Genomic DNA, 47,798 nt, shown 5'->3' with positions numbered 1-47,798 from the left:
GATGAACATCAGGAATTACTAATATCTTCATACCATCATACCTTCTTATACTAACCTTCCTTTTTCGCTACAGAAGCAAAATAGGTATACTTATTTCTTGCCTGTGATTCCCCTGCAAATGCCTCCTGTAAATTCTTCTCTGTCTGTGTTCCTGCATATTCGTTTGCCGCCATCTCTTTTACCTCCGTTTCTTTACTACTTTTTCAAAATCTGATGCCGGGTGCTTGCACAAAGGACATATAAAGTCATCTGGTAATTCCTCGCCTACATATTCATATCCGCAAATTCTGCAACGCCATATTGTCTGACTGTCCTCTGTTTTTCCAACCTCCTGTGGCTTAGGCTTAATATTATTCTGATAATAATCATATGTTACTGAAGGAACATTGCTTAAAACTTCCATATCGGTTATCTCACCGATAAACATCGTATGTGAACCCAAGTCCTCTGTTTTAGTAACTGTCACAGAAATGTATGCATTTGTACCTTCTGTAATATAATAAATACCATTTGTGCCCCTGACACACTGCTCAAAGGCTTCAAACTTATTGGTATCTCTTCCTGATTGGAAGCCAAAATGTTTAAACAATTCAAATTGTGCCTTCTGACTTAAGACCGATACAGTAAATTTTCCGGTTCTTTGAATCATATCATGCGTATAATTTGCCTTATTTACACAGATACTTAACTGGTTTGGTTCCGAAGCTGCCTGAATGGCTGTATTAATGATGCATCCGTTATCTTTTTCTGCTTCTTTAGCGGTCAATATAAACAGTCCATAACTCAACTTATACATTGCTTTCCTATCCATGCTGTTCCTCCTTTACCTTCTCCCTGCATTTCGGGCAAATGCCTTTAAATGAAATATCATAATCCACAAATTCAATTCCATGAGTGTTATGAATTCTTTCCAGCAAATCCGGTATTTGATCCATATCCACATCAAAAATTTCACCGCACTTTATACATCTTACATGGTAATGATTTTTCAATGTAAAATCAAATCGGTTCGGTCCATTCGGAACTTCAACCTTTCTTAATGCACCTTCCTCTACCAATATATCAAGATTTCTATATACAGTTCCTTTTCCAATTGTTGGATATGCTTCTTTTATAAATTCATACACTTCATTTGCCGTAACGTGTCTTCTCATTTCGTATACGGTATTTCTTACGAGATCTTTTTGAATGGTATTTCTCCTACTTGTCATTCGTCCTCCTTATTAGGATTAGTTCTTAATAAGGATTATATATCACCATCATCCTGCTGTCAATAAAAATAGTAATAATTCTCATTATTATAAAAACTGTCAAACTGAGCATCTTTTACCTGAATAACTATTTTATTTTGCGTTCAAATACATATTCTGAATCTGAAGATAAATCAGACCTAAATGAATATCCGAGTCTGTCAAATTTCTGAATCTCCACCGGATTTTCAATATTATTTTCCGCTATGAATCTGACCATTTCACCACGAGCCATCTTGGCATAGGTACCTTTTGTTACCAATTTATCTCCGGATAACTCACAAAATACAATCGTAATATATCTGTCCTGTGATGTCAGATACTTTTCTATACATTTTGAGTATTCTTTTGATGCAAGATTAATGATAATCCTCCTGTCATCGATTATTGAGCGGTATAACAATTCTCCCCAGTACTCATACAGATTTTTTGCATCTCCAATTCCAACCTTTGCCTGCATTTCAAGACGATAAGGAGTCACACCATCCATTGGTTTTAAAATGCCATAAAACGCGGACAAGATTCTTAAATGATTTTGCAAATACTCAAACTGCTGGATTTCAAACACAGATGGTGCCATATATTGAAATGCAATCCCTTCATATGCTAAAACAGCCGGAGTAAGCCTGTTATAAAGATCCATATTTTCCAATCTGTTAAAGTTCTGCTCTGCAATCTTGTCATTACATTTCCAGATAGCTTTCAGTTCTTCTTTTGATTTGCTTTTCATCCAGTTTAATACTTCTGCTGTCTTATCAATATAGACAGGCAGTTCAACCGGTGCTAAGTTATCGGTATCTACAATCATCTTTTTTGCAGGTGATAAAATAATCTTCATTATGCCAATTCCTTAAGCATATTTTCAGGATCATCTGCCGCCTTGACTTTATCATTTGCCTTTATAATGATTCCCTGCTCATCAATAAGATATGTAGTTCTTACTACACCCATAGATACTTTTCCATAATTTTTCTTTTCTTTCCAGACATCATATGCTTCAATAACTTTACGCTCCGGATCTGCTAATAGCGTAAATGCCAGTCCGTATTTTTCTTCAAATCTCTTGTGAGACGCTACAGAGTCCTTGCTTACTCCGAGAATAACAGCTCCCTTCTCAGTAAACTGTGGATAACGCTCAGAAAAGCCACATGCCTGCTTCGTACATCCTGGTGTATTATCCTTTGGATAAAAATATAAGATCACTTTTTTTCCTGCATAATCGCTTAATTTATGCATTTCTCCATTCTGATCCGGCAATTCAAAGTCCGGTGCTTTTTTTCCTAACTCTAACATTTACTATTCCTCCGCTTTTGTATTTTCCACCTGTTTTCTTATTCTTTTATTACCTGAAATCATTTTATGTCCCGTATACATAGACATGATCATACATATAAGAGTGCTACACGCAAAATACCTATGACCTGATTTGGATCCTTTATATCCAGTATAAAAAGTTCCAATCATAGTAATTAACGCTCCGATTGACCAATACTTATGTGCTTTCATTTTATACCTCCAAATTGATTAAGCTGTTTCCAAAATAAATATCTCTGGATCATTAACAATATTATACATTCCATCCATTACTTTTGACAAGCAGGGAAAGAAAAATACTCAATCCAAATACAAAAGGATGTATCACGATAATTCTTGCATTACCTTGACGCATCCTTTCGTGTTGTATTTTTTTATTCTTCTTTTCATTATTTTTTAATTTACAGATACCCTGCGTCATTGTTCCCCTTTGGCAGAATGTATACCAGGTTCGTGGCTTATATGCCTTAGACACTGTGCTGTTTGGCTCATAAACCTCAACCTCCTTGTGCTTAGAGTATATGAAATTTTAGCTTTATCTTGTAAGTTTGCGAATATCCGTATAAACAAAAAAGCCCTTTGAGAAAAGGATTTTTCCTCTCTCAAAGGGCAAGTTGGCAAACAGGAAGTTTTGCATACGTTATTCTTCTAATATTTTTGTAGGGTTCGCATAGAAAAAGTGTTACAGACTTTTTCTCACAGTCTCCAATCCCATGTAACCATCACCAGTGTTAAAACCTTTCATTGCCAACTCCTCCATTTCTTTGAATTTTATGATTTAATCTTCTTTGATGGTTACAGTGTATATCAATAGGTGGGGTATAAAAATCCCTGCTCTTTTATACTGCTATCCTTCTAAGACAAAAGGCCCAGAATACTTTTTCCTGAGCCTTTCCATCCTGTTGTTTTCAATTATAGATAAAGCTATTATGCAACATTCTGATTCTCATCATCTAGTTGAGGTAAATCTTCATCGCTACCAATTGCTTTTAAACCTAACATTGTTACCGTCACTCCCAAAGCTAATGTTACAACTCCCCCAATCGTCTTGAACACTCGCTCATGAAATTTCTGCTGCTGTAAATATAATTCCGTTATTTTATCAGCTTCTTCCATCATTTTTTCAGAAAATTCCCTTCTTTCCTCCTCTGTTAAGTTTTCTTGTTCCAGCTGATTTGCGAAGGTCTCAAGAACATACTGATGTGCATGAACTGCTTGTTCATATTCTTCTTTATTTGTTTCTAAAATTGTTTTGCATAACTGTGTATAATTTTCTATTGCTGATTCCACAAACTCTACATATACTGGGAACTGCTTTATTATTTCAAGCGCCACTTCCTTTTCCATATATGGAATCATAGATGTAAACTCCATCACTTTATCCTTTGTTAAATTTCGAAATGATTCAATTTTTAACGCTTTTTTTACAGCTTCTTCTGAATGATATCTTTTTCTTATTTTCTTTTCCATGATTATGTTCCTACTTTGCTTCTTTGCGAATGGTGCCAATTTTTTTGTCACTTCTGGTATCTCTTCCATTTTTGTTTCTAATAGTCCCCGGTGGAAGACCATGCTTCTTTTCAAATGTTCCTACTCTACAATCACTTCTAGTTTTCCTCATGTTTTTTCTTCCTTTCATAATTCCGTATCAACAATGCACTTGTTGTTTACTGATGCTTCAAGTATAATAAAATCTATAAAGAAAATACACGCACAGCATGTGGACTTAACACCTGATAATTCTCATGTTCGGCGATATACGGGGAGGTTATTCTCATGGGGAAACAATCTACAAGAGAAAATAAAACAATTTATCAGATTTGCCGGGAAGAAGCCGGTCTTACCAGATTAGAAGCCAGCGAAAAAATGACTGCTGTTTCTGATTCTAAAATTGAAAAATTTGAATATGAAATGCAGGAACCTACACCTTATGATATTATCCAGATGGCAGACGCTTACGGGCGACCAGATCTCTGCAATTATTACTGCTCTCATAAATGCGAAATCGGTCACCGTTATGTCCCGGAAGTCGAAGTTTCTGACTTGTCCAATATAATCCTGGAAACCATTGCCAGTCTGAATGAGATTAATCCTCTTACCACACGTCTGATCCAGATTGCCCGTGACGGTAAGATCAGTGATGATGAGATCAAGGATTTTGCTTTTATCAGCAACAAACTGGATGAAATTTCTCTGGCAATAGATTCTCTGAATCTCTGGGTTGATAAAACAGCCGGAGAGCAGGGACTAAACATCGAATTGCTCAGAGAAGAAAAAAAGAAACAGAAATAAGTATGAAAAAACAAGGCAGCGAACCTATTTATGGTTCACTGCCTCTTTCCTTTACATATGCTGTAACTGGTTTATGATGTATTCCGTTCTGCGGATAGCTTCTTCCACCTGATGTCTGGCATTATTGATTCGATCCTGCACCATCCAATCCACAACAAATCCATCAAAAAAATAATCTGCAAAGGATAAGAAGTCTCCAGTATTGATGTTTAAATTACAAGCCACGTTCACATCATTTAATTCCCTACTGAAATTACGAAGATCATATTTCGCCTGTTCCATATTTTGTCTTGCCTGATCCATCTTGGAGTGTTTCAACATCGTAGAAAAGAATCCACCGCCAAACATATCCACCAAGCCCCAATTCTTTGCACTGTTCAGGTTCTCTTTTGCTGTCCGAAGACTACTTAACGCACGTTGTCCTGCTTCAATCGCTTCTCGTTTCTCTTTTTCTATATCATATCCCATAATTTCTTCCCTCCTCGTATTTTTATGAGTTAGATGATATAAGTGCAATGATTCCGCCGATGATCAACAATGGAAGTGCAATATAAATCAGTCCGCCAACAACCATTCCTATCAAAATCACCGGGAAAAATACAACTGTACAGAGCAGCTTTAAGATTCCCCAGGATGCTTTTACACCAAATATAAAAAATTTTCCAATAAACCAAATCATGCATATAGCAAATAATAACGATAACATATTCTACTCCTTCTGACTCCTGTTATGATTTGAATCATTCATTTTTTTGATTGTTTACTTGATATAAACTCAGATGTATTTCTCACACCGATTTTACTACTGAATTCTGGGTTCTTCTCTATTTTTTCAATCATCCGAATTATCCTTATTCTCTGTGCTGTATCCATCTGCTCACCTCATTCTAACAGTTCTGCCTTTTGATATTGTCAGTATAACCGGATAACTTTTCAAAATATATACCTAATACAAAGAATTGAACATATGTAATTCTCAATTTTCGAGGAATAGTTGTTCCTCCTGTTCTTTCATCAAAATTCTTCATCACGGAATGCTTCCAGATATTCATCAATAAGATCCAAATTAACTAACACAATTCGTTTGACATGGTATACTGCTCTGGCATCTTTCGCTAACTGTTAGAGTATATGAAGTTTTGGCTTTATCTTGTAGTTTGCGAATATCCGTATAAATGAAAAGTCTAATCCCCCAGCTATGCTGGGGGATTAGACTTTTCATTTAGCTTGTTTCCTGACTACTCAGGAAAAATATTTCTACCCTCGCCCCACCTGTATTTTCAGAATTCGAAAGTTTAATACCTCCACCATATTTTTCAGCCACAGTTTTTGCAAAAAATAGTCCCATCCCATAATGGGCTTCGCCATTTCTACTTGTGTCATCCATAAAAAACTGCTCTGTGCCATGCAATAATGCTTCTTTTGTAAATCCTGATCCGCTATCCTCCACAATGAATGTCAGCCGGCCATCCTGCTCCTTTGCGTCAATATAAATGATTCCATTTTCTTTTGTATGCTCCACTGCATTCTGAATCACATTCATTACGGCTCGGAACATTGGATCATAAGCAATCGTTACCTTTTTATCACTTTGTCCCGCCTTCCAATCTATTTTCTGGTGATAGATTTCTACCAGTCCGAGTGCCTGTTCCTTTATATCTGCGAAAAAATCTTCTAACCTCACCGTTGTATAGGTAACATCACTGCAATTCCATGATTTTGTGACATCTATCAACTGTTTTACATAACTTTGTATCTGTGTTGTGCCGTTCAAAACATAAGTGATATTATTCTTCTGTTCTGTGGTCAGTTCAGTCTCTGAAAGTAGTTCTGCATTTCCCCGTACAATCGTAAGAGGTGTTTTAATATCATGCGCCAAAGCAGACATCTGTTGTTTCTTTTCCTGCTCTGTTTTCCACTGCTTTTCTAAAGATTCTCGCAATGCATCTCGCATATCATCGATTGCCGATAAACAGTCATCAAACTCTTTGATACCGGAACAGGATGTCTCATATTCCAGATTTTGATCCTTTATTTGTCTGATTGCGTCTAATACAGGCTGCATCTGCTTTTTGATTCTTTTTCCAAAACGTATGGACGGAATGATGATAATCGCTACCGCTCCAATCACTGACATAATACTCATCACATTCTGTGGTCCTATAAAATGCTCCCTCAAAAAAGCTGAATGATATTGAGGTGTCAGGCGATATTGCAATACAACATATTCATTTTCCCTTACAATTACTTTATAAAAATATTTCCCGGATGCGTTTCCGTACTTTGCAACATTCCATGCTATCTGTTCGTATTGTTCTGACAGATCTCCACCTATTTTCTCTCCATTCTCTGAAAAGATTACATAATCACAAAGTGCGGGAATCATCTCAGCAGTCACTTTATCTGCACGTAGAATCGTATCATATGCTTCATTAATCTTTTGCTCTGCATAATTTGCCGGATAAATACAGCCCACACTAATCAAAAGGCACAGCAGCAGATAAGCAACAATCACCAAACCAACTAATGATCCAAGCATGACCAGTACATATCTCATAAAAATCCTGCTGAGTGCATTGCTTCTCTTTACTCTTCCCATTTATATCCAATCCCCCAGACTGTTTTTATCGGCATATAATCATAATCCGCAAATTTTGCTCTTATATTTTTGATATGCGTGATTATAGTACTGTCATTACTCTCATTGTCAAAGCCAAAGACCGCTTCCAATATCTGTTCCTTTGAGAAAACCTGTCCTCTGTTTTTAGCCAGAAATTCACAGATTTCGTACTCTGCTTTCGTAAACGGAAGTTCTTTATCATCCATCAACAGTTTCTTTTGAGACATCTGAATGCAGACTCTCCCTAAAACCATCCGGACAGAATGTTCCCTGTGCTCTCTTCTAAGATGTGCATTGATCCTTGCCCGAAGTTCCATCACTCCAAATGGCTTTGAAATATAATCATCTGCTCCTAAAGAAAGTCCGTTTACCAGACTGTTTTCCTCCGTTTTTGCCGTAAGAAACAAAATCGGACAATCCACAAGTGCCCTGATTCTTTTGCATAATTCGAAGCCATCAATTCCAGGCATCATAATGTCCAGTAAAATCAGGTCATAACGATGTAATTCTTCCATATTAATTTTTAGTGGATTACTTACTTTGGTAACCAGATGTCCATCCTTATTCAAAATGCTTTCTATCATTTCCAAAATTGCCGGTTCATCATCAACTGCCAGTATTTTTGCCATAGTTTCCCTCGATTCTATTCCGATATTCTGTTTCCTTCCCAGTGGTTTACCCACCAAAAATAGTATACCATACTAATCCCTGTAAATATTAAGCAACCTGGTATGAATGACAACCATTCACCTACACTAGTTTCTCCCAATACAGATTGCAGATAAGTATATGGTACTCTACCCGTCCAGCAGACAAATACATATTTCCACACATAATCTCCAAGTCCGGTAAGCATCAATGCACTAATTAGTCCTGATATAATCCCTGCTCCAATGGATACCCCTTTTCCAAACTGAAAAGCCAGAATCAGCTGCCACAGATAAAGTGGAACACTGCTTCCCCACAGCAGCAATGCTGCAAATATACATCCTTTCATGATTTCGATATCGCTTGATGCGATTCTTCCAAATCCAATTCCGAATATGATTGCTGTCAATAGGATAGAGCACAGACACAAAACCAGTAGCATCAACAGTTTCGATAAAAATGCTGCAGGTTTATCCGGTAAAGACAACAGATTTTGAAAATCACCTGCATTTTGTTCCTGTTCCATCACACTTGCTGTAAAAATTCCAATAAGTACCGGAAGTCCTGCTCCTATTGCCTGATAAAATGCAATCACTTTCATATTTTCATTCCATGGTGAAAAAAAGTAATATATTAAAAATATAACGCTGGTTATAATCGGAATCAGTAAGTGTGCCAGAATCACAGATGTTCCTTTCATCTTTCGCAAGTCTGCATTAAGAGATCTTCCAATCATCTTATTTCACCTCTCTTCTCTCAAACCATTTCAAAAACAGAACCGTTACAAAAACAAACCAGATGATTGAGAGACACATTCCCGGAACAATGACTCCCGTATCCAAAAGAGGATTCCCTGCTTCTGCGGCAAGTCCATTTGGTAAAACATGAAGCAACGGGCACATCATTCGCATAGGGATTGCAGAAACAAGTACATACCAGATTCTGGTTTGTGATATTACCACACCGCTGACGGTAATAAATAGGCAGACGAACAGGTTTACAATCATTCCAAATCGTTCACTTAAAAATAAAGCTACCGGAATCTCCCATAACTCAGAAACCGTCAGAAACAATACTGCAATCAACGCTCCTCCAACTGGAACATGTGTCGTTAGAAGAAAGCCTCCAAGCGTTGCTCCTGCAAACACAATCACATTAGAAAACAAAATCATGTACCCAATATAAATAATTTTCCCCAGCAACAATTTTCTTCTGTCTGTGGGAATAGTCATTAAATGATAGTATTTTATCTTTTTCTCCTGCGCCACAGAAAGATAACAAAATAGAGCAATCATCCCCGGCAGCAAAAGTGTATACCACCAGTTCCAAACACTTTCTGCATAAGCATTTGTCATCCCAAGAGTAAATATAAATGCCATGACAAATGTAAGAAGAGGAAATCCCCAGATAAACTTTTTTCGCATGGTTCTTTTGGCTTTTTGATGTTCTGCTTTTATAATATTAACCATGGATTTCACCTGCTTTCTGGTTTTTTCTTACCACATTCATAAACAAATCTTCAAGATTATCTCCCTGCTTTAATGCTCCTTCGTATCCTAAGATTCCACCTGAAATAATCCCGACTTTATCTGCAAGTAACTGTACCTCTGAGAGAATATGACTGGAGAGAATTACAGTGATTCCCTGTTCCGGAAAAGACCGGATCAGCTCTCGTAATTCCTCGATGCCTATTGGATCTAATCCATTCGTAGGTTCATCCAATATCAAAAGTTCCGGTTCTCCAAGCAATGCCATTGCAATGCCTAGTCTTTGCTTCATCCCCAAAGAAAACTGTCCTGCTTTCTTCTTTCCGGTGTTTGTAAGTGATACAATCTGCAAGACCTCATCAATTCTGTTTTCATCTGTACCAAGCAATAATTGTCTTACCTTCAAATTCTCTCTGGCGGAAAGATTTTCATAAATAGGCGGATTTTCAATTAACGCTCCTATTTTTGATAAATCTTTCCTATCTAAAAGTTTTCCATCAAAGTAAATCTTTCCTGCAGTTGGTTTCATCATACCAGTCAGCATTTTCAATGTGGTAGATTTTCCCGCACCATTCGGTCCAAGCAGTCCATAAATCTGTTCCTTTTCGATATTAAGTGAAACATTATTTACCGCTTTCTGTTTTCTAAAATATTTACACAAATTTTGTGTCTGCAACATCATTTCCATCTTTACTATCCTTCCTTCCATATTTCATTTCTTACTGAAATATAACCTAACAGAAAAAAATAAAGATTTGATGAAGATTGCTAAATAATTCGTCTACTCTATTTTTATTCTCGCATGGAATAAACCATCAATTGAATATCATTATCAGAACTCGGCTTTCCACTGAAATCAGCAAAGCTGTTACAAATACGAAGTCCTAATTTACCGAATATCTCCGTGATTTCATCCAAACTATATAACCTTATAGGATTTCCTTCTTTCATTTCAGGCTTATAAAGTGCTTCTCCATACATATAGTCTACCTGCCCATCAATTCAAGTGCTTCATCTATCTTAATGATGACGAATATGGCAGAGTAATACAATCACTTATCCGTTTAAAGAACAGCCTGATAGCACAAGGCAGATATACCGACGGGGTTGACAATGTTCTCTGCAAGGTAATGTCAGCCAAGAAAAGAAAGCTCAAAATCAAATATTTCTGAATAAGAAAAGAGACCGCCTACACGATGTAAGCGGTCTTTGATTATTGTAGAGTAAGTCCGACAAACTTGAATTTTCAAATTAGTCTTTACAAATAACCTTTGAACCTTCACCATCAATTACAATTCCCTGACGGTTGTTAATTGGGCATAGATTCAAATCCGAAAACTCAGTCATTATTTTCTCGGTAACTTTCTTAAATGGTGCTGTAAGATAATGCGGAAGAACATAGAAATCAATCAAATCAAGCCCTGCATCATCTTCTTGTGAGTAGTCCTCCGGCTTTTCATCCATTTGCTCGATATATTGGATGCTTGGAGCGCATATAATCGCACCTGCCGATTCACCAATCATCAGTTTTCCCTTTGCCAATTCTTTCTTCAACAGCTCATCCGTTCCCGTTTTACGGAGCTGGTCTATAAGGAAAAAAGAATTTCCGCCGGTAAAATATATCACATCCGCATCTTCAAAAACAGACTGTATCGTTGAATAAGCCTCCGTTGAAATATCAATTTCAGTTACGATTGCTCCCAACTTTTTGAATAATTTTCGAGCCGAGCCGACATAACCGGTGTAGCCTTCACGCAGCGAAGCTGTTGGAATAAATGCGACTTTTTTATTTTCAATTTCTTCCTTTATCAGACTTCCTACACTTGAAAAGTGCGAACATAAAAATAGGTTCATCAATATTCTCCTTTATAAATTGCGATTTGCAAGGAACAATTCCTTGTCCCCTACACCATAATTACTATGTATTTGCATCTACAAACTAGAAGTTGTTTATTAAACCTTTTTAACCTTAACCAACAACATCATAGGTCTACGCATTTCATTACACATTCCCGGCATACCCATCATATCTGCCGGAGGCATTGCTTCCTCAATAGCCTCAATTTGAAAACCACATTTTATAAGTGGATTCAATATCTGCGTTAATGTGTGGTGCTGTTTAATTACTCGTTGACCAAGAAAATTGGTTTCTCTTTCGCCTGGGTAATAGTAATTGTCGATTGGCCAATATTTAGGTTTCCCATTTTCATCATAAATCCAATCCTCATTAACACCTGCGGTGAAAGTCGGATGTTCAATATTGAATAGGAAATACCCACCTACTTTTAATGTGCAATACACCTTTTGATAAACATTAGCTAAATTTTCGATATAGTGCAGTACCAGGTTAGAAACAACTAGGTCATAAGTATTTTCAGGATAAATGTATTCTTCAACACCGCAAACTTTATACTTGATTTTGTCATCAGAGTTATCAGCTACTGCTTTTGCAATCATTTTTTGACTACTATCAATACCAAGAATTTCAGTAGCTCCCATTTGTGCGGCATATTTGCAATGCCAACCGTAACCACATCCTAAATCCAAAACTTTTTTTCCCTGTAATTTAGGGAATAACGGTTGCAACTGATGCCACTCTCCAGCAGCTTTCAGACCATCTTTGCTTCTTCCCATTTCCGCATATGCGGCAAAAAATTCACTATTATCGTAAATATTTCTCATTGATAATTACCTCCACAACTTCCTATTTCTCAGTTTCAAAAACTTGAAGTTGTTAATTGCAGTCTCAGAACAGCGATCAGTTCTTCGCCGTCCATTTCACCGGTTTCTTCGAAACCGAAAGAGCGATACATCTGACGGGCAACTGCATTATCGGGTTCATATGATAGCCAACAGTATTCCGCTTCTCCACAAGGCATAGATTTTATGAACTCTAATGCAAGGCTGACCGCTTCTTTTCCGTACCCTCTGTTTTGATATGCCTTATCGATCATAAGACGCCACAGATTATAGTTTCCCTTTGCAATTTCAGGTGCATCCGTCCAATAATCATCAACATCAAAACCAATCATCAGGAAGCCTACAGGCTTATCCTCATCATATATACCAAACGGGAATGCATGACCGTTTCCCGTAATTGCAGTATACGCTTCAATGATGCTGATCTCATTGGTGGCAACGAAGTTCTTCTGCGATTTCGATACCGTCAGTTTCAGGATATCCCAGACATTATTACCATTTACTTTTTCTAAATGAAGCATATATCTTTACCTCGCTAAATATCGATTTGCATTTCCATTCATTTTAGAAAATGGGCAACTCCGATTGGAATTGCCCACCCATTGCACTAATTATGCGATTTTCCCTTGCTTGCACCGATTTCTGCATCAATTGATGTAAGTTTAATGTAAATCGCTGTTTTTTTAGTTTTTTATCAAATGAAGTACGTCCCGTCTATTTGGTAAAACGGTACATCTTTACATCATCTTAATAGAGCTTAGCACCTGCTGGGATTCTGTCATTTACCATCAGAAGGTTCAGTCCCTCGTGACCATCTTCCTCGTGTACGGCTGAAATCAGCATACCCTCGGAATCAATTCCCATCATCTTTCTCGGTGGCAGGTTCACGATAGCGATTGCTGTCTTACCAACCAGTTCTTCCGGCTCGTAATACTCATGAATACCGCTTAAGATCACGCGATCCTTGCGTTCTCCATCATCCAGTACAAACTTCAGAAGCTTTTTGGATTTCGGAACTGCTTCACAAGCCAGAATCTTAACTGCACGGAAATCAGATTTTGCAAATGTATCGAAATCTACCATCTCTTCAAAGATTGGTTCAATCTTCACATTGGAGAAATCAACCTTCTCAGCTACTTTTGTCTCTGCCGGAGCTGCTGCACCAGACTGAGCTGCGTTGTTTGCTTCGTTCTTAGCAGCGCCCTGTGATTTCATTGTCGGGAAGAGCAGCACGTCTCTGATTGCCTCAGCTCCTGTCAGAAGCATACACATACGGTCAATGCCGAATCCAATACCACCGGTCGGCGGCATACCGATCTCCAATGCGTTCATGAAGTCTTCATCTGTTGTATTGGCTTCATCATCGCCCTGTGCAAGCAGTTCTTCCTGGGCTTTAAAACGTTCTCTCTGGTCGATCGGATCGTTCAGCTCAGAATAAGCATTTGCCATCTCCCAACCATTCATGAAGAACTCGAAGCGCTCTACATATTCCGGATTTTCTGGCTTTTTCTTCGTCAGCGGCGAGATCTCAACCGGGTGGTCCATAACGAACGTCGGCTGAAGCAGATGCTCCTCTACAAACTCCTCAAAGAAGAGATTCAGGATATCACCTTTTTTATGTCTCTCTTCAAACTCAATATGATGCTCTTTTGCAAGTTCTCTTGCCTGCTCCAGAGTCTCAACTTCATTCCAGTCAACGCCTGCGTACTTCTTCACTGCGTCAACCATTGTGATACGCTCGAACGGCTTACCGAGATCCATCGGGATTCCTTTGTATACGATCTGTGTCGTTCCGAGCACTTCCTGTGCGACAAAACGATACAGGTTCTCTGTCAGATCCATCATGCCGTGGTAATCTGTAAATGCCTGGTAAAGCTCCATCAGAGTGAACTCCGGGTTATGTCTTGTATCAAGACCCTCATTACGGAATACACGTCCGATCTCATATACCTTCTCGAGTCCTCCGACGATCAGTCTCTTCAGGTACAGCTCCAGGGAAATACGAAGCTTCAGATCTTCGTTCAGGGCATTGAAATGTGTCTCGAACGGTCTTGCTGCTGCTCCACCTGCGTTCTGTACAAGCATTGGAGTCTCAACTTCCATGAATCCTTCTCCGCTTAAGTACTTGCGGATCGCACTGAGAATCTTGGAACGCTTGATAAAGGTATCTTTAGACTCTGTGTTCATGATCAGGTCTACATATCTCTGACGGTAACGGGTATCTACATCTGTCAGACCGTGGAACTTCTCCGGGAGGATCTGTAAGCTCTTGGAGAGGAGTGTCACCTTCTCTGCATGGATAGAAATCTCACCTGTTCTTGTTCTGAAAGCAAATCCTTCCACTCCGAAGATATCACCGATATCCGATTTTTTAAAATCAGCGTAAGACTCTGTTCCGATCGCATCTCTTGCAACGTATACCTGGATGTTTCCCTGTAAATCCTGGATATTGCAGAAAGATGCCTTGCCCATGACTCTCTTAAACATCATACGCCCTGCAATTGCCACATGGATCGGGCTTGCGTCCATGATATTTCTTCTCTCTTCGTAATCCTTTTTAAGAGCTTCTTTCGCCTGCTCCTCATCCATTCCCTCTACGTTCGGCTCCTGGCGGTCTTTTAACAGCTCAGTCTCATGTACCTCGTAAAGACCTTTCACCTCAAGCGAATGATGTGTCTGATCGAACTTTGTAATCTGGAACGGGTCTCTTCCGTTCTGCTGCAGCTCTGCGAGTTTCTCGCGGCGAACCTTCAGTAAGTGGTTAATGTCCTGTTCCTGTGTCTGCTGTGCCAATCTCTTCACTCCCTTTTCTTTGTATTTTATTAGATATTTCTCTGGATAGAAAGTACTTTGTACTGCATAATTCCGGCCGGTGTTTCTACATCGACAATATCATCCTTGTGCGCGCCGATCAGAGCTTTTCCTACCGGAGACTCGTTGGAAATTTTTCCTTCCAGGCTGTTTGCTTCGGTGGAGCCAACGATCTGGAACTCGATTTCCTCGTCATACTCCAGATCCAGTACGTCTACTTTACATCCGATATTGATCTTATCGGAATCTACTTCGTCCTCAACAACAACCTCTGCGTTTTTCAGGATTTTTTCGATCTCTTCAATTCTTGCCTCGATATCACGCTGCTCATCTTTTGCTGCATCATACTCGGCGTTCTCGGAAAGGTCTCCCTGCTCTCTTGCTTCTTTGATTTTACCGGCAATTTCTCTACGTTTGTTTACTTTGAGGTCATGAAGCTCGTCCTCCAGTTTTTTCAGGCCGGCATAGGTAAGAATCGTTTTTTTCTGTTCCATTTTATACACCCTTTCTATCGTTTCTGTATCCAGTCATATCTGATTTTATTCTGTAAACTCTCCGGAAATGCGCTGTATTTTCAGTATTCCCGGTTGAAATAAGGATAGACTCCGCCTATCCTAACAATTAAAGTAGTATAAAGGATTGCCCACGGAATGTCAAGAAAAAAAGAAACGCAGGAAAGATTTTCTTTTTCACAAATCCTTCCTGCATCTTTCTCTTATTTTTCCTTTATTTTTCGGATGAGCTTCCTGTCAGTGCTTTCTTTTTCCAATTTCCTTTTTTATAGAAAATCAGCGTCAGAAGCGCACCCATGCACCAGCTTACCAGCATGGAAATCCAGAGTACCTGATATCGTCCGTTTGGCAGCTCCGGCGTTCTGGTCAGAAAGGCCAGACCGTATGCCAGCGGCACACGGATTACAACGGTAACAACCATCGAAATCCACATCGGGGTCATCGTATCGCCTGCTCCACGCATGACGCCGGAAAGCGACTGTGTTATTGCCATGGCAATATAGCCGACCGCAAGGATCTTCATCATATTGGCACTTAATGTTACGAGCTCTGTGGTATTCGTAAAGATTCCCATCAGATGATGGCCGAAAATAACAATTAAAAGGGTAATGGTCGTTGAGGTTCCGACTGCAATCAGTGTTCCCTGTTTTGCGCCCTGCTCTACGCGGTCCATACGGCGTGCGCCGACATTCTGACCGGCATACGTTGTCATCGCGGTACCAAACGAAAAGTTCGGCATCATTGCAAAGCCATCGACACGCATGATGATAACATTCGCGGCGATAACCATTTCACCGAAGCTGTTGGTCAGCGACTGTACGATAACCATCGCCATGGAGAAGATCGCCTGGGTAATACCGGACGGCAGACCAAGGCGGATAATTTCCATCGAATACTGTTTTTTCATTTTCAGATATTTGGGTCTGAAATCAAAAATGTCGGTCATACGCATCAGACGCCACATGCAGAGTACTGCAGAAATTGCCTGCGCAATCACGGTCGCGTATGCAACTCCGGCAACACCCATGTGGAACTGGGAAACGAATACAATATCCAATACAATGTTGATGACCGTTGCCACCAGCAGATAAATCAGCGCCGAAATCGAATCGCCGAGTCCGCGAAGGATACCACATAGAATGTTATAGTACGCACTGCCGGCACAGCCCACCATCAGGATCACCAGATACGAGGTACACCAGTCGATGATAGAATCCGGTGTTTTCAGCATTTCCAGCAGCGGTCTTGAGAGGACGGCTCCCAGAATCATAATAATGATGGAAGAAATTGCTGTCAGCGTGACGCAGTTTCCGATCGTCATCGAAAGCTCTTTTCTTTGTTTTGCCCCAAAATACTGCGACACCATGACGCCGGCGCCGACGGAAATTCCAACGAACAGAACCAGAAGCAGGTTTAAGATCGGGCTGGCGCTTCCAACTGCCGCAAGCGCATTGTCCCCGACATATTTTCCGATTACAATACTGTCAACCGTGTTGTAGAGCTGCTGGGCAATGTTGCCGATCAGCATAGGGATTGTAAAAGCTACAATCTTTTCCCACGGCTTTCCCACCGTCATGTCGGACGGTGCGAAAAGTTCCTTCATAGTCATACACTACACTCCCTCTTTTGTATTTTTTGTCCCAATACCTCTGTTTATCAGTATAGCATAAAAAAAGCACCCATGATATATCAATATTGGCATATCATAGGTACCTTTTTGACTTGTTTTTATCCTCGTTCCCACTCATTCAGCATCTGTTCCAGCGCCTGCAGGCTCTCCACCTGATTGATCGCCGCGCGCAGCTTTGCCGAATGCGGAAAGCCTGCCGTATACCATGCAACATGCTTGCGCATCTCGCGGATGCCGATCGCGCCGCCTTTGTATTCCACCTGCATCCGTGCATGGCGGAGCATCATTTCTTTTACCTCATGCTGGGTCGGCCTTGCAAGCGTTTCGCCTGTTTCCATATAATGAAGAATCTGTTTAAAAATCCACGGATTTCCTTCCGCGCCGCGTCCGATCATGATTCCGTCACAGCCGGTCTGCTCCACCAGTGCCTCGGCACTCGCCGCATCTGTCACATCGCCGTTTCCGATAACCGGAATCGAGACTGCCTCTTTTACCCGGCGGATGATATCCCAGTCTGCTTTTCCGGAATAAAACTGCGCTCTCGTTCTTCCATGAACCGCAATTGCGGCCACTCCGCAGTCCTCGAGGATCTTCGCAATTTCCACAGCATTCGCCGATTCTTCGTTAAAGCCCTTTCGAATCTTTACGGTTACAGGCTTTTTCACTGCCTTTACCATGCTTGTCACGATTTCCCTCACCAGATGCGGATCCTTCATAAGGGCCGAGCCTTCGCCGTTATTGACAACCTTTGGCACCGGACAGCCCATGTTAAAATCCAGAATATCAAACGGCCTTTCTTCGATCTCCGCGGCAATCTGCCCCAAAATCTCCGGATCACTGCCGAAAAGCTGCAGGGACACCGGATGCTCACCCGGATCGATCGTCATCAGATCCTCGGTATTTTTATTCTTATATAAAATTGCCTTCGCACTCACCATTTCCATACAGATCAGGCCCGCACCCTGCTCCTTGCACAGGACACGAAACGGCAGATCCGTCACCCCCGCCATCGGTGCAAGCACGAGTGGGTTCGGCATCTCCACGTTTCCGATTTTCAGCGGCGGCATCTTTTGCAGTGTACGTTTCTTATTTTCCATTCGGCTTCTCTCCGTCCTCTTCCATCAGCGCCTCCTCCGGCACCTCCTCACCGAGGAAGAAGACACGGTAATACAGCTCCAGGGATTCCAGCAACTCCTTTTTTTCTTCCTGATACTGCTTAATCCGAAGCGCGCCGCCGATCTCGTCATACATCGCATCTGCGTCTACAGCCTCTGTCTCAAACTGCAGACTTCCGTCGCTGTCAAACCACATGGTAAAAATACCGCCGATTTCCACCGTAAACATAACACACATAACATGAAGCTCATCCTGCACAGACTGTGGCAGGGATGCAAAATCCTGGTTAAAATAATATTTCTGTTCGTATGCACTTGCTCCGCAGAGCACTACTTTTTCATTATCTGAATACATGATTTTTCCTTTCTCTTCCTTTTTCCGATCTCTCTATACGTAACTGTATAAGCCGCGCACCGAAACCTCGCCGGAATGCACCTCAACGATCGTTCCGTCCTCTTTTTGCACGCGCAGCTCACCGGTCGGCGTGATGCCAAGTGCAACGCCCTCGAACGGTTCCTTCGGATCGAGTACACGCACCGGCTGATCTTTGTTTGCAAGCACAGCCTCATATGCTTCCTTCAGCTCAGAGAGATCCCCTGCTTCCAGGAATTTTTCATAGTCCTCCTCAAATGCCTCCAGCACTGCTGCGACCACTTTCGCCCGGTTGACGGGATGACCCATTTCTATCGCCAGTGAGGTCGCAATCTCCGCGATTTCTTCCGGAAATTCCATCTGATTGACATTGATTCCGGTTCCGATGACAACATAATTGATATAATCAATCTGTGCGCTCATCTCTGTCAGGATACCACAGAGCTTTTTCCCATTCAGCACTGCGTCGTTCGGCCATTTGATTTTCGTATCGACACCGAGCGCTCTTTGCACACCCTGCACTACGGCAAGTCCCATTACAATCGTCAGCATCGGTGCTTTGGCCGGCTCAAGATCCGGGTACAGCAGAATCGACATCGAAACAGAGGTTCCCTCCGGCGATTTCCAGACTCTGCCGCGGCGGCCTTTTCCGGCAGTCTGCGTCTCGGCTGTTGTCAGGGTGCCGTTCGGCGCACCCTCTTCCGCCAACCGCTTCGCCCACGTGTTTGTCGAATCCACCTCGCGGCTATAATAAACCGTCTGTCCGACATATTTCGTATGCGTGCGGCTTTCCAGCTCATCCTTCGTTACGAGATCCGGCTCGTTTAACAGGCGGTATCCCTTATTCTGAACGGCTTCAATCTCGTATCCCTCTTCCTTCAACTGATTCATCATCTTCCATACTGCGGTGCGGGAAATCCCAAAATGTTCACACAGCTCCTGTCCGGAAACATTTTTCCCGGATTCCCGCAGAAGGCGCAGCGTCTCAGCTCTCTTATTTTCCAGCATATCGTATCTTCACACTCCCTGTGTCGCTTTCTAACTATAAGAAGCACGCTTTATGCATTTCGAAAAATCAACAGCAGCGCTGCGGAAGAGTTTTCCGCAGCGCTGCTGTGCGTGTTTCTTCGTTATTCTATTATACACAGTCTATTCCGGTTTTTCCACCCAAAACTTTATGCTCCGAGGGTCGCTGCCATAACTGCTTTGATCGTATGCATACGGTTCTCTGCTTCTTCGAATACTCTCGACTGCGCAGATTCAAACACCTCATCGGTTACTTCCATCTCGTTCAGGCCGTAGCGGTCGTGGATCTCTTTTCCAATCTTTGTTTTCAGATCGTGGAAGGACGGCAGACAGTGCAGGAATACGGCGGTATCTTTTGCATTTGCCATTGCTTCTTTTGTGACACGGTACGGAGTCAGATCGTGGATTCTCTCTTCCCATACGCTGTCCGGCTCACCCATAGATACCCAGACATCGGTGTAGATAACATCGGCATCTTTTGTTCCCTCTTTTACATCCTCGGTGAGGGTGATGGTTGCACCGCTCTCCTTTGCATACTCCTCACACTGAGCCACAAGCTCTGCGTTCGGGAAGTATTTCTTCGGTGCACAGGCCACAAAATCCATTCCCATCTTGGCAGATGCAATCATCAGGGAATTTCCCATATTGTAGCGGGCGTCGCCCATGTAAACGAGTTTGATGCCTTTTAAGTGGCCGAACTCTTCCTGGATTGTCAGCATATCGGCGAGCATCTGGGTCGGGTGGTACTCGTTCGTCAGTCCGTTCCATACCGGGACTTTGGAATATTTTGCCAGCTCTTCTACGATCTCCTGGCCGAATCCACGGTACTCGATTCCCTCATACATACCGGCAAGAACGCGGGCTGTATCTTTAATGCTCTCTTTTTTGCCGATCTGGGAACCGGTCGGATCCAGATACGTTGTTCCCATACCGAGATCGTGTGCAGCTACCTCGAAGGAACAGCGGGTTCTGGTGCTGGTTTTCTCAAAAATCAGCGCAACGTTTTTACCACGCAGGGTATCCACCGGAATGCCTTTCTTTTTCTTCTCCTTCAGCTCTGCGGACAGATCCAGCAGATAGGCAATCTCTTCCGGTGTAAAATCTTTCAATGTCAGAAAATCGCGTCCTTTTAAATCCATGGCTTGTTCCTCCTTATATCTGCATATGGTGTATTTTATTATTTCCTATACTGTGATGTTGGGTCAAAAGGTTTTTTGCCCCTTGGTTTCCTTGAATATTCTCTATTATGAAACAGGCCTGTTCATCTGTCAAGAGGAAAATGTATATTTTTGCGTATTTTCTTTATAATATTCATAATATATGTATTTTTATGCATTTCATTGTACTTTTCATATAGAAAATTCTCCCGTGTCCGGCTTGATGCTTTTCACGGGAGAATCCTGTTTTACTTATTTCTTTATTTCTGTTTTATTTCTGATCTCTTCTAACTATTTCTGATTACTTCTGCACTTCTTTTCCTGCCGGCACTTTCTGCTCCTCCACAATACCTTTGAATGTGGTAGCCAGACTTGCCAGTCCCTGCAGATCGGACGGAACAACAATCTTTGTTGCCTTTCCATTTGCCAGAACGCCAAGTGCCTCAAGGCTCTTTAAGGTAAGAACGGCATCGTCCGCACCTGCTTCTTTGATCGCACGGATACCATCGGCATTTGCCTGCTGTACTTTGAGGATTGCCTCTGCCTGGCCTTCTGCCTCACGGATCCGTTTCTCTTTTTCTGCCTCTGCACGAAGAATCGCCGCCTGTTTTTCAGCCTCTGCATCGAGGATGGCCGACTGTTTTTTACCTTCGGCAACAAGGATGGTCGATTTTTTCTCTCCTTCTGCAATCAGGATTGCTTCACGGCGTTCACGCTCTGCCTTCATCTGTTTCTCCATTGCTTCCTGGATGGCTGCCGGAGGCATAATGTTTTTCAGCTCGACACGGTTTACTTTAATTCCCCACGGATCGGTCGCGATATCAAGCGCAGCCTGCATCTTCGTGTTGATGATCTCACGGGATGTCAGCGTTTCATCGAGCTCCAGATCTCCGATGATATTTCGAAGCGTTGTTGCCGTCAGGTTTTCAATTGCCATCAGCGGATTGACAACACCGTATGCAAACAGCTTCGGATCGGTAATCTGGAAGAATACAACGGTATCAATCTGCATCGTAACATTATCTTTTGTGATAACCGGCTGCGGCGGGAAATCCACCACCTGCTCTTTCAGGTTTACGCGAATCGCTACACGCTCGATAAACGGAACCTTAAAATGAAGACCGGTTGCCCAGGTGTCCTTGTATTTTCCAAGGCTCTCTACCACGTAAGCACTGGCCTGCGGTACAATTTTCACACACGATGCTGCGATAAACAATGCAACCACAAGAAGCAAAATCAATAAAATTCCTGCAACTCCTCCACCACTCATGTTTCATTTCCTCCTTCTTTTTCTTTGACCTTTACAATCAGCTTGACGCCTTCCACACGGAGCACCGTAACGACTGCATCCACGGGAATCGTACCTCCTTCGTTCTCTGTACGCGCAGTCCACATGTTTCCTCCAAGCGAAACCTTTCCGGTTCCCGCAAGATTGGAGATTTCCTCCGTCACGACTCCTTCCATGCCAACCACACGGTCCACGTTCGTCTTCAGTGTATCCTTATTCAGAAAGCGAACGGCAAGCGGACGTGTAAAAAACAGAAGTACCAGCGATACAACAAGAAACAGTACAATTTGAATTACAATCCCGGCTCCACACATGGCAGCGATCAAAGCAACAAGCGCCCCACCTGCAAACCAGATCGTCGCAAGACCAAGTGTTGCTGCCTCAATCACTAAAAAAACGACGAGTGCAATCAGCCAGTAAACCGGCAGGTAAGCTGTAATACCCATGCGTTTTTCCCCCTTTCTGAAAAAATTGGCTGTTGTATTCATCATACTATAATGATGAAAAAATAACAAGCAAAGTTAAAAACATTCAGAAAAAAGAAAGATTTGTCAGGAATCATCTACAGACTGTCAATTCCAAGCCGGGACATGAAAACGAGGATAGCTGACAAAAAACCATATGCGTGAATACGTAAAAATAATACGAGGGTGAAGCTCAATAGTTTCCAGAATACCGATTTGATTTGAACTGCGTAATGCAGGCAATTCCGTATCGTCAGGGTTTTTCGAACAAACGGATCTGACCCATACTGTTTCAGCAGCTTTCTGACCACAGAAACATTTTTTCCTTCATATGTCATCTCTTCCTTCGCCAGATACATTGCACCAATCACCAGGTGAAACAGCATCAGGTCGCCATAATATACAGAACGTCAACCTTCTTTCACCACTCTTTCATTGTACGCCAGTACATGTTGTGATAAAATTATACAAATATCAGTTTTTGTAATTTTTTTAATATAATACAAACAAGCCACACATAACACTGTACGAAAGGATCACAGCAAATGAAAACTCCTAAAATTGATTTTGTGATTACATGGGTAGACGGGTCAGATCCTGTCTGGGACATGCAGCGGCAGGAAACCTTAAGAAAGCAGGGAATCTTTGTGGATGAATCTCTGGATAACAGTACCGCAAGATATCGCGACTGGGATATTTTGAAATACTGGTTCCGTGGTGTTGAAACATTTGCACCATGGGTCAACCAAATTCATTTTATAACCTATGGGCATCTGCCGAAATGGTTAAAGGAAGAGCATCCCAAACTGCATATTGTGCGGCACGAGGATTTTATTCCTGCGGAATTTCTTCCTACCTTTAGTTCCCATCCGATTGAGTGGAATTTTCATCGCATTGAATGGCTGACAGAAAATTTTGTTTATTTCAATGATGATATGTTTCTCATAAAAAAAGTTTCTCCGGAAGATTTTTTTAGAGACGAAAGACCTGTTGACATGCTTGCGCTTCAGCCAGATGTTGCAAATGCAGATGACCAGATTATGCCGTATGTCTATCTGAACAATGCGATGGTTCTCGCCAAATATTTCGATAAACGGGAAAATATGAAGAAACAGCCGGGCGCATATTTTCATCCCGGCTATCCGTTGATGTATTTCGGATATAATCTTCTGGAAATGGCATTTCCGCGGTTTACCGGATTTTATACCGTACACGGACCATCCCCGCTAAAAAAAGAGTCCTACCGTTTCTTCTGGAAAAACGAAGAAGAGCTTTTGCATCATGTCTGTTGCCATCCTTTCCGTCATAAAGAAGATATCAGTCAGTATGTTCTGCGGGAATATCAGAAGCTGAGCGGAAATTTTGTTCCGAAGAATATTCATAAATTCTGCCGATACTTTAATCTGCAGCCGGAAAACCCGGAGCTGGTAAAGACGATTACGAAACAGAAGTCAAAATGTATTTGTATCAACGACAGCAACTTTGAAATCCCATATGAAAAAGTAAAACAAGAATTAAACCATGCATTTTCTATCCTGTTTCCGGAAAAATCACAGTTTGAGAAATAAAAAACTGTTTTTCTGTTCGTTCACGTGACAGATTATAAAGCAACATGTATTTTAATTAAAATTGTAATTTTTTACCTCAGATCTATTGACATGTGTGTGATTTTATTTCTATAATAATTTTGTAATAAAAAGAATTTTCACAAGAAAGGAAATTACTGACCTATGACTAAAACTTATAAAAAACCTGTTGTCTCTATCGACACCGGAATGGCAGAAGGCGTTTATGCGGCAAGCGGCCAAGGAACTCTGAATGTTACTTACCACGGCGTGTGGGATCGCTGGGGCACAAATGGCGGTAAAGGTCTTGCAATGGCAGACTGGTCAGGTATTAACGGAACGATCACATTGAACATTACGTTCAACGACACGGTTGATCAGGCGGAAACGGATGATGCATCTGTACAGGCATCCTGCTCCGGAAAGACTGCTACGTTTACCTTTGCCAGCACAGCATCAAATCCGCTGACGATTGGTATCCATTTAAATCACGGAACCAGCATCGACGATCTGAAGATGACCGGCTTCACCTACTCGGTAAGCTAAAAAGCAAACCTGCTCTAAAAACTTTGATAACTGTTCAGAGCCAGGTCTTGCGGTTGTTAGTGCTAAAATTACCGATTCATCTTCAGCAAGTTATCAAAAGAAAAAGCAATGAGGTGCGTCCCCATTGCTTTTTCTTTTTTTATCTTTAAAAATCCTTCTCCATCTCCGCGATCTCCGTTTCACCCACCACTTCGCACTTCTTATCCCGAATCGCATACACTCTCGTACAGATCCCGAGTACCGTAGGCCGATGTGTCGTTACAATGCAGGTTCGCGGATACGTATCCGTCATAATATTGTTCAGCACCTTCCGCTCTGTCGCCACATCAAGTGCTGAGGTTGCTTCATCCAGCAGCAGAATCGGTGATTTCCGAAGCAGTGCGCGCGCAATCGAAAGCCGCTGTGCCTGCCCTTCTGAAAATCCGCCACCGCGTTCTTTCACCATACTCTCAATACCGTCTGGCAGTTTTTCCACAAAATCCCAGGCACATGCCAGCTTTAATGCCTCCATAATCTCTTCCTCCGTTGCTTCCGGCTTCACATTCCGCATATTTTCCGCTATTGTTCCCGAAAACATCGTGTTTCCCTGCGGCACGTAGGAAAACAGCTTTCGCGTAGACGGCGACAGGGCAAGCCTCTGCGATGGTTCCTCTCCTGCACCGATCCAGGCTTCCCCCTCCTGCGCACGCAGCAGGGACAAAATCAGGCGGAGCATGGTTGTTTTCCCCCCTCCCGACGGGCCAACCAGTGCAATAATCTCATGCGGCCACGCTTCCATCGAAGCATTCGAAAACACTTCCGTCCCTGTGTGATACGTATAGCAAAGATCCTGCATCTTAAGTCCGATGCCTCCCGACTGATATTTCTCCGCAAACCATTCTACTTCGCCATCCGCACTGTAATCCTCCTGCGGCATCTCTACGATATCCATCAAACGGCCGGCTGAAATGCCGAGTGATATCGCCGACGGCACAAGACTCACCAAAGAGTTGACCGCACCGGTCAGCGTACCGGAAAGGGACAGAAACATGGTCATCGTTCCATAGGAAATTGCTCCGCTCCAGACACGGTAAATTCCCCAGCCATAGCAGCTGTAGGAAACAACGTAGCTGATCAGCGTCATCAGAAGTGATGTTGCAATGGACATTTTCTGGAAATCGAGCCGCATTTTGATATAGTCCTGCTGCAGATTTTTCAAACGATTTACATAAAAACGGATCATATCGAATGCCTTAATCGTCTGAATGTTGGAAAATGCCTCCTGGTTGAAGCCGTACAGCTTCGCGCTCATCTGTGCGCTCCGCTGATTGTTGTTTGTCATACGCCGCAGCAGCGGGCGCGACAGCAGGGCACTGAACGGGATTCCGAGCAGTGCAAAGACTGCAAATGTCGGATCGTAATGAACAACAACTGCCAGTGCACTGATAAATTTTACCGTGTAAATCACAAGATTCGGCAGCCAGTTCAGAATACCTCCGGAAATGTTCGATGCGTCCGAGCTCCAGCGTGTAACCAGATCGCCCGTGTGATAAGTGGTTAAGGATTCCCAGTCCGTCACCAGAATTTTTTCAAAAATGTCATTCTGGATTTCCCGGTCTACTTTCAGGTTAATCATCGTCGAGGCATAACTGGTCGCCTGGGAAATCAGGGTATTTCCAAAGGAAAATCCTATCATCAGCGCAAAGGTCTGAATCAGCTTTCCTGTCTGGTGGCCTGTGATGATATCGACAAGATCCTTTGAGATCACACTCGATGCCAGTGAAACACCGGTTCCGAAAATGCCAAGCGCCGTATAAAAAAGCATGGCTTTCCAGTACCTTCTGGCGTACTGAAAAATCCAGCGAAATTCCTTCCACATCTTCTGCAGCATTTCTGCCTGAAGGTATTTCCCTATCTTCTGCCGAAGCTCCTTCATGATTCATCCTCCTGCGCCTGTTCCTTTGGAATCCTTTTTTTCATATTTTTCATACAATCGTCCGATCCTGCTTTCTGCCTTTTTTCATCCTCCTCGATCTGCCGCCGTATCGTTTCCGCCGCTGTGTCATTCTTTGTGCATCGCAGGAAGTAAACTGGCTTTTCCTTTGCAACCGCTTCTGCGAATTTTAAATTTTTTACCATCAGCTCTGCGGTCCAGGGTGGGGAAATCATGCGCTGCATCACGCGGAGCGTTTTCTGTTCTTCTGTCAGAGAAACCAGTTCTTCCGACGGCGCCTTTTCCAACAGTACAATTCCACCCAGCTCTTTTTTCTCCGCCGTAAAGATTTTTGATGTTCCGCACCACGGGATGCCATAGACAACGAATTTCTCTCCCTCTTTTCCGATCAGGTTCAGATCCCCGTTCAGAAACGGTGTCGCAAACAATTTTTTCCAGAGTGCCGTGTGGGTTGATTTTCCCATCCCCGACGGACCGGAAAACAGCCAGGCTTTTTCAAGATACAAAAGGGATGCCGAATGCAGTGCAAACATTCCCCTTCGCTGCGCCAGAAACAGAAATACCGGGCGGATTGCAAGGAAGAGGGAATCCTGCTCTTCCTCGTTGATAGGGCAGCGATAATAAATCCGCGCATAACTGCCGTCTTCTTTCATCCAGATTTCGTAAATATTTTTCAGTGTATCGAACCGGAAAACATAGCCCTCCTCCCAGATGGCAACCGTCAGATCCCTGTTGCGGATCAGAATGGTTCCGTTCTGACGGCTCCCTGGCAGACGTTCTGCCAGTTCCAGGATAAGATCCGGGATTGCTTTCTCCGGATTTCCGCCATCTGTCATGCGAAATGCATCAAACTGCTTCGGAATGCATCCTTTTTCTCCATAGACTTCGATTTTTATTCCCGCAATATGCAGCCGCCCCTCACAGCTTCCCTTCGGACAGCCCAGTTCCCGGCGCACAGCGCCAAATACAAGCAGTTCCTGTACAAATGCCTCTATATCCTTCGCCAGTTCTCCCTGCTCCTCTTTTGGGATCTCATAATATGCGGCCATCCTGTCTGTCAGTGCTTCCACCGTCTGCGGCTGTTCCAGCATTTCCCATAATCTCAGCGCCGTTTCATTCAGTTCCATTCCACGCTTCTGGTCCGCAATTTTCTGTCCATAGGGCAAAAGATAAACGGTTTTTCCGATTTTCTGCAGCAGATATCCTTCCTGTCTTCTGATTCTCATTTTTTGTTCCTTTCTGTCTTTTCGCTCTGGAAAAGAGATGCTATAATAAATCTATCTTTTTTTCAGAACGGAGTTTCCATATGTATACCTACGACATTGAACAGCTCTTAAAAGACGGCTCCGCGATCCGGCTGAAGCCGCAGGGCTACAGCATGTATCCGCTTTTTCATCCCGGACGGGATGAGGCCGTCATTGAGGCGTATCCGATTCATCTTCTCCGCCGCGGCGATATCATTCTTTACCGCCGCGAACAGGGCATCCTTGTACTTCACCGGATCTGCCGTATCACTTCGGATGGCTTTTATCTGGTCGGGGACAACCAGACCGAAATCGAAGGGCCGCTCCGCCCGGATCAGATCCGTGGGAAGATGACCGGTGTTGTGCGCAACGGGAAATCGTTTTCTGTCTCTCATCCGGTCTACCGCATGCTTTCCTCTCTCTGGCTGTTCCTGCGCCCCATCCGCCCGTTTTTCTGGCGTATCATGGCACTTTTTCGCAAAATTTCTTCCGGGCGGTAAGCCTTCAAATGACAGGCTGCCGCAAAAAATCATCTGCTTCCGCTTCTTTTCATTCCCCGCACCATTTTCACAATACTCTGGAGTCTCCAGCCTCTTCCAAAGAACACACCATTTAGTGCCAGCGGCACCAGAATACAGAGGACAAAACAGAAGATAAATGGCGTCATTCCACCGTTTCCATAGATCAACGGTATGATCCTTCGCGTCACTGCGACTTCCAGGATCATCACCGCAGTGTATTCGCCCAGATCCCTCGCATAGCGTATCGCTTCCTCTTTCATTCCCAGAAAATCCCGGAAAAAGATAACGTAGCGATAGGAGATCTGCAGCAAATAGGAAAGTAAGGTTCCAAGAAGGACTCCTGTCATGCCATATGGTCTTACAAGTGCAAGCGATACGACCAGATTCAGAACCGCACTTGATGCGCCTGCATTTTTTTCTTTTTCAAACAGTCCTGTTACCCCCATCATAAGACTGAGCGGCAGTCCCGTGATTTTGATCAGCAGCACCACAATACAAAGCACTGCTGTTCCCCATCCAAGCTCATACGCGGGACTCAGCCAGATATCGCAGATAAACGGAGTAATCAGTGAAAAAAGTCCCACTGCCACGACGGAAGAAATGCAGAAGAACACAAAGGTCAGCTGCCGCAGAATTTCATAGTTCCGCCGATAATTCTTTTCGGTAAAATAATCCCCGATGGTCGGCTGAATCGTGTTGGCAAGAATCGTAAGAATATTGATAATTGCCTGCGTAATCATGCTGTAGTTCGCATACCGTCCTACTGTACCGACGCCGATGAACCCGGAGATAATCAGGTTATCGGTACAGTTCAGCATTTTGTCCGAAACCCTGGAGATAAACACGTTTTTCAGATCCTTTAAGATCAGCTCCTTAAAGAAAGAGGAACCTTTTTCTTTCCGCAGCTGATGAAGGAACGGATATTTCCGTTCCACATACCAGTTAATCCAGATGTTCAGCATCACCTCTGTCACAATCCCAATACCAAGTGCCAGAAGATAATTCTGCTGATATGTCACAAGAAGAATAATCGCCAGATAGCTTACAACATTTAAAATCAGGCCGGCGATACTCGCAATGTATTCCTTCTGGTCTGCAATTAAAAGCGATTTTCGATCGGTGAGCAGATAGGAAAGCACCGTGCGAATCAGCCACATAGCGTACAGTATCCGAATATACGTCAGGGAGTAGCTGTTGTTTTTCATAAACAGATGAATCAGCGGAAGCAGCAGCATTCCCGCCGTGAATACAATCACCGCAAAAATACGGTACGCCTTCCGGTACAGGTTCATCAGCGATGCAATCTCATGCTCATCCTTCCTTGCAAGTGCTCCGTACAGATGATAAACAATGGCTGTCGAAATGCCGAGTTCTGTCACGGACAGGATGTTGATAACATTGGAAATGACTCCGTTCATGCCGACAAGTTCCGCACCCATATACAGATTCATCGCCCGCTGGCTGAAAAATCCAAGAATCAGGAGTGCAAACTGCGAAAACATACTGAAAAAGCTGTTTCGAAATAGATTTTTAATCCGCATGATGTCCTCCTTTTCTTTGTTATGTACTCTCATTACTTTTTTCTGCTGTTTTTCTGGTTTTTACTGTTTCGAAATGGTATGATGGGATGATACGGCACCGTTTTTACAGAAAACCAGGCGATCGCAAATGCTTTTGTCACTGGACTTATATCTGCCTGATCAGAAAGGATTTTTATGAAAAAAAGAGCTTTTTCCCGTATTTTATTCTCGCTTCTGCTCCTGTTGTTTCTCATCCTGTTTGCTTTTCTTTGCATCTGCGCTTTTTATCATGTCAGTTATACACCGGAAGCGTGTACGGAATCCGCAGAGGAATTGTCCAATCCGTATATCGGATTTTATTCGATGTACGGCTACGTTCTCGGAAACGATACACTCTCCAATCTTCCCGACCCGGATTCCAATCCCGAAGAGACACCCGGACTTGTGATGCTGGAGCTGAATCTGCGCCGGTTTGCCGATCAGGATCTTTCCGATCCGGCACTTGCACAGCTTGACACGATTTTGTCCTCCTGGCAGAAACACGGAAATTCGATGATTCTGCGCTTTCTGTACGACTGGGACGGCAAAGCGAAAGAATCGGAACCGCAAAGCCTCGACCAGATTCTGCGCCACATGGATCAGACTGCTGCAATCGTAAACCGCTACACGGACAGTGTTTTTCTGATCCAGGGCATTTTTATCGGTAACTGCGGAGAGATGAATGGCTCCGACCATCTGTCCGATGAAGACTGCTCCATTCTGATGCAGCATCTGGCAGACGTGATCGATCCTTCGATTTTTCTGTCCGTCCGCACACCGGTACAGCGACGGAGGATTCTGAACTCAGCAGAACTGCCTTCCGCAGAAACTGCTTTTGACGGCTCACTTTCCTCCCGCCTCGGGCTTTTCAATGACGGAATGCTCGGAACAGCAAACGACACCGGCACATACGGAGATACGCCTGCCTCTGCGGATGCTTACCGCTCTGCCTGGGTGCGCGAGGATGAGCTGGACTTTCAGAACAGGCTCTGCAATTTCGTCCCAAACGGCGGCGAGGTGATTCTCGACAATCCCTTCAATGACTTTGACCATGCCCTTTCGGATCTCTCCCGGATGCATGTTTCTTATTTGAATTCGGAGCATGACCTGGTGGTTCTGGATAAATGGAAAAATTCGGTTTACCACGATGAAGTCTCTGTTTTTGACGGTATCTCCGGCTACGACTATATCGCGCGCCATATGGGTTACCGCTATGTGGTGCGCAACACCACCCTGCATCAGTCCCGGCTGAACATAGAACTTGAAAATGTCGGCTTTTCCGTCGGCTACCGCAGACTTAATCTGGAAATCACCCTGGTTTCCGATGACGGCAAGGTTTTCTCCTTCCCGCTTTCCGGGGATTCCAGATTCTGGCTCCCAAAAAATACCGCAGAACTTTCGGTTTCCCTTCCGTTCCGTGAGCTGGAAAAGGGAACTTATACGGTATATTTTCGGATGACCGATCCGTCACTTCGGCGGGAAATCCAGCCTGCCAACACGTTTTCCCATGATACCTACGGATTCCGGCTCGGAACACTGAAGCTGGAAAAGCTGCTCTGATATGTGCCCAGAAACACACGCCCGCTTTCCGTGTTCCAATTGGCAAACAGGATCGGACGCCCATCCCGCCTGCGGTATAATGCCAGAAACATTTTTTTTTGTTCTGCCACCGCAGGCAGTTTGATTTGCCGGCAAAGTATGGTGGTTTCTCCACTGTGCCAGGCTCTGGCATCGGTATGGATCCTGTATTTTTCCGGCTTTTTGTTCTCCTCTTCTATCTCCAGAAAACAGTCGGCTTCTTCCGTCAGCTCGGCAAATCCGTGGTTTTCCAGGATAATCCGCATCAAGCTCATCTGACCGGAAGAATCTTCCCCCGTTTTCCACATCCGGTTCTCATTTTCCGAAAGCATTTCCACATCTTCCACTACAAACCGGTAACCAAGACGTTTTCCGACGGTTTCGAAGCCGGATACACCGTTTGCGGTTTCTTTTTTCCATTGTTCCAGCAGCTGCGGGTCATACGTACTGTTCAGATAGGAAATGTGCATCTTTTCCAGATCCCTGATTGCTTCCTCTGCCGAAACATTCTCTTCTCCGGCTGCACGCTGTACTGCCTCGCCGCCGCAAAAACGGCCGCGCATTGCCATTCTCTGCCAGTCAAGTTCCGCCCCACGGCTCTGTGGTTCCTGCCCCGGCGTTTCCATCGCAATCGTACCGTATGTACCAAGATCGGTTTCCGATCCGAACATCCCATCGTTATACAGAGTCAGACATTTTTTCTCTTCTTCTGTAAAGTTCCTTGCCAGCTCCCGCCACTGGGAAGGTCTGCGCACTGCCAGCGGACATACCCCATTAAGCGCATCCAGCATCGTAGGAACCAGCGTCCGGAGCCCGTCCGGTGTCAGATACCGGGATCCATGCATTTCTCCCCAGTTTCCGATCAGGATTCCCTGAACGACATAGACATCTTCCGAAAATTCCCGGATTATCTCGCCAAGCTGCCGCATATGTTCCTGTACGGTTTTGATGCTGCCCGGCTCGCGTTCCAATCCTTTTCCTTCCAGATCATAGGCAAACCGAAGGATCATTCCCTTCTTTTGGTCCCGGAAAAATGCGAGAATTTTCCGCACCCACGCCATCGACTCCTGTGGGATCCTGCCGGTTCGAAATGCTCCGATCCCAATCCGCAGAAGTACAAGCTCTTCTTCCTTACAGGCAAGATACAGGGGTTCGTCTGTTTTTGCCGCATCAAACGTATACAAATGGTACCAGCCGCAGCCCGGATTCTGTACCGCACCTTTACACTCTGCAAAATCTGCCCGAGAGAACGCGGGATCACTCGCCGGTTCGCTCTGTGCTGTTTTCTGCTTTTTCAGAAAACGGTTCCATTTTTCTTTCCACATCTTTTCGCCCTGCTCCCGCATCCATCTTTAAAACCTTACACCGGAAAATCACGGCCAGTACACTGTAGAACATCCGCGTCATATACCAGATGGGTTTCAGCCCGGAATGCATGCTTGTTCCCGAGGTCCGGATATGCATGACTGCCGGAATTTCAACCACTTTAAAATCAAGCAGCATCATCTGTGTGATCATGTTGGTATCCGGATATTTGTCATCAAAATGATTGTATTTTGAATAATAAAGCACTGCCTTGCGGCTGAGCCCCTGCAGTCCTGTCGTCGGATCTGCAATCCATCTTCCCGTCGCGATGTGCAGCATACGCCGGAACAGGCGGAATGCCAGCTTTTTTGCAAAGCCTACCGAAAACTCTGCGCTTCCATCCATAAAACGGGATCCCAGCACAATATCCGGTGTTCTTCCGTCTGTATCTTTTTCTTTCAGTTTTTCATAAATTTTTCGAATGTTGCATACATCATGCTGACCGTCCGCATCCATCTGGATCACGTACCGGTAGCCCCTGCGGATCGCATATTTATAGCCAAGCTGCAGACCGCTTCCGTAACCGAGATTGAAAACATGCGTTACTACCGCATAGCCGCGCTGTTTTACCATCCAGATTGTGTTATCGGAGGACGCATCGTTCATAACCAGTACATCTACCAGCTCCGCGATCTCCGGCTGTGCCAGCTGATCCATCACTTTTCCTATGTTTTTTTCTTCGTTGTATGCCGGAATAATCAGTAATACTTCTTTCTGCTCCATAGTTCCCGCCTCATTTCATCAGATCCAGCAGCCGCCAAATTTCCTCTGTCTGTCCGTTCCCTTTCTGTTTTGCTGCCGCCACAATCCGCTCTTTTTTTTCGGTATCATCGATCAGTTCTTCTATTTTCCGGGCAATGCCCTCCGGGGTCAGCAAGCAGAGCAGACCATCGACTCCATCCTCTATCTGCTCACGGTTTCCTGCACAGTCTGACGCAATCACGGCACAGCCAAGCGCCTGGGCCTCCTGAATGGCAATGCTTTTCCCCTCAAACCGTGTCGCATGTACATAGAGATCACACTGTGCATAGTAGGGAAACGGATTTTCCTTTATGCCAAGCAGAATAAAGTCCTTCTGCAGTCTGAGCTCTGCAATCTGTTTTTCAAGAGCCTTCCGTTCTGGACCTTCGCCCACAACATACCACCGCGCCTTGTATCCGGCATCTCTGATCTGTTTCATTGCCAGAATGGCGATATCATATGCTTTCTGGTGTGCCAGCCTTCCAACCGTTAAAATACGGACACCGTCATAAGAATCCGAAAAGCCACCCGGCTTTTTAGCCTCTCTCTCGATCCGCTCTCTGTCTATGATATTGTGAAAAACCTGCACTTTTTCTTCATACTCCGGGTAAAACTCCAGGAAATGGCGGCGTGTCTCCCCGGAAACCGTATAGATAACATCCATTTTCTCGTAGCAGTCGCGGTCCATTTCCCGTGTATATCCGGAATCGCCGTAAGCAATATGGACAAATGCAGCTTTTTTCTTTGCATTCACGTGATCCGCAACGTAATAAGCAGAGCCGCCTTCCAGATAAGCAACCGCAAGATCAAAGGTTTCATCCAACCGGTCTGCCCCGTCCGAAAGGACTCTCCAGAGCAGTTTATCCGGCTGAATTTTCCCCGCCTTCTTCATCACGCGCAGATTCTTCATCAGATACCTGATTTTTTCCATGGTGTGTCCGTGCCGGAACAATGCCATCACCGATGTCTGCAGCAGTTTTCGCCTTCCTGCACCGGAGAGTACGGAATCCTCACAGATCCTTTTGTTTTTTATATGAACTTCCGGCGGCACCCTTGAAATCATTTCCCCCTGTCCCAGCAGTACATACAGCGAAATTTCATATTTCTCTGTATCCAGATGGTTCAGAAGCTCCAGCAAAGCCGTTTCTGCTCCTGCACGGCCAAGCGTATTGATTACAAACAGTATTTTTTTCATAAGTCTCTTGCCTGCTTTCCTGTCAGACGTTCCAGCTCTTTTATGATTCTCTCATTCTCCTGGTTCAGCAGAGAAACCTGCATTGCCAGTTCCTGATTTTTCATCAGCAGAGAAGAAATCTGTATTGTCATCTGATACATGCCCCACACGACAAGGAACCCGGTAAGCAGCAGCACCGCCAGACTTCCCAGACTTAAGCGGCTGCTCCAGCCGGAGAACTTCGGAACCGCACCGCTTAAGATTGCCGCAAGGCCGAGCAGCTCCCAGGTAACCGCCAGATTTATCGTCAGTTTCTTTTTCGCATGCAGCACAAACGTCACTGCCATAATCCCAAGCCCTGCCAGGATCACACAAACCTTTATAATTGTCGCTGTACTCATCGTTTCATCTCATCCTTCTGTTTCTGCTCTTCTGCCCTCTGAAATACCAGACCGGATGGGCGCTTTCCTTTCCCGTGCCTGATCAGATTTCCGCGGCAGAAAACGTGCGCATCCATATTTTTTTCCACCCATCGCAGTCTCGCAAACGCCACGCTCCATCCTGCAAACGATCCTGCTATGACCCCAGCCCCATACCAGACGGCCGGCAGATGGGTAGCAATCAGGCTGCCGATCCAGGTAACAAGACAGAACACAATCGCCGTCAGGATTGCGCCGGTCAGGTCATCGAAATAATACAGAAAAATGATTTCCGCATACATAAGGAACAGAATAAAATATCCAACTGCAAGGGACGGATAAATTTTCATGGTCATGCCGGAAAAGCCTTCTTGCGGCAGGAAAATCACGCAAATCAGATATATCACAACGGAAATCATAAACTGAAGGCGTGCAAGCGTCATCAACTCACTGGAAAGCTGGCGGAACATCCGCTTTTTTGCATTTTCAATATCGGCTCCCTTTCCGCCAATCACCGCCTCGGAATACAGCTTGTATTTCTCATGGAAACGCATTTCGACGCGTGCAATGAAAATAATCGATGCCGAGAGATTGGTAAACATGGCAAGGCAGGAAGCCATGTCATATGGCTGATTGCAGACAAAGCTCTTTACCAGCTCCATCCGCATATCGGTTGTCCAGAACACAAAGTTATGGATATACAGCCCCAGAATATACAGAAAATTCGAAAAAATCAGTTTCCAGTATTTTCTGAAATACTGCAGCACCGGCCGGTAGCGGTTACTGTTTTTGACAAAATACCGCCGGATCAGGGCGTTTTCCAGTGTTGCCGTCACAAAAAATCCAACCGTCAGGGAAAATAGCATGCTGCGCGTCGTCTCCCATTTCATGAGGAAATGCAGAATCAGTGCCAGGACAAATGCAACCAGCATTCCAAAGAAGAAATACTGTGAAATCCTCTGATAATCCTTACAGATGGAAAGATAAATCATGGAATAGAAAACCAGCACCAGGCTGATATAGCCACAGAAACTGCAAAATACATACGCCGTTGACACCTTCCCGACAAAATGCTCCCACAGACAGAACGGAATGCCGACCAGACAGCTCAATCCGATATTCAGAAGCATTCCGATCTGATAGCACGGCAGGATGTCCTGATACCGTTCCTCGTAGATCACGTCGGACATATAACGGGACAGCACCGCATTAAACGGTGATGCCGTCAGTAACGCAAAAATAAAGATATAGAGAATCGTACAGGAAAACAGCTCACGCGTAGCATATCCGACACTGGAAAATTCGAGCAGCTCCTCCATTAAGATCAGATTGAGAATGACGACCATCATCGGCGCAATCGTTACAACGGTACTGTAGGAGAATCCAATCAAATTTGTCGTAATGGTATTTTTTTCAAAAATCCGATTCAGGCGAACGCCGATTCCTGCCATGCCATCTATCCCCTTTCCACCTTGCGGTGTTTATTTTATTTCTGTTTTTCCGGCAGCTTTACCGGTTCCTCCTGCCATTTCTGGCCCATCTGCTCCGCAAAATCGCGGTAAATCTCCCAGTATGTTTTCTGCATATATTCCACACGGTATTTCTGCATAACACGGCGGTATCCGGTTTCTCCCATTTCGAGGCGTTTTTTCTCACCGACCGCCATATCCAGCATTGCCTGTGCGATTTCTTCTATATTCATGATATGCGTAACTATTCCGGCTGCGCCGAAATCATCGCTCTCACCGTAGATCAGACCATAGCAGTTTCCGACATCTGTCGCAATAACCGGCTTGTGTGCCGCATAGCTCTCCAGAATCGTCAGCGGCTGGCCTTCGCTGATGCTGGTCAAAATCGTCACATCCATTCTTCCCAGATAATCCCGGATATTGATTCTTCCGGTAAATACCACGTCCGGAACTTCCAGATCCGATACGAGCTGGAAGCATTCCTCGGCATACTCCCGGTCCTCCTCCCATGGTCCCATGATCCAGAGCTTCAGTCTTCTGTCGCGCTCTTTTGCAAAGGCAAATGCCTGGATCATCGTTTTCACATCCTTGATGGGTGTGACACGAAGAACTGCACCGATGTTCACCATTCCCGCATCCTCTTCGGTCTTTCCCGGGATATTCTGAAGATTTTCCACACGGATTCCATTCGGTGTGACCATCGTCTTTTCCACCGGACAGCCAAGCTCAACCTGCAGCTCCCGCGCGTGCTCAAACAGGGAGGTAATCAGAGTTCCCTCGTTGTACGCCAGCTTTGACATTTTCCGGAACTGGTCAATCCAGATATTTTTGTAGATTCCCGCAACCCACTTCGCTTTAATCAGCTCCTCCTCGCGTTCCCGGGTGTAAATACCGTGTTCCGAAATCAGGAGACGGCTTCCATAGAAATGCTTTGCCATAGCGCCAAGCACGCCGGCATAGCCGGTTGCAACGCAGTGATAAAGATCCGCCTTCGGGAGCTCGGTCTGCATTGTGAGAAACAGCGGCAGATAGATGGAGCGCATAGTCCATAAAAAGTCAGAGAAAACGATCTGGCTGTATTTCAGGTTGTAGCACTCTTTCACGGCATTTAGAAAATCCTCTCCCATCAGGAGCGCATTCAGGGAAACATCTTCTTTCCGGAACAGATCAAACAGGACATTCCACTCGATATCCTGATCAAGAAGCAGACTTCGAAGTGCCTGATACTGCTCTTTCTTCAGCCGATGTTTATGTCGTTTTTTACTTCCGCCCCAGTCCACATCGTCCAGATAGAGTTCATAGACGGCGGAGACATTTTGGGGCAGCTCATACGCATACTTTCCGCGCTGGGAACGGTTTGCCGCAATGGCGAGGATGATAAATTCTGTTTTTGGGAAAAGCTGGATCAGACTGTGTACCCAGCTGGAAACACCGCCTACCACAAAGGGATAGCAGCCCTCCGCTACCATACAGACTTTCATTCGTTTTTCACCCCCTCTTCATAGTAATACCGCCGGTCGGATGCACGAAGTGTAATCGTTACTTCACTCTTTTCCGCGCGGATCAGCCATGCAGAATCCTCCAGCTTTTCTGCCGTTCCGCCCGTGACCTTTTCAACTCTTTCATTGTGTGTCCGAATCACATAGTACGCAGTTTTCTCTGTTCCCGTGGTCTTTAAGGTGATGGTGTCGCCCTCTCTTTCGTCCTCGCAGCGTAAGTTCAGGAAGGTGCGGATTCTGGAATCGCAGGTGGAAACCGTGGTACCGTCAAATCCGGAAAATGGCTGCCAGTAGGTTCCGAGGTTGGAGGCAAATTCTTTGACGATTTTTTCCCAGCGGTCCTCCTCTGTTTTCGGATAAATCACTCTGCTTAAATCCAGCTCTACACTGGCATAGCCGAGCGCACTTTCAATACTCTTCATTTTCATCCAGGAACGATAGGTAAAACGTCCGGTATCTTCCGTGACAATTTTCTGCTGTGTCGTCTGTGCATCCAGGTAGCTGACCTGATCGCCAGCCGTATCTTTGCTCTTAACTACGGTGCGGACACTCCAAAGAGCAGACTGCTGTAAAGCTGTTTCCATCTCCTGTTCACTCAGGTTTCCACTGAAAAAGGAGGAAAAGTAAAAATCCGAAAGATTTTTCTGCATGAAGCTCTGATCTTCGTCTAATTTTTCCTTTACGGATGTTTCGGATTCTGTAAAACCGGAAAGTCCCATCTCGCCTTTTTCTTCGTTGAGCAGCTTCGCATAATAATGCAGCAGCTCGCCATCTGCTTCTGCCGGAGCATCATAATCCAGTTTTGGTGCCACCATACAGGTAAGACCAAAATGATTTTTTCTGTAGATTGCTGCAATCGACGGCCAGACAATATCGCGGTTAACATCTTTTGTTCCGTTTCCGTAAATCTCCTGCATTTTGTCCGTATTTTCCTCCGCAAGTGACGGAAAGTTCTGCACAACAAGATTCTGCGCATTTACAACCGGATAAATCAGATAATTTCTGGTTTCATACACCATTCCCGTCAGCAGTCCCAGCCCGGTTTCATCCTCCATATAATCTCCATTTACGGCAAATACACTGGCTGTCCCGAAATTTTTCCGCCAGATCACAACCGGATAATCCTGGGTTTTCAGCGTCTGATCCTCCGGAAAGCCTTTCATATAAGTTTTGGTTCCATCTCCAAGCTTAAACCATGGAAACGTAAGCTTAAGATCCTGCCTGTTTTCTTCTTCCTTATTTTCGGCCCGGTAAATATTTTCTCCGCCGAGCATCAGATTGTCATACAGATCCAACCCCGTTACGGTTGTAGAATCCTCTTTTACTTCTGCAATTCCAAGCAGCTCCCGCAGCTTCTGATTTTTCCGGATCACAGACACCTCCGGGAGATTTGCAAACACAACATGGATCCCCTCATCCACACTGTTCTGCAAATCTATGACATCCTTTAAGGCGGTCCAGTCGATGCTTTCTGAATTCACTACAATCATCTCCGGCTGCTTTGCACCTTTCTTCTCCATTGCCTGTTCATATTTGCGCATGGATGGATAAACTGCTGCTTCGTACTTCATATACCGGCACCATTCACAGACAACCGCCCCCACAGAATGCTCCTCGGCTTCTCCGATATAGACGATCGTTCCCCGGCTTCCTGTTATGTTTTTCTCGCCGGATGCGCCTTCTGTTCCAAATGCGCCGCTGCCATCTTCCAAATCTTCTTTCTCTGCCGCATACGCATTTTTTTCATAGTGGTTCAGTTTTTCCTTTGCCAGATTCAGACCCTGAAACAAAAAGAGGATGATTGCCATAAGCATTGTGATTGCTGCAAAAGTTCTGCGGGAAACCATTTTTTCTTCCTCCTTCTGTCATCAAGTCTTTTTTGTTGAAATTTCAGTTTTTCCAGCCCTGTCTGTCTCTTTGTTTTTTCCTGTCTGCTCTATTTTGGCATTGGGTTGTTGTAGCCATAATCAATCGCAAGGTTGTATGGACTGTTAACGTTCTGCTGAAGGCGATAGCAGATAAAGCTGTCGGATTCATAGTAAACTTCCATTTCGTTCGGATAAAGCTCTTGGAACCTCTGTGCCCACTCATACATATGGCTCATCGTGATCCAGCGGGATTCCTTGGTATAAGGAAGAATTCCCGAGCCTCCCGGTATCGGTTCTTTGGCTCCTTCTTCAGTTACCTCCTCATGTCCTGTACTCCCATCCACACTTACTGGTATTTTTTCAATAAAAAAATACACACATTTCGTTGGTATTATAATCTCCGGATTCTGCCCCAGATCTTTCAATTGATTTAATAAGGTAATGGTCTCATAGTGATATCCATAAAATTCTGTCATGCGAAGCTCATCATTCGCTGAACAGATTGTCCATGTAAAATCTTTATTTTCCCGCAAGATATTGGTAACGCATACCATGGCTCCGTTATCTTCCAGCGCTCCGACTTTTACCGGCTCTCTTATAAGACCCTGCGATAAAACGACTGTTACAGCCATCACAAGTATCAGGAGAGAAGTCATCTCGCCAATCCATCTTCGCTTCCACCGGCGTATCGCCAGATACACCACTGCATCTACGCCAAGCGCCCAGGCAAAGCAGATGGCATAGCAAAGGAAAATGCCGCAGCGATTGGCATCCATCAGCGCCGGAAGATGCAGCAGCGATGCACACTGCAAAGAACACATGCATAGCAGATAAACAGCCGCAGATAAAACAGCTCCCGCAAAATCGTTTTCCCGCAGCACTGCCAGGAGGATGCCAAGAAGCAGTAAAATTGCAATACTTCCCAGCGTAATTTCTGCGATATATGGTTTTACATTCATGACATTAACGCGGATGCTTTCCCGCACTGCCGATCCTTTTTCTTTGAGCCTCTCCGACAGCGGTTTCTGCTGCTTTTGTATTCTTTCTTCTGCCTCTTTTCGCAGCTCTTCTATCCGGGACTGGCTGAGCACAGAACCGGTTTCACCATTCTTGGTTGCGTTGCCGCTGCTTTCGCCGGCCGTCAGACTGTCGGATACACCGTCCTGTGATAAAGTACCTGCTGTGTCCGCATCCCCCTGCTTTTTATCACCGGTAATGACGTTCATTCCCCAGTACAGCGATCCCTGCAGCCCCTTTCCCATCGCAACGCCCTCCGCCATCGGCAGGACTGAGAGAAGGACGCTTAATATTCCCGTAATCAGGATTCTTCTGAAATAGTTCCACCGGAAAAAACGAAAGCAGAAGCCAACCGCAACGCCAATACAAAACAGGCCTGCAGCCATCGTACCGTAAAAATGAACGGTCAGCGTCAGCGAAAATCCAATCGCAAACTGTACCAGATACCAGCGGCAGTTTCCGTTCCGTTCTTTTGCAAATTCCTGAAAAAAACGGATCGCCATACAGACAGAGGTCAGGACAAAAATCATACTGAACTCCTGCGGCAGTGCACTTTCAAAACGGGCGTACGTACTCTGGTTGAAGATATCCATCACATAAAACAGTATCCCGAAATACGGCGTAAACCTTCCCCTGCACACCATTTTCAGCGCCGCGACCAGAGCCAGATACACAAAATACGTCTGCACCACGCCAAAAATCCGAAGCAGCACATAGGTAGGAATTCCAAATACCATATGAAGATAATAAATCACAATATGGAATCCATACGGATACACGCCCGCAACCCAGATATTATTCCGCTCAAGCTCATTGATCCAGTAGTTGTGCACCGGAATATCACTTGCTTTGTAACCGAACGTTTCCACCATATTCGGTCCGTACACATACGTGATCGCTGCAATTGCCGCCAGCAGCACTGCTATTTCCGGCAGCGCATGCAGCCATTGCTTTCGTTTTCCCCGAAAACACCGCTCGTAAACGGTTCTCCGAAGCTGCGCCAGAGATGTCTTTTTGCCCCGCTCTCCATCAAGCAATCGTTCGATCCGCACCAGCAGGCTCTCCATTGCTCCCGGGATCTGTTTTTTTCTTTTCCAGATCCAGATAAAAAGGAATGGCCCTGCAGTTCCGAGGAGCAGCGTCACACGGCTGCTGATCCGAAGAAACTGCAGCAGATAAACGAGATAAATGATATAAAAATTCCCTGCGAAGAAATAAGCGATCAGTTGTTCTGCAACGGAAAAGCAACGAAACCTTTTCCGAAGGATCCGCCAGGGGAGAAACAGAGTTACGATGCCATAGGCGGCAAAAATTTCCAGAAATTGTAAAATTGTCAGCCATCTCATGGACATCTCTTCGTCCCTCCTTTCGCGGAAATGATTTTTCAAACACGCTCTAACTGAAAATGCGGATCAGCTCCAGCGTTTCATTATCGATAATAACGTCCGATTGTTTCAGTTCCTGCATCACCTGAAAAAACTTTTCTCTTTCACCCATGGTAAAATACAGCTTTAACTGACACGTATACGCCTCCAGTGTATTTCCATGCTGCTGTACCAGACGCCGGCACCATTTTTCAGTTTCCGGAAATTTTTTCAGTTCCAGAAGTCTGAGGCAGAGCCCCTCATACTGTTTTACGAAGATCCGCTCTCTGTTTTTCCGATACAGCGATTCTGTGGCCTCCTCCAGCATCTTGACGTACTTCGTCTGCTCCAGAGTTGTAAAGACTTTCTGGCTTAAAACTCTGTTCATATAGTCGAGCATCATCTTCTCGTAATCCGTCTCTTCTTCGCCTTCCTGCTGCATCCCGGTATACATTTTCTGTACCTGTGAGCGGAACTTGTTCAGTTCATCGCAGAGCACCGATGCGGCGTAATGCGATGTCTCGGAATCCTCGCTGTTCAGTGCCATAGTAATCGATTCCAGCGATTTTTGCAGATCGCCGCGGATCACATTCAGCATCAGCATACGCAGATTCCGTTTATCGCTGACGGCAAGTGCTTCCTCGAGCGGTGCTATGTTGCGCTCCCGCTCCTCATCCGCCTTCAGATGTGTCCGCACACGTTCCTTACCAAACACAACATCCTCCAGATCGACTGCCTGACGGAATACGGTTTTGAAAAGAAGATAACTGCACAGAAAAAACGCCGGACCGACGACCGGGCAGAGCACCATGACGATAAAACGGATCAAAAAGGCTCTCCGGTTATCGTATTGCACCTCTTCTCCCTGCTCTTGTTTCAAATCACACGCCGGAACATAAACCAGAGCTCCGATCAGCAGATAGATCAGGGCGATCAGGGCATTGACGATCCACAGAACCACAAAAGTCAGGGTTTCATGGCTCATCACGCTGCCACCTCCCTGTTCACAAGGATACTTTTCAGACCCTCTTCCCCGAAGCGCAAGATCACACCTTTCGCATTTTCTTCATCGGTATTGGAAAGCAATACATGCAGCCCGCCATCCAGGATCCCGATATAATCCGTCTGACGCAGCTTCTGTTCCAGAATCTCACCTGCTTTTTTATAATCTTCGCTGCTGCACACAATCCGAACCAGTGAGCATTCTGTCAGACCGTTTCGCTTCGCCTCGAAAAATGCCGCTACCAGCTGCGTAAAGGCATCTTTTTCGAGAATTTTGCTGTGTTCCAGATACCTGTGTTCGTGCAGCGCTTCCAGATAGCGGTTTGCCCGCACCACTGCATTCTGGATCAGATAGCTGATGACCGTCAGACGGTTGGATTCCGCAAGATTCATGCGGTCCCACGGAAGTCCCCACAGCATCAGGATGATCTGCATCTCATCTTCTGCATAAATAGCCTGCGCCATCAGCGGATAGCGCTCATCCATCGTTTTGTTGATGTAAACGCGATGCTCTTTGAGGTCTTCATACATTGCCTCCATCTCAGGATAGCGGATGGAATTTCCCATTTTTCGCGCTGTCGGTGATGTGAACGAAAAGAGACGCGCATAGACGCGGTTGGCGACGGTATAAATTGCCACATCCTCTGTATTCATCAGCTTCGAAATCGTCTGCGCCGCATAGAAAAGCACCTCATAGGCACCGTAGCGTTCCAGCGACGATGTGATTTCATAGATTTTTCCAAGACTGTCCTTCTGGTTGACAAGCTGCAGCTCAAAAAGCTGTTTCATGCGCACGTTGCTGTCATTGATCTCCGTCATATCGCCAAGCTGTCCGCGCAGATACCCGATCTCCTCTTCATCATCCTTTTTAATCTGGAGAATCTGATCCCGCATATAACCGACAACCATTCCCAGGATAAAAAGCTGTGCCATCCAGATGTAGGTGCTGTAGTCCATCAGCACTTCCAGTCCGCTCTGATGGTACATCTGACGGAAACAGTAGCCCACAGTCGCCAGCAGGGCCGAGAAAATCGCCTGCTGCTGACCATATACGATGGCAAACAGCAACACATAGAGAAGGTACGCATCCAGCTTTGAAAAATACTGGCTGCCGACTACACGGTTGTTGATCATAAAAAATGGGATAAAACAGATCAGATTTTCGATGTACGGAACCAGCATACGGAAAATCCGGCACAACAGACTCCATACCCGGTTTCCCCAACCCGCCCCCGCATCATCACGCTGCAGAAACGAGCTGCTGTGTTTTTGCATATATGTGACAACGGCTTTCACGCCCTTCTCATATGGGACAAAAATCTTTCCGTCAAACTCTTCCTGATACCGGCTGCCATCCAGTACAAGACGGAAACCTTCACCGACTGTATCGTCACGGATCTCCACGCCGTCTGCGTTCTGCCGGATCAGCTCCGCCAGATCCATCTGTGTGATCGCTTCACCGGATGTGATATGGTATAGTGGATATTTGGGACTCTCCTCCATCATTGCGCGATAGGCAAACGCAACGGCATCATCCTGGTAAATCATGGAAAAAGCAGTTCTGCTGTTGGCTGCGATCTGATTCGTCTTTAGCATTTCCAGTGTCATCCAAAAACACGGATTTCTGTCTGTTTTTCCTTTTCGCGGAATGCCGTACATATGGTCAAAACGAAGAATCCGCGTGTCCATCCCTCTGGTATCACGGTAGCTTCTGCAGATGTTTTCTCCCTGCAGAAGCGCCATTGCCTGAAAGCTTTTCGCGGATGCCGGTTCCGTTTCGTGGATATCACTGCTGTAGGAACGGCCATAAACTGCTTCGGACGACAAATAAATAAACCGGCCATCCTGCTTAAATGCATACGCCGACAGAATATTGGTCAGATCCGCCGTATAGCGGACAGACTCTTTTCTCGCATCACTCCAGTCATAATTTGTATCATAGGCGCCGAGAAAAAGCACGAGATCCGGATTGACATTCGAGAATATTTCCTGCACACTCTCACTGTCATAAGGAAAATCGTAGCGTTCAAAGACACGGCGGTATTTTCCTCTTCTGTCCCGTTTTCCCGTTAACAGATACGTCTTATGTCCTTCTTTTTCCATCTTGGTAATCAGATCATCCATCAGTCTGCTCTCGCCACCGACCAAAAATACTATCATATACTATCCTCTTCGTTTTTGCAGATTACGAAAATGATTTTTCGTTTTTCAGGCACACTCCAGAACCCCACAATTTTGCAATGTCTGCAGCACGGCGTTTACATCCTCCTGCACGTCCTCCGCCGGCACATCATAAGCTTCTCCAAGCCGTCTGGCAATCTCCTCCTCAGACGCGGCATCACCTGTCTGTTCATAAATAAAAGCCGCAGTTTCACTTAGGGTAAGTACCCGATTCATTTTTTCTGTCGTTGTCCCATAAGGAATCAGAATATATTCATCTGCGAGTTGTCTGAGTACAAACTCACCTTTTCTGGTCATCTTTCTCTCCATTCACTTACGTTTTTCTTCCCGATGGTGGGAAAGGCCATCATTCCAGAACATTTCAAAATGACTATACCCTACACTTGTCTGAGTGTTTGATACAGCTGTTTATGAAATGCTGTACTGACAGATTTATTATAGCCCCAACTTATTTCATTGTAAACTTTATTTTATTTTTTATCGTTATCTGTAATATTTTTTTATTTTATCGCTCAAATTTCGGCATTTTTGTGGTATACTGAACCATATCTCTCTTTTCACAAAAAATCTTCAAAGGAGTCTCTCATGCAGCCGCTTGATACCGTTTATCTACAGATTCTGAAAAATTTATGCACCGATTCGTCTGAACCGATCCCACTCGATGGGGTGGATACCGCTGCTTTGTACCGTCTGGCAGAAAAACATTGTTCACTTCCTTTTCTTCTGCCTTATTTTGAACAGCAGCCATCGTTTTCCGGGATAAAACAGCAGACAAAACAGATGCTGCTCTCCTATTATCAGCTGGAACATTTCACACGCCTTACTTTTTCGCTCCTCCTTGCAGAGAAGATTCCCTGTTTCCTCTTAAAGGGTATGAGCCTCGCTGCCAATTATCCTGTTCCCGAATACCGAAAATTGGGAGATCTGGACCTTTATATTCCCGAAAAAGAGGCTTTTTCCCGTGCCTGTCGTATTCTCGAGACGAATGGATACACAGAGGAGCCGGAAGACAGTGATCATCATGTTACCTACCGCTTTACCTTTCCGGAAACCGGCCGTTCCTTTACCCTGGAACTCCATTACCGTATCGTTGGCATCTATCAGTTTGCCCGTGCCAACGAGCTGATAGATGAGATCTTCTCCCCGGATCATCTGAAGCCGTCTTTCGTGGAACTTTACGGTCAAACCTATCCTGTTCTTCCGCCCACGGAAAATGTATTTTATATGCTGCACCATATGCTCAAACACTATCTCTACAGTGGTTTCGGCAGCCGTCTGCTCTGCGATTTTACCTTGTATCTGAAGCAGTATGCATCTGAGATTGATTTTGAGAAAATCCACTCCTGGTGCCGGGAATCAAAAATTTTTCATCTTTATGAGCTGATTCTCGGATCCTGCCATCTTTATTTCGGTCTTTCCGCTTCGATTGACCCGCAGATCCGTTCTTCTGCCGCTGACTGTGCTGCCTTTCTGGAACAAATTCTCGCAGACGGCGACTTTGGCAGTGACACGGAGCGGAAAATCGTAAGCCGCGGCTCTTACCGGCACGCCGGTGTCCGTGCCTGGTTCCACGAAGGGCATGTTCAGATGAAGCTTCGATTTTCCAAGCTTCATAAATGTGTGTTGCTCTGGCCGGTATTTTGGGGAATCACTTTTTTCTGTTTTCTCTCCAATACCTACCGCGTCCGCCATACAACACTGCGTCAGACATTAGCAGACTTCCGCGCCGATAACCAGAAAACCAAGCTGTTGAAAATTTTTGAAAATAACGATGTCCCGTAACTGGAAATCCAACAACATTTCCTGTAAAACTCCATAAGGATAGTCTGCACTTTTTGACTATCCGGTAGTATTTGTTTCAGAGTAAAAAAAGAGTAAGTGAACGTCTCCCCTTGTTCACTTACTCTTTTTTTCTATACCGTCGATTCCATCTCATTTTTCATGACTTTGAACCGATCACAATCTATGGAAATGCATGCTCTCTCCGCCTATCCCCTTGCGAAGGTTCCACGCCTGTTTTTAATAAAAATGCTGATATCCGATCTGGATTCCGCTGCCGTAGCCGC

At 44.6% G+C, this 47,798-nt stretch carries 47 protein-coding genes and 2 pseudogenes (1 of these 49 only partly in view); 6 read left to right on the top strand and 43 right to left on the bottom strand.

The features are described 5' to 3' along the window. Positions 1 to 53: 53 nt before the first annotated feature. The 7 genes and pseudogenes from DWX00_RS14185 to DWX00_RS14155 form a co-directional block, all read right to left on the bottom strand. Positions 54 to 173 (bottom strand): annotated as a pseudogene (locus DWX00_RS14185) (ferritin family protein); the annotation flags it as partial. A 5-nt stretch (positions 174 to 178) separates the two neighbouring features. Continuing rightward, positions 179 to 811 (bottom strand): flavin reductase, encoded by a 633-nt coding sequence (locus DWX00_RS14180; RefSeq protein ID WP_118595573.1) that lies wholly within the window; start codon positions 809 to 811, stop codon positions 179 to 181. After that, the gene (locus DWX00_RS14175; protein ID WP_055225693.1) at positions 804 to 1,211 is read right to left on the bottom strand and encodes a Fur family transcriptional regulator; all 408 of its coding nucleotides are present in this window, start codon (positions 1,209 to 1,211) and stop codon (positions 804 to 806) included. Before DWX00_RS14175 ends, DWX00_RS14180 begins: the two co-directional genes overlap by 8 nt. A gap of 127 nt (positions 1,212 to 1,338) precedes the next feature. Further along, positions 1,339 to 2,088 carry a peroxide stress protein YaaA gene (yaaA, locus tag DWX00_RS14170; RefSeq protein WP_055267392.1) on the bottom strand — a complete coding sequence of 250 codons (750 nt, stop codon included), beginning with the start codon at positions 2,086 to 2,088 and terminating at the stop codon, positions 1,339 to 1,341. Then, positions 2,088 to 2,543, bottom strand: a complete 456-nt coding sequence (gene bcp / locus DWX00_RS14165; protein ID WP_021737556.1) for a thioredoxin-dependent thiol peroxidase — start codon at positions 2,541 to 2,543, stop codon at positions 2,088 to 2,090. The genes yaaA and bcp overlap by 1 nt, the downstream gene beginning before the upstream one ends. A gap of 3 nt (positions 2,544 to 2,546) precedes the next feature. Continuing rightward, a complete protein-coding gene (locus DWX00_RS20210) occupies positions 2,547 to 2,756 on the bottom strand; it encodes a DUF6219 family protein (RefSeq protein ID WP_118595572.1) in 210 nt (69 codons plus the stop codon). Positions 2,757 to 3,491: 735 nt separating this feature from the next. Continuing rightward, positions 3,492 to 4,148: a hypothetical protein gene (locus DWX00_RS14155; protein ID WP_172680796.1), complete on the bottom strand. Its 657-nt coding sequence runs from the start codon at positions 4,146 to 4,148 to the stop codon at positions 3,492 to 3,494. Between the two features lie 192 nt (positions 4,149 to 4,340). On the opposite strand from DWX00_RS14155, the gene DWX00_RS14150 reads away from it, so the two are divergent. Next, the gene (locus tag DWX00_RS14150) at positions 4,341 to 4,856 is read left to right on the top strand and encodes a helix-turn-helix domain-containing protein (protein WP_055182202.1); all 516 of its coding nucleotides are present in this window, start codon (positions 4,341 to 4,343) and stop codon (positions 4,854 to 4,856) included. Between the two features lie 51 nt (positions 4,857 to 4,907). Here DWX00_RS14150 and DWX00_RS14145 read toward each other — a convergent pair whose 3' ends face one another. The 21 genes and pseudogenes from DWX00_RS14145 to DWX00_RS14045 all read right to left on the bottom strand — a co-directional run bounded on the left by DWX00_RS14145 (position 4,908) and on the right by DWX00_RS14045 (position 22,669). Continuing rightward, positions 4,908 to 5,324: a hypothetical protein gene (locus DWX00_RS14145; protein WP_055225697.1), complete on the bottom strand. Its 417-nt coding sequence runs from the start codon at positions 5,322 to 5,324 to the stop codon at positions 4,908 to 4,910. Between the two features lie 22 nt (positions 5,325 to 5,346). Continuing rightward, positions 5,347 to 5,562: a hypothetical protein gene (locus tag DWX00_RS14140; protein ID WP_055221652.1), complete on the bottom strand. Its 216-nt coding sequence runs from the start codon at positions 5,560 to 5,562 to the stop codon at positions 5,347 to 5,349. A gap of 308 nt (positions 5,563 to 5,870) precedes the next feature. Next, positions 5,871 to 5,966: pseudogene (locus tag DWX00_RS20205) on the bottom strand (DUF6462 family protein); the annotation flags it as partial. A gap of 112 nt (positions 5,967 to 6,078) precedes the next feature. Beyond that, positions 6,079 to 7,455, bottom strand: coding sequence for a sensor histidine kinase (locus DWX00_RS14135; RefSeq protein WP_055267396.1), 1,377 nt, complete (start codon positions 7,453 to 7,455; stop codon positions 6,079 to 6,081). Beyond that, a complete protein-coding gene (locus DWX00_RS14130) occupies positions 7,443 to 8,105 on the bottom strand; it encodes a response regulator transcription factor (protein WP_015512795.1) in 663 nt (220 codons plus the stop codon). Before DWX00_RS14130 ends, DWX00_RS14135 begins: the two co-directional genes overlap by 13 nt. 14 nt (positions 8,106 to 8,119) lie before the next feature. Then, the gene (locus DWX00_RS14125) at positions 8,120 to 8,860 is read right to left on the bottom strand and encodes a lantibiotic immunity ABC transporter MutG family permease subunit (RefSeq protein WP_005330844.1); all 741 of its coding nucleotides are present in this window, start codon (positions 8,858 to 8,860) and stop codon (positions 8,120 to 8,122) included. A 1-nt stretch (position 8,861) separates the two neighbouring features. After that, complete coding sequence (locus DWX00_RS14120; RefSeq protein WP_004853398.1) at positions 8,862 to 9,593, bottom strand: lantibiotic immunity ABC transporter MutE/EpiE family permease subunit; 732 nt, start codon at positions 9,591 to 9,593, stop codon at positions 8,862 to 8,864. Further along, on the bottom strand, positions 9,586 to 10,299 hold the full coding sequence (locus DWX00_RS14115) for a lantibiotic protection ABC transporter ATP-binding protein (RefSeq protein ID WP_117854318.1): 714 nt from the start codon (positions 10,297 to 10,299) through the stop codon (positions 9,586 to 9,588). The genes DWX00_RS14120 and DWX00_RS14115 overlap by 8 nt, the downstream gene beginning before the upstream one ends. A gap of 104 nt (positions 10,300 to 10,403) precedes the next feature. Then, a complete protein-coding gene (locus tag DWX00_RS14110) occupies positions 10,404 to 10,592 on the bottom strand; it encodes a hypothetical protein (RefSeq protein WP_118595571.1) in 189 nt (62 codons plus the stop codon). 270 nt (positions 10,593 to 10,862) lie between these two features. After that, positions 10,863 to 11,465, bottom strand: coding sequence for a Type 1 glutamine amidotransferase-like domain-containing protein (locus tag DWX00_RS14100; protein WP_055225706.1), 603 nt, complete (start codon positions 11,463 to 11,465; stop codon positions 10,863 to 10,865). 99 nt (positions 11,466 to 11,564) lie between these two features. Beyond that, positions 11,565 to 12,293, bottom strand: a complete 729-nt coding sequence (locus tag DWX00_RS14095) for a class I SAM-dependent methyltransferase (RefSeq protein WP_055225707.1) — start codon at positions 12,291 to 12,293, stop codon at positions 11,565 to 11,567. Positions 12,294 to 12,328: 35 nt separating this feature from the next. Continuing rightward, positions 12,329 to 12,832: a GNAT family N-acetyltransferase gene (locus tag DWX00_RS14090; RefSeq protein WP_022461045.1), complete on the bottom strand. Its 504-nt coding sequence runs from the start codon at positions 12,830 to 12,832 to the stop codon at positions 12,329 to 12,331. Positions 12,833 to 13,058: 226 nt separating this feature from the next. Then, positions 13,059 to 15,104 carry a lysine--tRNA ligase gene (gene lysS / locus DWX00_RS14085; protein WP_118595570.1) on the bottom strand — a complete coding sequence of 682 codons (2,046 nt, stop codon included), beginning with the start codon at positions 15,102 to 15,104 and terminating at the stop codon, positions 13,059 to 13,061. A gap of 29 nt (positions 15,105 to 15,133) precedes the next feature. Further along, positions 15,134 to 15,616: a transcription elongation factor GreA gene (greA, locus tag DWX00_RS14080; protein ID WP_022461080.1), complete on the bottom strand. Its 483-nt coding sequence runs from the start codon at positions 15,614 to 15,616 to the stop codon at positions 15,134 to 15,136. Between the two features lie 232 nt (positions 15,617 to 15,848). After that, positions 15,849 to 17,243, bottom strand: coding sequence for an MATE family efflux transporter (locus DWX00_RS14075; protein ID WP_117805257.1), 1,395 nt, complete (start codon positions 17,241 to 17,243; stop codon positions 15,849 to 15,851). A 119-nt stretch (positions 17,244 to 17,362) separates the two neighbouring features. Continuing rightward, positions 17,363 to 18,361 carry a tRNA dihydrouridine synthase DusB gene (gene dusB / locus DWX00_RS14070; RefSeq protein ID WP_243002119.1) on the bottom strand — a complete coding sequence of 333 codons (999 nt, stop codon included), beginning with the start codon at positions 18,359 to 18,361 and terminating at the stop codon, positions 17,363 to 17,365. Then, complete coding sequence (locus DWX00_RS14065) at positions 18,351 to 18,734, bottom strand: DUF6145 family protein (RefSeq protein ID WP_117510128.1); 384 nt, start codon at positions 18,732 to 18,734, stop codon at positions 18,351 to 18,353. The genes dusB and DWX00_RS14065 overlap by 11 nt, the downstream gene beginning before the upstream one ends. A 33-nt stretch (positions 18,735 to 18,767) precedes the next feature. Then, positions 18,768 to 19,760 (bottom strand): biotin--[acetyl-CoA-carboxylase] ligase, encoded by a 993-nt coding sequence (locus tag DWX00_RS14060; RefSeq protein ID WP_118595569.1) that lies wholly within the window; start codon positions 19,758 to 19,760, stop codon positions 18,768 to 18,770. A gap of 167 nt (positions 19,761 to 19,927) precedes the next feature. After that, on the bottom strand, positions 19,928 to 20,917 hold the full coding sequence (argF, locus tag DWX00_RS14055) for an ornithine carbamoyltransferase (RefSeq protein ID WP_118595568.1): 990 nt from the start codon (positions 20,915 to 20,917) through the stop codon (positions 19,928 to 19,930). 319 nt (positions 20,918 to 21,236) lie between these two features. Further along, on the bottom strand, positions 21,237 to 22,205 hold the full coding sequence (locus DWX00_RS14050; protein ID WP_117510131.1) for an SPFH domain-containing protein: 969 nt from the start codon (positions 22,203 to 22,205) through the stop codon (positions 21,237 to 21,239). Continuing rightward, on the bottom strand, positions 22,202 to 22,669 hold the full coding sequence (locus tag DWX00_RS14045) for an NfeD family protein (RefSeq protein WP_117510132.1): 468 nt from the start codon (positions 22,667 to 22,669) through the stop codon (positions 22,202 to 22,204). Before DWX00_RS14045 ends, DWX00_RS14050 begins: the two co-directional genes overlap by 4 nt. Positions 22,670 to 23,232: 563 nt before the next feature. Between DWX00_RS14045 and DWX00_RS14035 the strand changes: the two genes are divergently transcribed. Both DWX00_RS14035 and DWX00_RS14030 read left to right on the top strand, forming a co-directional pair. After that, positions 23,233 to 24,255, top strand: coding sequence for a stealth family protein (locus DWX00_RS14035; protein WP_117801614.1), 1,023 nt, complete (start codon positions 23,233 to 23,235; stop codon positions 24,253 to 24,255). Positions 24,256 to 24,417: 162 nt separating this feature from the next. Next, positions 24,418 to 24,798 (top strand): hypothetical protein, encoded by a 381-nt coding sequence (locus DWX00_RS14030; protein WP_118595567.1) that lies wholly within the window; start codon positions 24,418 to 24,420, stop codon positions 24,796 to 24,798. Between the two features lie 145 nt (positions 24,799 to 24,943). Here the strand turns inward: DWX00_RS14030 and DWX00_RS14025 are convergent, their stop codons facing one another. Then, complete coding sequence (locus DWX00_RS14025; protein ID WP_117801616.1) at positions 24,944 to 26,713, bottom strand: peptidase domain-containing ABC transporter; 1,770 nt, start codon at positions 26,711 to 26,713, stop codon at positions 24,944 to 24,946. Further along, positions 26,710 to 27,957 (bottom strand): PqqD family protein, encoded by a 1,248-nt coding sequence (locus DWX00_RS14020; RefSeq protein WP_117801617.1) that lies wholly within the window; start codon positions 27,955 to 27,957, stop codon positions 26,710 to 26,712. Before DWX00_RS14020 ends, DWX00_RS14025 begins: the two co-directional genes overlap by 4 nt. An 80-nt stretch (positions 27,958 to 28,037) precedes the next feature. Here DWX00_RS14020 and DWX00_RS14015 point away from each other — a divergent pair, with 80 nt between their 5' ends. Next, entirely contained in the window at positions 28,038 to 28,475 is a 438-nt protein-coding gene (locus DWX00_RS14015; RefSeq protein WP_117801618.1) for a S24/S26 family peptidase, read from the top strand. Positions 28,476 to 28,504: 29 nt separating this feature from the next. On the opposite strand, the gene DWX00_RS14010 is transcribed toward DWX00_RS14015, so the two are convergent. Next, positions 28,505 to 30,070, bottom strand: coding sequence for a lipopolysaccharide biosynthesis protein (locus DWX00_RS14010; RefSeq protein ID WP_117801619.1), 1,566 nt, complete (start codon positions 30,068 to 30,070; stop codon positions 28,505 to 28,507). 141 nt (positions 30,071 to 30,211) lie between these two features. Here DWX00_RS14010 and DWX00_RS14005 point away from each other — a divergent pair, with 141 nt between their 5' ends. Continuing rightward, positions 30,212 to 31,615 carry a DUF4832 domain-containing protein gene (locus DWX00_RS14005; protein ID WP_118595566.1) on the top strand — a complete coding sequence of 468 codons (1,404 nt, stop codon included), beginning with the start codon at positions 30,212 to 30,214 and terminating at the stop codon, positions 31,613 to 31,615. Here the strand turns inward: DWX00_RS14005 and DWX00_RS14000 are convergent. The 11 genes from DWX00_RS14000 to DWX00_RS13950 form a co-directional block, all read right to left on the bottom strand. Beyond that, complete coding sequence (locus DWX00_RS14000; RefSeq protein ID WP_158578872.1) at positions 31,570 to 32,958, bottom strand: DUF4832 domain-containing protein; 1,389 nt, start codon at positions 32,956 to 32,958, stop codon at positions 31,570 to 31,572. The genes DWX00_RS14005 and DWX00_RS14000 overlap by 46 nt on opposite strands. Further along, entirely contained in the window at positions 32,891 to 33,721 is an 831-nt protein-coding gene (locus tag DWX00_RS13995; RefSeq protein ID WP_117510142.1) for a glycosyltransferase family 2 protein, read from the bottom strand. Before DWX00_RS13995 ends, DWX00_RS14000 begins: the two co-directional genes overlap by 68 nt. Before the next feature lie 10 nt (positions 33,722 to 33,731). Beyond that, on the bottom strand, positions 33,732 to 34,934 hold the full coding sequence (locus DWX00_RS13990) for a glycosyltransferase (RefSeq protein WP_117801621.1): 1,203 nt from the start codon (positions 34,932 to 34,934) through the stop codon (positions 33,732 to 33,734). Then, entirely contained in the window at positions 34,931 to 35,314 is a 384-nt protein-coding gene (locus tag DWX00_RS13985; protein ID WP_117510144.1) for a DUF2304 domain-containing protein, read from the bottom strand. The genes DWX00_RS13990 and DWX00_RS13985 overlap by 4 nt, the downstream gene beginning before the upstream one ends. Next, positions 35,311 to 36,783: an exopolysaccharide Pel transporter PelG gene (gene pelG, locus DWX00_RS13980; protein WP_118595564.1), complete on the bottom strand. Its 1,473-nt coding sequence runs from the start codon at positions 36,781 to 36,783 to the stop codon at positions 35,311 to 35,313. The genes DWX00_RS13985 and pelG overlap by 4 nt, the downstream gene beginning before the upstream one ends. Positions 36,784 to 36,818: 35 nt before the next feature. Then, the gene (gene pelF, locus DWX00_RS13975; RefSeq protein WP_117510146.1) at positions 36,819 to 38,282 is read right to left on the bottom strand and encodes a GT4 family glycosyltransferase PelF; all 1,464 of its coding nucleotides are present in this window, start codon (positions 38,280 to 38,282) and stop codon (positions 36,819 to 36,821) included. Beyond that, positions 38,279 to 40,147 (bottom strand): DUF2194 domain-containing protein, encoded by a 1,869-nt coding sequence (locus DWX00_RS13970; protein WP_118595563.1) that lies wholly within the window; start codon positions 40,145 to 40,147, stop codon positions 38,279 to 38,281. Before DWX00_RS13970 ends, pelF begins: the two co-directional genes overlap by 4 nt. Positions 40,148 to 40,236: 89 nt before the next feature. Beyond that, positions 40,237 to 42,537 (bottom strand): hypothetical protein, encoded by a 2,301-nt coding sequence (locus DWX00_RS13965; protein ID WP_118595562.1) that lies wholly within the window; start codon positions 42,535 to 42,537, stop codon positions 40,237 to 40,239. Between the two features lie 43 nt (positions 42,538 to 42,580). After that, positions 42,581 to 43,534: a hypothetical protein gene (locus DWX00_RS13960; RefSeq protein WP_117801626.1), complete on the bottom strand. Its 954-nt coding sequence runs from the start codon at positions 43,532 to 43,534 to the stop codon at positions 42,581 to 42,583. Then, positions 43,534 to 45,711 (bottom strand): NAD-dependent epimerase/dehydratase family protein, encoded by a 2,178-nt coding sequence (locus DWX00_RS13955; protein WP_117510150.1) that lies wholly within the window; start codon positions 45,709 to 45,711, stop codon positions 43,534 to 43,536. Before DWX00_RS13955 ends, DWX00_RS13960 begins: the two co-directional genes overlap by 1 nt. A 48-nt stretch (positions 45,712 to 45,759) precedes the next feature. Continuing rightward, positions 45,760 to 46,029 carry a PqqD family protein gene (locus DWX00_RS13950; RefSeq protein ID WP_158555018.1) on the bottom strand — a complete coding sequence of 90 codons (270 nt, stop codon included), beginning with the start codon at positions 46,027 to 46,029 and terminating at the stop codon, positions 45,760 to 45,762. A gap of 288 nt (positions 46,030 to 46,317) precedes the next feature. Here DWX00_RS13950 and DWX00_RS13945 point away from each other — a divergent pair, with 288 nt between their 5' ends. Continuing rightward, positions 46,318 to 47,514, top strand: a complete 1,197-nt coding sequence (locus DWX00_RS13945) for a nucleotidyltransferase domain-containing protein (protein WP_117510152.1) — start codon at positions 46,318 to 46,320, stop codon at positions 47,512 to 47,514. 237 nt (positions 47,515 to 47,751) lie between these two features. On the opposite strand, the gene DWX00_RS13940 is transcribed toward DWX00_RS13945, so the two are convergent. Next, positions 47,752 to 47,798, bottom strand: the final stretch of a protein-coding gene (locus tag DWX00_RS13940) for a cell wall hydrolase (RefSeq protein ID WP_118595561.1). The gene runs 928 nt beyond the window's last position; the window shows 47 of its 975 coding nt (coding positions 929–975); the start codon falls outside the window, past its right edge — the gene reads right to left on this strand; the stop codon is at positions 47,752 to 47,754.

It is taken from the genome of Blautia sp. AF17-9LB, from assembly GCF_003479185.1.
Taxonomy (GTDB): domain Bacteria; phylum Bacillota; class Clostridia; order Lachnospirales; family Lachnospiraceae; genus Fusicatenibacter; species Fusicatenibacter saccharivorans.
This window is presented reverse-complemented; position numbering and strand designations above follow the sequence as displayed.

Bases quoted from the DNA above. Each gene is read 5' to 3' on its own strand.
- DWX00_RS14005 (WP_118595566.1), top strand. From the start codon at position 30,212: ATGAAAAAAAGAGCTTTTTCCCGTATTTTATTCTCGCTTCTGCTCCTG.
- DWX00_RS14115 (WP_117854318.1), bottom strand. From the start codon at position 10,299: ATGGAAATGATGTTGCAGACACAAAATTTGTGTAAATATTTTAGAAAA.
- DWX00_RS14175 (WP_055225693.1), bottom strand. From the start codon at position 1,211: ATGACAAGTAGGAGAAATACCATTCAAAAAGATCTCGTAAGAAATACC.
- DWX00_RS14145 (WP_055225697.1), bottom strand. From the start codon at position 5,324: ATGGGATATGATATAGAAAAAGAGAAACGAGAAGCGATTGAAGCAGGA.
- DWX00_RS14140 (WP_055221652.1), bottom strand. From the start codon at position 5,562: ATGTTATCGTTATTATTTGCTATATGCATGATTTGGTTTATTGGAAAA.
- DWX00_RS14045 (WP_117510132.1), bottom strand. From the start codon at position 22,669: ATGGGTATTACAGCTTACCTGCCGGTTTACTGGCTGATTGCACTCGTC.
- argF (WP_118595568.1), bottom strand. From the start codon at position 20,917: ATGGATTTAAAAGGACGCGATTTTCTGACATTGAAAGATTTTACACCG.
- DWX00_RS13990 (WP_117801621.1), bottom strand. From the start codon at position 34,934: ATGAAAAAAATACTGTTTGTAATCAATACGCTTGGCCGTGCAGGAGCA.
- DWX00_RS13985 (WP_117510144.1), bottom strand. From the start codon at position 35,314: ATGAGTACAGCGACAATTATAAAGGTTTGTGTGATCCTGGCAGGGCTT.
- DWX00_RS14090 (WP_022461045.1), bottom strand. From the start codon at position 12,832: ATGCTTCATTTAGAAAAAGTAAATGGTAATAATGTCTGGGATATCCTG.
- DWX00_RS13945 (WP_117510152.1), top strand. From the start codon at position 46,318: ATGCAGCCGCTTGATACCGTTTATCTACAGATTCTGAAAAATTTATGC.
- DWX00_RS14050 (WP_117510131.1), bottom strand. From the start codon at position 22,205: ATGAGTGGTGGAGGAGTTGCAGGAATTTTATTGATTTTGCTTCTTGTG.
- DWX00_RS13960 (WP_117801626.1), bottom strand. From the start codon at position 43,534: ATGAGCCATGAAACCCTGACTTTTGTGGTTCTGTGGATCGTCAATGCC.
- DWX00_RS14065 (WP_117510128.1), bottom strand. From the start codon at position 18,734: ATGTATTCAGATAATGAAAAAGTAGTGCTCTGCGGAGCAAGTGCATAC.
- greA (WP_022461080.1), bottom strand. From the start codon at position 15,616: ATGGAACAGAAAAAAACGATTCTTACCTATGCCGGCCTGAAAAAACTG.
- pelF (WP_117510146.1), bottom strand. From the start codon at position 38,282: ATGAAAGTCTGTATGGTAGCGGAGGGCTGCTATCCCTTTGTGGTAGGC.
- DWX00_RS14120 (WP_004853398.1), bottom strand. From the start codon at position 9,593: ATGGTTAATATTATAAAAGCAGAACATCAAAAAGCCAAAAGAACCATG.
- DWX00_RS13970 (WP_118595563.1), bottom strand. From the start codon at position 40,147: ATGGTTTCCCGCAGAACTTTTGCAGCAATCACAATGCTTATGGCAATC.
- DWX00_RS20210 (WP_118595572.1), bottom strand. From the start codon at position 2,756: ATGAAAGCACATAAGTATTGGTCAATCGGAGCGTTAATTACTATGATT.
- DWX00_RS14130 (WP_015512795.1), bottom strand. From the start codon at position 8,105: ATGGCAAAAATACTGGCAGTTGATGATGAACCGGCAATTTTGGAAATG.
- DWX00_RS14075 (WP_117805257.1), bottom strand. From the start codon at position 17,243: ATGACTATGAAGGAACTTTTCGCACCGTCCGACATGACGGTGGGAAAG.
- DWX00_RS14135 (WP_055267396.1), bottom strand. From the start codon at position 7,455: ATGGGAAGAGTAAAGAGAAGCAATGCACTCAGCAGGATTTTTATGAGA.
- DWX00_RS14010 (WP_117801619.1), bottom strand. From the start codon at position 30,070: ATGAGAGTACATAACAAAGAAAAGGAGGACATCATGCGGATTAAAAAT.
- bcp (WP_021737556.1), bottom strand. From the start codon at position 2,543: ATGTTAGAGTTAGGAAAAAAAGCACCGGACTTTGAATTGCCGGATCAG.
- DWX00_RS14180 (WP_118595573.1), bottom strand. From the start codon at position 811: ATGGATAGGAAAGCAATGTATAAGTTGAGTTATGGACTGTTTATATTG.
- DWX00_RS13995 (WP_117510142.1), bottom strand. From the start codon at position 33,721: ATGGAGCAGAAAGAAGTATTACTGATTATTCCGGCATACAACGAAGAA.
- DWX00_RS14125 (WP_005330844.1), bottom strand. From the start codon at position 8,860: ATGATTGGAAGATCTCTTAATGCAGACTTGCGAAAGATGAAAGGAACA.
- yaaA (WP_055267392.1), bottom strand. From the start codon at position 2,088: ATGAAGATTATTTTATCACCTGCAAAAAAGATGATTGTAGATACCGAT.
- dusB (WP_243002119.1), bottom strand. From the start codon at position 18,361: ATGGAAAATAAGAAACGTACACTGCAAAAGATGCCGCCGCTGAAAATC.
- DWX00_RS14060 (WP_118595569.1), bottom strand. From the start codon at position 19,760: ATGCTGGAAAATAAGAGAGCTGAGACGCTGCGCCTTCTGCGGGAATCC.
- DWX00_RS14110 (WP_118595571.1), bottom strand. From the start codon at position 10,592: ATGTATGGAGAAGCACTTTATAAGCCTGAAATGAAAGAAGGAAATCCT.
- DWX00_RS13955 (WP_117510150.1), bottom strand. From the start codon at position 45,711: ATGATAGTATTTTTGGTCGGTGGCGAGAGCAGACTGATGGATGATCTG.
- DWX00_RS14020 (WP_117801617.1), bottom strand. From the start codon at position 27,957: ATGAGAATCAGAAGACAGGAAGGATATCTGCTGCAGAAAATCGGAAAA.
- DWX00_RS14015 (WP_117801618.1), top strand. From the start codon at position 28,038: ATGTATACCTACGACATTGAACAGCTCTTAAAAGACGGCTCCGCGATC.
- DWX00_RS14095 (WP_055225707.1), bottom strand. From the start codon at position 12,293: ATGAGAAATATTTACGATAATAGTGAATTTTTTGCCGCATATGCGGAA.
- DWX00_RS14100 (WP_055225706.1), bottom strand. From the start codon at position 11,465: ATGAACCTATTTTTATGTTCGCACTTTTCAAGTGTAGGAAGTCTGATA.
- DWX00_RS14035 (WP_117801614.1), top strand. From the start codon at position 23,233: ATGAAAACTCCTAAAATTGATTTTGTGATTACATGGGTAGACGGGTCA.
- DWX00_RS14025 (WP_117801616.1), bottom strand. From the start codon at position 26,713: ATGAAGGAGCTTCGGCAGAAGATAGGGAAATACCTTCAGGCAGAAATG.
- DWX00_RS14030 (WP_118595567.1), top strand. From the start codon at position 24,418: ATGACTAAAACTTATAAAAAACCTGTTGTCTCTATCGACACCGGAATG.
- DWX00_RS14150 (WP_055182202.1), top strand. From the start codon at position 4,341: ATGGGGAAACAATCTACAAGAGAAAATAAAACAATTTATCAGATTTGC.
- DWX00_RS13965 (WP_118595562.1), bottom strand. From the start codon at position 42,537: ATGTCCATGAGATGGCTGACAATTTTACAATTTCTGGAAATTTTTGCC.
- DWX00_RS14000 (WP_158578872.1), bottom strand. From the start codon at position 32,958: ATGTGGAAAGAAAAATGGAACCGTTTTCTGAAAAAGCAGAAAACAGCA.
- DWX00_RS13950 (WP_158555018.1), bottom strand. From the start codon at position 46,029: ATGACCAGAAAAGGTGAGTTTGTACTCAGACAACTCGCAGATGAATAT.
- pelG (WP_118595564.1), bottom strand. From the start codon at position 36,783: ATGGCAGGAATCGGCGTTCGCCTGAATCGGATTTTTGAAAAAAATACC.